The following is a 57671-nucleotide window of genomic DNA, read 5'->3' as shown; positions in this document are numbered from 1 at the left end:
CGTATATAAAATGCGCCTCGTATCAGCGCTCTTAGCTAACTGGCAAATCGAATTTGCACCTTCAAGTATTTTTTTGTAAATAGGATCCTCAGGGATTTTTTCCTTATATGAAGAAGGTACATCACTCGCAGCATGAATTATGTAATCATATTTCCCAACGATATGAGTTAGATCGCTAATATCACCTTTCACCAAAGAAATACCCTTTTCTGATACTAGCTCAGCATGCGCATCTCTAAAAGATTCTGGGTTCCTAGATAGCACAGTAAGCGACATACCTGCCGCATAATGTTTATTTAAAAAAACGAAACTTTCAAGCAACCATTTCCCAAAAAAACCAGTCCCACCAGTTATAAAAAAACTCTTATTTCTAATGTCAGCGTGAATATCCAGAATATTATTTGCTATATGATGTAAATCATCTGAGGCCAAGCGCACTTTTCAATCTCCGAGCGGGAATTGTCTATCGATAGGATTTCCAAATGCTAGCCGAGGACGGCACTCTCGCGCATCAGGCATGACCACTTCCATCAATAAAGGCTTTGGATCATTGATGAAAGTTTTTATAGCCAGGTCGAAATCAAATTCATTTTCGACTCTAATTGCTTTCATGTTATATGCCTCAGCAATAGCAACAAAAGAAGAACTGTAGCCATTCCAATATGTTGACTGATTTCGGCCATCAAAATACAACTCTTGAAACGCACGAACCATACCTAATGACTCATTATTTATTACAATGGTGAGTATAGGAAGATTCTCTCTTGCGATTATATCTAACTCTTGAATATTTAGTTGAGCACCTCCATCACCGGTGATGGCTACCACAATATTCTGCGTCGCATAACAAACACCTATTGCAGTTGGGATACTAAAGCCCATTGCACCAAGACCACCGGAGTGATGAATTTTTTGATTTTTACTCAATAGCAACGAATGAGCAACCCACATTTGATTATTACCAACATCGGTAACAAAGTGGACATCTTTTTCTGAAAAATTCTTGGATAGAAGACCGCATATTCTAAAAGGGCTAATGCTTATGTCACAATATTCGTTAATGAATTGCCGCCCCCAGTGTTGATTTAGTTCATCAAGCCAATCATGACATTTGATAAGGGATTTGTTACATTTGGCAAACTGCCTAAAAAATGTTTCACAACTCGCAACTAAATTAACATCTGCTTTGACTCGATTATTCAGCTGCTCCGTGTCTATATCAAGCTGAATAATTGTTTTTGCCTTTCTAGCAAAATCACTTATGTCGGCACCAGTCTGACGCACATCCAAACGACTACCCAACACCAATATAACGTCAGCATTTTGTACTGCATAATTTGCGGTGCGAGTTCCATATGCTCCGACCATGCCGAAATAGCCATGTTTTGCTATTGTTTTCTCACTTCCCTTCAAGCTGGATATATGAGGGACACATAATTCAGATACTTTATCATGCCAAGAGTTGAAACTTGGTTCATTAACGGCTCCTCCTCCAATCAAAATCAATGGACGCGGCGAGGTGAGAAGCAGTTCTATTGCATTCAATATTTCTTTATCTACGGGGGGCTCACATAAATCTTCGCCACCTTGGATTACCCCATTCATTGATATTAAATCGATTTTGTCCACGTCTATTTCTGCACGCTGTAAATCCATTGGAATATCAATAAGTACAGGGCCTGGCCTTCCAATAGTTGCAATGCGAATTGCTTTTTGCAACTCTGGAATTAATTCTTCCACACTTTTAATCTGTACAGAATATTTAGTAATGCTTTTAACTATGCTAACAATATCCAACTCTTGAAAGCCTTGCTGGCGAATATTTTTTTCACCTTTCAGTTCTGAGGTGTTAACTTGTCCCGTAATAAAAACACACGGGTAGCTATCTAGCCAACAATCAGCAATACCTGTGACAAGGTTTGTAGCTCCCGGACCACTGGTAGCTAACGCTAGACCGATTTGTTTATTATTAGTAGCTCGAGCGATGCCACCAGCCGCAAATGCAGCGGCTTGTTCATGATGAAGGGATACTAATTTGGTCATTCCCACCTGATTGATACTGTCAACCAAGTGGGCAATCATACCGCCGATCAACTCAAAACCATGAGTGACATTATTAGCGGCCAATACATGAGCCACCGCATCTGATGCTTTCATCAAAAACCTCTAAATTGAATCGAGCCAGCGTTCGCTGGCTCACAGGATTATTACCAACGCTATAGATTAGAAGCTAAGACCAAAGAACTCTTCGAACTTGGCGATCACATAATCCAGGTGATCATGGGTCAGTCCCGGGTAGATACCGATCCAGAAGGTCTGGTTCATGATGCGATCGGTATTGGTCAGCTCACCCACCACACGGTAATTGCGATCGGCAAAATAGGGCTGACGGGTCAGGTTGCCAGCGAACAGCAAGCGGGTACCGATCTTGGCTTCATCCAGGAACTTGACCAGATCAACTCGGCTGACGCCGCTGGTTTCTTTCAAGGTGATGGGGAAACCAAACCAGGAGGGCTCGGAGTTTGCGGTGGCTTCCGGCAGTTCGAGGAACTCGACGCAATTGGCAAGACCTGCCTTCAGGTAGGCAAAGTTGGCTTTACGCTGCTCTACAAACTCTTCGACACGCTCAAGCTGGGCCAAACCACAGGCGGCCTGCATATCGGTGATCTTCAGATTGTAACCAAGGTGGGAGTAGGTGTATTTGTGATCATACCCTTGTGGCAGGGAGCCAAATTGTTGTGTGAAGCGCTGGCCACAGGTGTTGTCACAACCCGGTGCACAATAGCAGTCACGGCCCCAGTCACGGAAGGATTCGATGATCTTCTTCAGCTCGCTGGACTTGGTGAATACGGCACCGCCCTCCCCCATGGTGATGTGGTGCGCCGGATAGAAACTGACGGTACCGATATCGCCAAAGGTGCCGACCATCTTGCCGTCATACTTGGTACCAAGTGCATCACAGCAGTCTTCAATCAGCCAGAGATCATATTTGTCAGCTATACGGCGCACTTCAGCCAGATTGAACGGATTCCCCAAGGTATGAGCAACCATGATGGCTTTGGTCTTGTCGGTCACTGCCGCTTCGATCAAAGAGGCATCAATGTTGTAAGTCGGAATATCCACATCAACAAACACCGGGATCAGACCATTTTGAATGGTTGGGTTAACAGTGGTCGGGAAACCTGCTGCAACCGTGATCACTTCATCACCGGGTTTGAGTGCCTTGGCACCCAGTTTATGTGAGGTGAGCGCCGTCAATGCCAGAAGGTTGGCAGATGAGCCTGAAGTGGTGGTCAGCACATAGGGTACGCCAATGTATTCCCCCAGCTTCTTTTCAAATGCATCGTTAAAACGTCCTGTGGTTAACCAACCATCGAGTGAGGCCTCAACCATCAGTTGCAGTTCACGGGCGCCAATTACCTTGCCTGATGGTGGCACAACACTGTTGCCAGCAATAAAAGGCTTGGGGGCCAGAGCCTCTTCAGCATACTGAGCCACCAGTTGGGAGATTTGTTCACGCAAAGCTTGAGCTGTCATTCGTCTTGTTTCCTGTTCAATGGTTTGGGCCAGGTCGCGGCGGTGCTCTCGGGCACGGCCGCTGACGTGGCGAAAACGGCAGCAGGCCACCCCTGGCCTGCCGGTGCTTATCGGTTTAACCAGCCTTGGCAGCCATATAATCGCGGATCTCTTGCAGTGAGCGAGCCCGCATATCTTCACCTGCTAGCCAAGCCTTATGCCAGTCAACAATACGACCGAGCGTGGTGACCAGATCCCAACGTGGTTGCCAACCCATGCGCATCTTGGCTTTGGAGCAATCCAGTTTAAGGTAGTGAGCTTCATGAGGATGGTCGGCGCCATCCAGCTGCCAGCTGGCATCGCCGCCCCACAGTTGCACCATCTTCTCGACGATAAACTGCACCGGCTGGGCATCGTTGTCGTTCGGGCCAAAATTCCAGCCTTCGGCAAAGTCACAGCCCTCGGTATACAGCTTTTGCGCGACCAGCAAATAACCAGAGAGTGGCTCAAGAACATGCTGCCAAGGGCGAATGGAGTGGGGATTGCGGATCACAGCCGGCTGTTCATTCTGGAATGAACGCAGGATATCCGGGATCAGACGATCGAGCGCCCAATCACCACCGCCAATCACATTACCAGCGCGAACGGACGCCAGTGCAATCCCGTGTTTGTAATAGTCCTTGGGATTAAAGAAAGAGTTACGAAATGAAGAGGCAACCAGCTCAGCACACCCCTTGCTATTAGAGTAGGGATCATAGCCGCCCATGGCTTCATCTTCCCGATAGCCCCAAACCCATTCCCGATTCTCGTAACATTTGTCGCTGGTGATATTCACCACCGCCTTGACACCGCCCACTTGACGAATTGCTTCCAGTAAATGAACCGTACCCATTACATTGGTTGAGTAAGTTTCAATCGGGTCGACATATGATAAGCGCACCAAGGCTTGGGCCGCCGTGTGAAATACGATCTCGGGCTTGAAATCGCTCAGGGCTTCGCGCAGATGGAAAAAGTCGCGAATATCGCCCTCTTCCGAAAGTAAACCACAGCCAACATTGGCAACCGCAAACAAGCTGGGCTCGGTGGGCGCAGGCAATGAATAACCTCGAACCGTAGCGCCCATCTCTTCAAGCCATAAACAGAGCCACCCCCCTTTGAAACCAGTATGACCTGTGACGAATACCCGCTTGCCTTCCCAAAACGTTACATCAATCACGGCATTTACTCCCATACCTTCCAGGGTGCCTTACCACTTCCCCACAGCTCTTCAAGATATAGCTTGTCACGCAGCGTATCCATCGGCTGCCAGAAACCAGCATGTTCATAGGCCATTAATTGGCCTTGTTCGGCCAGAGTCATTAGCGGCTCTTGTTCCCAGGTAGTGCCATCATTGGCGACCAAATCTATCACCTTAGGATTGAGAACAAAGAAACCACCATTGATCATGGCACCATCACCTTTCGGTTTCTCCTTGAAGGAGCGGATCTGCTTGCTCTTGATATCCAGCGCGCCGAAACGACCCGGAGGGTAGGTAGCGGTCAAAGTAGCTAACTTTCCATGGCTCAAGTGAAAGTCGATGCTTTCCCGGATATTCACATCAGCAACACCATCACCATAGGTAAACAGGAAAGCTTCATCATTATTGACATATTCGGCTACACGCTTAAGGCGTCCTCCGGTCAGGGACGCATCACCAGTATCTACTAGTGTGACATTCCACGGCTCAGCCCGCTTGTGATGCACCTCCATGCGGTTTTCACGCATATTGAAAGTGACATCGGACATATGCAGGAAATAGTTGGCAAAGTACTCCTTGATGACATATCCCTTATAGCCACAGCAAATAATAAAATCATTGATGCCATGAGCCGAATACATCTTCATTATATGCCAGAGAATTGGCTTGCCACCGATTTCAACCATCGGCTTCGGCTTGATGATCGTTTCCTCACTCAATCGTGTCCCTAAACCACCAGCCAGAATTACAGCTTTCATCAATTCTACCCTCGCGAGGTCACAGCAGGTAAAAAGGCATCCGAATGAAATGCCTTTTCTTCCAGCCCTTGTTGTAAAAAAGCCGTTTTGGCCGCAGAAATCATTGCTGAAGAGCCACAGGCATAGACAGCAAAACCAGCAAGATCAGGAAGATCCTGCAGAACAGCTTCGTGAACCAGACCATGACGACCAAGCCATGAGGCGTCACTTGACACCACTACGTGCGCCTGAATATGGTCATGCTCTGTTGCCCATTGGCTTGTCAGATCTGAATAGATAGCTGCGGCCGTACGCAAGCCCCAGTAAATATGAATGGGGCGCTTATCGCCTTTGGTAAGCAAGTCTTCCACCATGGCTTTGACGGGTGAAAATCCAGTCCCCCCAGCAAGAAAGATCAACGGTCTGGAACCTTGACGAACAAAGAAAGAACCATAGGGGCCACGCAACCGCAAGAGTTGTTCAGGCTTGAGCTGATTAAATACGATCTCACTGAACTTGCCGCCCAGAACCTTACGAATGTGCAGTTCCAGCTGATTATTTTCGACACAGGCACAGGCAACCGAATAGCTGCGGGTAACACCTTGAGCCGTAAGATCGATAAATTGGCCCGGCAGATATTTGAACTGGGCGGTCGGTGGTAGGCGCAGTCGCAACACAGCTACATCTGGCACTGGAAACCGCAATTCGGTAACCTTGCAAGGCACCGTTTTTTTGATTATGTCAGCCAGCTCTGCGTGATACTCTGCCTCAAGCTTGACTGTCGACAACGCCCTACTGACACATGTCAGTACTACACCAGCCGCAATCTCCTCTTCGGTCAATACATGAAGTCGATCTTCAAAAACAACCTCGCCAGTCAGGACCCGCGCTTTACAGACACCACACTGCCCTGTTCCACAGCTGTGTTCCAATATGATATTCTGACGCATAGCGGCTGAAAGTATGGTTTCGTCTGCTTTAGATGTAAATGTAACTAAAGAAGGAATCAAAACAACGTCTAACATCTGTTAACACCTAAATATTAACTATTAAATTCAAAACTCCACATTGACACTATTAATAACACAACCAACGCGTATGTTTAAAGTTTTCACCTTATTACTTATTCAAATGAACGCGATTTGTTATTACAGTGGGCAGATTTGGTTTTGAACACACAAGAATTATTTCAACTCTATCCAGCTTAACCTAAAATCACTCATCGATATGCTTGACCTGTAACGTTCACATCAATTCTGGAACTAACGACCCATTCCTAAAATAACGGTTTTCACTGTTAAAATAAGGATTTTAACATCCATAAAAAATGATTGGTATTTTATGTAGAAAATATCATATTTATGTTTCCAAACTGCATCATCAAGAGATGCGCCATAAGGATATTTAACTTGTGCTAGACCTGTTATCCCAGGCTTGACTGCATGTCTAAAACGATAATATGGGATTTGGCCCTCCAGTTTCGTTATAAACACCTTGCGCTCAGGGCGCGGGCCTACCAATGACATTTCTCCCTTGAATACGTTGAACAGTTGAGGCAGTTCATCAATGCGAGTTTTGCGAATAAATTTACCAACTCTAGTTATTCGACAGTCATTTTTACTCGCCCATTTGGCCCCATCAACTTCCGCATCGCTACGCATCGATCTAAACTTAATCACATCAAATTCATTGTTATATAGTCCCGTTCGCTTTTGACGATAGAATATTACTCCGGGGGACTCTATCTTTATAGCCACCGCAGTCAGGATACCGACTGGCACAGCAATAACAGAAAGTATTGTTGCAAATATTAGATCAAAACATCGTTTAATTATTCGATTACTGCGATGCGTCAAAATTGAGAATGCCTTTTGGTGTAAAAAATAGCCTTGCTGCAATAATGATATTTCTGTATAACCTAATCTTGCATCTAAATAGCTAATCAGTGGCTCTACCCAAGCCCCATACTCTGTTGCTTTGATCAAAAACTCGCATGCATTATGCTCTAATTTCCACTGTTTGTAGTGAACTATTATTTTTGATGATAAATCAGTCAAATGGTAGTCATTAATCACCCCTTTCATTCCTATTTTAGATAGGGCCTCAGTGACTACATCCGCATCTTCATCTGGACAATAGACATAAATAAAATCAACATTCTCCATCACAATATTCCATTTCGAAATTCACTATCAATCAATTAACTGACACTTAACTAGCGGCTATCACACAGCACACAGCACACAGCACACAGCACACAATTTATTAACAGTCAAAAGTGGTGTCACATACTATAACCCATGAGCCATACCATAATTAGAGTGACTATTTATAAACATAAAAACATATTCAAAAGTCAATAAGTAAAACAGACAATCGTTGTCTCTAGCCATATGAACACTTCATCATTATCGAGATCAAAAACATCAAAATATAAATTGCTTTATTGGCTACGATTAAAGTTACTCCGCATAGCACCATGGAGCAAAACAGCCATAACCCCAAACATAGAGAATATTAGCCCACCAAGCACTACAATCAACGCTCGCTTTGGCTTTGCTTTCTCCTCTGCAACGACAGCAGGATCCAATGTTTTGAATACATACTCCTGGCTGACCTCAGCCAGCATCAGCGTCTTGGTCTGCTCTTCAATCAGCTTATAAAAAACGCTCTGCATATCGGCAATCGAGGTCTTGCCCAGCTGCTCTTTGAGATAGGCAATATTGTGCTTAGCTTCGGCTTGATCCCGCTCTTTCATGGTGAGGTTCAGATCGGCTACCAGCCAATCGACCCACTGCTTCGCCAGCTCAGGGGAGTAGTACTCAACAGCAATAGTCACCAACCCACTCTTTTTATCCTGGCTGATCTGGAACAACTCTTTAAACGCCTTGACCAACTCCCAATCCGTGGGTGCCACCGATTTACCACTCGGCACCTCTCGTACCCATTTTTTGACGACATCATTATAAAGCGTAGTATCTATCACCAACTTGCCACTGGCCTTATCCATCTTGGTTACGGCGAGTAAAGGCACTTCAAGATGGTGCTGGCGAATAAAATGAGTTAGAAACTGGCGCGATTGAGCCACCTCCACCGCTAACCCGGTTTTATCTATGGAGTTTCCCCCCAAATTGATGCCAGCCAAACTGGCCAACCCTCCCAGTTGACCCGCCATGGCAGAGAGCCCCCCCCCTTGCTGTTCAGATGAGGGAGCCAGCAGGGCCTCCGATTTGTAGATATTAGGCAGGGAGAGTGCAACGGCAACCCCCATGACGGCACCGAGCAGTGCAAGCCCGATGATCCACCATTTACCCTGCCATAAGGTTCTAAAAAGTTGAGCCAGATCGATTTCGTCATCGGCAGGATAGGGGGAAGTGAGCAGAGCTTGGGGTAATTCAACACGATTAGACATGGGAAACACCGCTATTTAGACAAGAAATACCAAACAACAGAGTTGTTGCTGGATAAGCAAGAAATGAGGGTAACCCTAGGGTTACCCTTATAAACAAGCCGTTAATTATTGATAGCAGACCAAGCCACACCCAATTGATACAAGATCTGGGTTGCCGAAGTCATGACGCTCAGGTTATCTATGTAGTCACTATCGATAGGTACCACTATGGTATCGCCTGGTTCCAGAGCTCGATCCTTACGGCTAAACCAGGAATTACTGCCAGGCAGCATCACAGAACCATCGGCCTTGATCACATAGGTGCGATCCGTATCTGCTTGCTTCTTGGTGCCACCGGCTCGGTTAATATAGTCATCCAGATTCAGTGCGCCATCAAAGGAGTGGGATGAAGGGTACTGTACCTGCCCCACTATCGAGACCACATTTTGCAGGCTAGGAACATAGAGTTTATCGCCATCCTCCAACAGAATATCAGCCGGCTTCTCACCGTCGATAATAGCGGGCATATTGATAGAGAGTCGACCCACGGCCTTGCCGCTCTCCAACTGATTGACCATGGCTAATGCTTCAGTGGGGGAAGATGTATAACTAGCTACGCTACTTTGACGTCTTAATGCCAACGTTGAAATTTCTTGCCTCAATTGGTCACGTAAAAAAACAATACGTTCTGCTTCCTGTTTACGTAGTGCCTCCCGAGCAAACACCGCCGCCTTGGGGTTGCCGTATACCGTCAGCCCCCCAACCCGGTTGATCAAATCATGCAAACTTTCGCCCCGACGCACTGTATAGATACCCGGATACTTCACTTCACCAAATACCTGCACAGTAGCCTCTTCACGCCATTCCGGATGAGGGAGAATATTCAGACTGTCCTTTGATACGGCAAGAGGCGAGCTGGAGGAATTCATAACCACCCCCAGATTTTTGCGCTCATGGGAAATATTCAAGGTGTCATAACCCAGAGTTACGCGCGAGAGTTCAGCCACATCAGCCGACTCTTGTAGCCCACCGGCAGCAATCACCAACTCTCGTAAGGTGGTCTGTCTGCCCAGAGGATAGATGCCAGGGAATTTGACCTCACCGCGCACCTCGGCTATCTGTACCGGCTTACCCTGAGCGGCCTGAGCCTTCAACCTCTCGATCACGGGGGCCAGCAGAGCTTGGCGACTGTCGGTGACGACCGCCTCGGTGGCTGTGGTATCCGCCAGATCATTGAGCGTCAGCTGATCTGTATTCTCTAATTCGCTTTTCGTGACCACAGCGCCCGTTTGGCTATCGATCCGCTCTCTTTCATCTCGAGACAACTCGCGATTCTTCACTTGCAATGCCCGCTCAACACTTTTTTCTGTTAGCGTATTTCCGCCTCGCTTCAGCAGATCTCGCGCATCTACATTGAAGATCAGCAGTTGATCTCGAGGTTGTAAGATTAAATCGTCCAAACTACCAGGCTGGTAAATAGCGCGCCCCAGATTAAACTGCATTACATCGATATCACGACGAGAGTTAATCTCGCGAATAACCAGAGCATACTCCAGATCAGCCGTGCCCTTGAGATCTCGTTCGACACTCCTTAACACCCGACTAACGCGCATACCAGGTTCATAACTGAATGTGCCTTGACGGATCACTGCGCCCTTAACCGCGATGGCATTAGCCACTTCTGTTGTAGTTGGCAAGACCTCGATCACATCGCCATCTTTGATAGAAAAACTGCGATCTCGGCCATTGGCCAGATTCAGGTTATAGACATGTGTTCCTGTTTCGGTCGGACGGTTGATGCTGATTTCCCGCAAAGCCGATGCTTTGAGCCCTCCCGCCATCTCCAGTACGGCACTCAATGAAGCACTAGACGCAAGCTCATAAATGGCTGGGCGTTTAACCAGGCCTTTGATGGTGATTTCGCTCCCCTTGGGCGCGACAAAAACCGTATCACCAGGAGCAAGGCGAATATCCTGACTACTGTCGCCCCATACCAACATCTGATACAGGTCGATATTCTCGATCACCTCCCCTGCCCGCTTGACCTGAACTTTACGCAAGGAACCCACGGTATCGATACCACCAGCAATCTGCAGCGCCTGGGTTACAGTAGTCAAGCCATTGACATTGTAAGCCCCCGGTTTGTATGCATCCCCCATGACAAAAATTTGCATGGTCCGCAACGAACCAAAGCTGATATAAGAATCGACACCAATGAACTGTTCTGCAATACGGCTTTGCAACTCCTCCCGCACTTGCTGGAATGTTAAACCAGCTATGTTGATAGGACCCAATTTAGGAAAATCTATCTGCCCTTCTCTACCGACCGTCATGGCAAAACTATCGTTCTCTTTACCATAAAACTGAACTTTTATTTCATCACCTGGGCCGACAACATAATCATCGGGTACAGGCATATCTTGCAAAGAAGATTGACTGGTCGGAGTGCCGGCAAAAACGTTGTAACCAAAAGGCTGAAGTGCATGACTACGCGCGGGCATAGCAGGGCGCTGAGAAGCCAAGCGGCTATCAACATAACGATCATCCAGAGTAGTTGCTGAAGGATCGACAACAGGTCTAGAAACGTTGGTTGATTGTTTTTTTAGTTGGCTTACATCTACACCATATTGCGCCGCTAGGGCCTGCTGTTGCCCTGGGGAGAGCTGGCTAAAATTTGCCATCATTCCAGGAGGTATATCACCAGCGGTTGCCCAAGAGCAAAATAACAGCATGCCAGAAAGCCACATGCCCATTTTCAGGATATTATTCATTACCTTGTTAATCCTTAAACTCAGCGCCGCCAAAATTTAAAACCTGTATTCATAGCGAGTACCCAGGGTATACTCATGGTGCTCATCTGATGAAGCATTTTTATCTACCAGCAATGTTACTCGCCCCTTGAATGCAAAGAATTGGTAACGAGTCGAAGTTAACCAGACACTGTTACTATCATCAAAGCCTTGCTTATGCATAAAGAAAGAAAGCTGTTGATCGTTACTGAATTGCCAGTATTGTCCAATACTCAGTCTGGAGCCTGGCATGGCATCCACAGCGGGTCGGTAGCGCTGTGTCCATAGGCCTTGATACTCCGAATCACGGCTACGACTTTCACCTATCCGGCTTGCATATTCTATCACCAACCGGATCATCTGCTTGTTAACCAACCACTGGGCATCCGTGCCCCATAGCCAGTGATCGGCTGCATCCCCCTTGAGCCATGCTTTCTCGCCGTAGAGGCCGCCGGCCCCATCAGCAGGAAGACACGTACCCAGACGAATATCGGCAGTAAGAAGGTTACTATTATTGTCGGCGACTAGAGCCGAGAGAGCTTCACTCCCTTTCGTGGAGTCGGGATCTCCCCCCCACCAACTCTTCTGGCTTAAGCCGCCTTGAAGCCAGGTAGTTGGTTTGAAGGCTAAACGACTAGCGGCAAGATAATCATCCGCCAGTCCATTATCCTGCTTTCCTAACAGGGTCTCAAACCACAGGCTGCCAAGTAAAGGTATCGTTGGATTCAGATAACTCATAGCCAGCGCCGGGATGGGCTCACTACTTTGCGAAAAACCCAATGCATGCTGCCAACCAGGCCCCCACCAACGCTCCATCCAGCCAATGCTCAGACTGAAGTCATCTTTGGCGACAGCAAAGTAGGAGCCATCAAAACTCACCCGGTCAGAGCTATCTTGCGCATCTCGAAATCCACTACTCAAGCGCATAGAGAAAGCACGTTCCGTAATCTCATGACTAGCGGTGATCTGATACTGATTCCTTAAATTGCCAGAGTAGCCTGAAGGATAAGATTGAGCCTGATTTGCCAACGCCACTGTTAGATGGTTGGATCCTCGTCCCAGTCGTGCAGAATCCAGCATGGATTGCACGTGACGAAAAGCGAGGTATTGCGCGGACGTCAATGCACTGATGTCTACGCGCGAAAGGTCGTCACTTAGCAGCGACCAGCGCACAGGGTAGGTACTGGTTGGAAGGGACAGAACCCCTGTATCAGCTAGATACTGCAGATCCGAGCGAAGAAAAGCGTCATCGGCTTCAATCCATGGCGATGCAACCAATTGATCAGAATGCAATATTATTGTGATAGCGCATATAGTGAGAAGTGCACGCCTGAGCATAGTCACAGCAACTCACCATAGTTCACGCTAAGAAGCTTAATTTTCAATCACAAGGCCTCTTCGCTAAAAATTCACAGCACATCACACCAAGTGTGCATAAAAAAAACACGCTACCGCCCCTGACTTATGCCGCCACATTGCACACAACCACCGGTCATCCAGTTTTATCACTAACAATTTTGCTGCAGATGATACCTTAATTTCGAATGTTGATACAGCCAGACGAGAACGGTCCGTGATGGACAACAAAAATTGATTAAAATATCACCTAGATATACGTCTTGGTTGAAAGATTGAAAAGTTCAAATTGTCCTGAAGAATAGACTAAATGTGCAGATTTAAATAACAAGATTATCGTTGCAGCCTATGTTTAGACCGAGGTAGCAGCGTAAAATTCAACTATATTAGTGCTTAACCAGTATTGACTTACTAACAAGAAATCACACATCAAATGCAAGCATAGATAACGCTAGAAGAGATTCAATATAATGTGCCATAACTAATCCTAACATTTTGACGAGGTCAACGAATTAAAACAAGAAGTTGAAATCGGACATCATACAGAAAAAGGTTCCTGCTTGAAGTCCATGGTATCTACATGACAATCAAGAGGATTGTTGTCTGCAGATTTCCCATTGATATTATAGCTATTCTGCTTAGCCTGCCAAACTAGATCACCAATTCCATCGGTTGGTATAAATGAAATTGGAGCAGATAATAGCAACTCCCTTATCACCTCATGCTGAAATTCGTGGCATGCAACGTCAAGAGATAACAGCAACTGACGCAACACACCCCACGCACAAGAATACTCATTAGCTCGCATAATACGAGGATGAGATGTACTCTTTACATCATCACCAATGAGTAACTCCTCAAATAGTTTTTCTCCTGGACGAAGCCCGGTAATAACAATATCAATATCCCCATCCAACCGAGATTCTCCTCGCACCGTAAGGCCAGTTAAGCGAATCATTCGCTTAGCTAAATCCAGAATTTTGACGGGCTCACCCATATCAAGTACAAATACATCTCCACCTTCCCCCATGGCTCCAGCCTGGATCACCAGCTGAGCCGCTTCCGGGATAGTCATGAAGTAACGAATAATATCCGGATGCGTTACTGTTACCGGCCCCCCATTTCGGATCTGGCTTCGAAATAATGGGACAACTGAACCGGAAGAGTCCAGTACATTGCCGAAACGGACCATGCTGAAGCGAGTGAGCGATTCTTCGCTGGATAATGACTGAAGGATTAACTCAGCTAATCGCTTACTCGCCCCCATCACATTAGTTGGCCTCACCGCCTTGTCTGTAGAAACTAAAACAAATGTTTCTACTTTGGCCTCGATTGCTGCCTGTGCAGCAAAGAGAGTTCCAAATACATTATTCCGAATTCCCTCGACAACATTATACTCGACTAGTGGCACATGCTTATAGGCAGCGGCGTGATATACAGTCTGAATGTTACAGCTCTCCATGACAGCCTTGAGGCGATTTTTTCGCTGTACCGAGCCCAACAGAGGAATTAGCTCAACGGCCAAGCCTTCATCAACAAGTTGCTGTCGTAACTCTCGCTCTAGCGAATAAAGTGCAAACTCAGACAATTCAAATAATACTAATCGATTCGGACTACACCTTAGTATTTGCCGACACAACTCAGAGCCGATTGATCCGCCAGCTCCAGTAACCAGAACATTCTTACCCTGTATATTGGCATGCATCAGCTCTGGATCAGGAGCGACTGCATCACGCCCCAACAAATCCTCAATGGAAACCTCATTCAGTTGATCAATACGCGCTTTGCCATTAACCAGATCGACCATACCAGGAATGGAAAGAACTTCGCATGGAAAATGTTCAAGTTCGCGTAAGACCTCTTGTCTACGGGTTCGACTACTACTAGGAATCGCTAATAAGATTTTTTTTGCCTCATGCTGTTTGATAAGAGAGGCTAGACTGCGAGAAGAATATACTGTAACCCCTTGTATCACACAGCCAAGTTTTGAATGATCATCATCTACAAATGCGACAGGATAAAATTCAACGCCTTGATAAAGGGCGACCTGCAGCTGCCGTCCGGATGCACCAGCACCGTAAATAATAACCGGTATTCGAGCTAACTTTGTTGTATTGAGCAAAGCCCGAAAGAAAAGACGCACACCGCCTATCAACAAGACGGAAAATGCCATATAAATTACCGAAACGGTTCTAGGCAAAAACACATCAAAGTAAAAAGCAGCCAAAACAAAAAAGCTTGTGGAAAATGCTGCCCCCAAGCTGATGGTCCACAACACCCTGAAACTGACATAACGTAATACGGCCCGATACAACCCTAATCTAACAAACACAAACAGGCTAATGGGTATAAGCAATACCAGTAGCGCCCAATGTTCATGACTAGAAATTGGAAAGGATGAATCCAACCTAACCCAGTAAGCTCCCCAGTATGCCAGTGAAATCAGAACACTGTCTGTTATAACAGAGACCCAACGCTTCCCAGATCTGGATAGCGTCCCGAGAAAAACGAGCAATTTGCTGCCAATCGAATTAAGCACTGAGCTCATTCCGGAATACCTGCCCGAAAATAATATGCAAGAGTACACAGAGGTAAATAGGCCATGAATAACGCAATCACCCCATCAACCACGCCAAAAAAGACAAGTAGAGATATTGGAAACAGCCACAACATGTTGATGGCGAGTACAGTCAATGTAATAACTTTATGGCTATTATAGCGACGAGATGCATATTGATACGCATGGGTACGATGAGCTTCACTCAATTTACAACCAAGACGCCAACGGGTCAGCAGAGTCCACGTGCCATCCACCACAAATACCCCGAGCATAACTAACCAAATCCATAAAATTCGAGGCTCATGCTGTGCATCAAACAACATCATGGCAGCCAAAGCCAATCCAAGAAATCCGCTACCACCATCACCCATAAATATGCGGGCAGGAGGGAAATTCCAACATAAGAAGCCACCGACACCAACAAGGAGCACTAATACACTCAACGATATAAGACTATCTCCGCCCCCAAGCCAATGCACTAGAGCTAGCACGATGCAGACAGAAACAGCCTCAATAGCAGCTAACCCATCAATCCCATCCATAAAGTTATAAAGGTTAATCAACCAAACCACACCTAGCACGGAGACTATATAACCAAACCAAGCGAGATTGATTCGCCATGAACCGATCTGCAGAACGGGGGCATCACGCATAGCCCATATCACGATGAAAGCCACCAGAAACTGACAGAGCAAACGAAACTTGGGACTCAACGAAATATGATCATCCACGAAGCCTAATACTGCGATCAAAGCGGTAGCCAGCCAAATCAAGGCTAGGGAAGATGTTACATCTGGCCCGAATAACCAATGTAGTAGTGGTAGTCCAACTAAAAAGGTAGCAACTATAGCCATCCCCCCTCCCCGAGGAGTTGGCAAATGATGAGAACTTCGATGGTTAGGAACGTCAAGCAGATCGTGCCGTAGCGCATATCGACGCATTAAGCCCGTTGTTACAAACGAAAGCAAAAAGAGAAACAGCAGGCCTAAAAAAAGTGACATTAATTTCTCTCGGATGGTTGACGAATGGCACGATTCAATTCATCAGTAAGGTCAAATGGCGCGCTCCAAGCAAGAAGATCCCGTGCTTTGCTTGTATCAATTTCGAGAGAACCATAAAGACGTTGCAGTTTGGCGTCAAGCCCTAATAATTTGCCCGCCCCATAGATAATTTGCCGAGGAACATAGAACAGTCGGCAGGAGTTCCCCACCGCATCACCGATAGCTAACATCAACTCACTTGTCGAGATAGGCTTGGCATCTGCAACCATAAAGACCTGATTGGCCGCAGCAGGATGCGCCAGGATATGAGTGATGAAGTCACAAAGGTTACCCAATCCCAGAATACTGCGGCGGTTCTTTATCCTCGAAAATGGCAAAGGAATACCGGAGCGCACCCAACGGATCATGCTGGCAAAATTGGCCTTGACACCGGCACCATAAATTAGAGGTAAACGCAATATGACCACATCCATATCGCACTCTCTGGCAAGAGCCAGCAATCCAAGTTCCGCCTCATACTTGGATAGTCCATAAGGATCAGTGGGTGGAGTTATCACGCCTTCAGAAAACGGCTTCCCCGGCTCAGTACATTCACCGTTTACTTTTACTGAACTCAAAAATATGAATCGTTTTACACCAGCCGCCGCCGCCTGCCGAGCTAAATGAAGTGTTCCATCAGTATTCACGGTACGGAAAGCCGACAACGGATCGGCAATTTTTTCATTCATAACATGGACACGAGCGGCACAATGAACAACAACACTTACATCACTCAAAACTTCAGACCAATCTGCAGAAACATTTAAATCAGGGGAAAAAACCTGATATGGTTTATCTAGATTATGCCTGATGGCCCCCTTAACACTGTATCCACGACTAATTAAATGGCTTAATAACCCATACCCAACGAAACCACTTGCACCAGTTATTAAAACTTTCTTAGATTTAATCAGCATAGGAATCTCGAACATGCAACATAAGGAATTACACACACAACCATATTATAAGACGATAATTACCTCAGCAACCTTTCATAAAGTTTATAATATTTATCAACCATCAATTTAGACGAAAAGTTATTTTCAAATCGAGACCTAGCATTGGCACCATATGATGTAGCCAGGCGACTATCACACCATAGTTTTTGCATTGCATTTCTTAACGAAACAGGATCCTTGGGTTTAATAGCTACCCCCGTCACACCATCAATATTGATAAATGTAGTTCCTGTTCCTATCTCACAGGAAATCATCGGCTTACCGAACATAGCGGCTTCGAGCAACGTCATGCCAAAAGCCTCCGAACGAAGATGAGATGGGAAAACGACACTGTAACAAAGCTCAAGTAAAGCACATTTATCCTCATCAGCTATTGCACCAACAAAAATAATATTCTTCAAGCCAAGCTTTGTTGCTTGTTCTTTTAAATCCTTCTCACAGGGACCTTCACCTATGATTACTAACGGATAATCCAACCCGTCCATTGCATCAAGTAAATAGTTAAGTCCTTTGTAATAACGCAGAAAACCTATAAACAAAAAAAACTTATTCCCCACACGCTCACGCCACTTTTCTAGCAATAAACTTGATGACTTTGGGTAAGAGTTAGGGTCCAAGCCAAATGGTATTATCTCAGGTGGCCTTTTTAGGGAATTTAACACAGAACTGGTTTTTACATAGTTAGGTGATGAAGCGACTACTGCGTCCACATCATTGAGAAAGCGCAGCATCAGTGGTTGGTAAAGCCGCAGCAAATGCTTTTGCTTAACAATATCTGAATGGTAGCTGACCACAGTTGGTTTGTTAGGATGCACCAGGAAATGCACCAAATCCATAAAGGGCCATGGGAAATGGTAGTGGATAATATCAGCCTGGGCAGCTAGCCTTTTAAAATCCCGGATAGCAGACCATGAAAAACCAGTAGAAGCTATATATATGTCTTGTCGAGCGGTATAGACTCTATGTAATCCAATTACATTTTCACCAGTTACATCATCAGGTCCCAAAGACAGAACATCCACCTGCGCTCCTTGCTGACAAGCACCTTCCGCAAGCTGATATATCACCTGCTGGACGCCACCATAAGCAACGGGATAATAGGTTTTAAAGAAATGTAAGATACGCATTAATTTGCAATTACTTTATTATAAACGGTAATGGTCTGCTGCGCACAACGCTGCCATGAGAATAGAGCAGATCTAGCAAGACCTTGATTGATTGCCTGACTACGCCAAGATTTGTCATCAATAGCTATTCGTAGCAAATCAGTTAGTGTAACAACATCCTCAGCAGGGCAGGTGAGGCCTGTATCGCCAATGACTTCAGGCAGTGATGAAGAATTAGAACAGACCACAGGCACACCTGATGCCATTGCTTCAAGCACTGGCAGGCCAAACCCTTCGTATAATGAAGGAAAACAAAACACATTAGCACCAGAAAACAGCAATGGTAACTCATTGGCAGGGAGGAATCCCAGATATTTAGCCCACCCCTCACGCTCTGCCTGTTTTATCTTGACCATAATGGCCTCGTTCTGCCATCCCTGGTAACCACTCAAGATAAGAGGAACATGTTTTCGCGTAGATAAGGGTAAGCGTGAATAGGCATCAAGCAGGGCTACTAAATTCTTGCGAGGCTCTATAGTTCCAACAAAGAGAGTGTAGCTGGAGTATTTAAGCTTGTATTTTTCCAGAACAGGCAGGCATTCAGTTTCATCTCTAGGGTGAAAATCAGATGAACAAGCCAAAGGAACGGAATAAATTTGTTCGATGGGCCAATTAAAATAACGGGCGACTTCCTGACGAGTGTAGTCAGAATCGGTTATCAAGGCATCAGCACAGTGAATAGTCTTTAATGACTCTTTCTGAATATATCGAATCCGCTGCGGAGTATTACAATGAGACCAAGTGAAAGGAGAAAGATCATGAAAGGTGGCAATTTTCCTTCCAGGAAAAGGAGGTAGGAAGAAGTTAGGGCCGTGATAGAGATGATCTTTATAAGGCTGTAATGCTATTTGGCGTAATAAAGGCATTAGCAACCGATATGCTTCAGTGGCAAGATAACTTTTTTGTACCCACTGTTTGAGGCTATGCTGGTGAGTCGCTATATTATCAGCTTGTGGTAGTGTAGGCAAAAACCTCTGTCCAGAGAACAGACGTAATTCCGACAATTGAGGAGCCAGCATCAGTGCTGATGCCAGCTCCCAAGTGTATCGTCCGATTCCGGTGAGAGGAAAGCGAACTGGCTCTACAGAGAGGATAACCTTCACTCTGCCTCCAGCATCCAGCGGAGCGTATCCTCGAGCTCAGGTGTTTGCCAGTTACCAACCAGCGTACGCAGTAATTCAGCATCACCACACAAAGTTTTTACTTCGTTTGCACGGACAAATGCCGGATTCACCCGAATATCTATATTATGTCCAGACAATGTTTCGCACATAGCTATCACTTCACGCAAACTATAGGTTTTACCAGAGCAGACGTTTATAGTGTAGCCAAAAGCCTTAGCCTCTATCAACCGCCGATATGCTTGTACGAGAGAACGTACATCACTGAAATCGCGCCACACATCCAAATTACCCAGCTCGATAAACTCAGCTTTGCGTTTAAAGTGAGCAACAATCTTAGGTAAAAGAAAGTTCTCCGTTTGTCCCACACCGGTGTAATTGAAAGGGCGGGAGATAATCAGAGGTAACTTATCCATCCAGAGTCTTGCCATATACTCCATCGCCAGCTTACTGACCGCATAGTCATTTGCTGGATCAGGTTGGGTATGCTCATTTAGCATGCCGCCAGAGCGATTTCCGTAGATATTCGCGCTACTGGCTATCAATATAGCCTCCGGCTTTTTAGTTGCTTCAGCCAGTGAGCAGAGTAAATTCCTAGTGCCGATCAGGTTAACTTGATAGAAATCATTGGCATTACCGTGGCCAACGAATGCAAGTGCGGCCAAATGAATGACTACATCAGGAAGAATGTGGCTAATTGCATTCTGCAGCGCAACCTTATCGCCCAAATCAGCCTGAACGTAATCCACCTCAGCAGACTCAATTGGGCCCAAACCATAAACGCGGTATCCATGAGCGGTCATTTCGGCCGCCATATAGCGGCCGGTAAAACCTTGAATCCCGGTTATCAAGACTCGCTTTTCAGTCATTAGAATGAAAATCCTTGCTCATTACGGCGCAGGTCATTGTTAACCATCATCTGGCACAGCTCTTCCAGTGTAGTTTTCGGAGCCCAGCCAAGCTTTTCACGTGCATAAGCGGGATTACCAATCAGGAGCTCAACTTCAGCCGGGCGATAAAACTTGGGATTGACCCGAACCAGTACCCTGCCGCTTGCTACATCAATACCAACTTCTGCTTCGGCTTCCCCCTCAAACTTGAGGGTAAATCCGGCTGCTTTAAAAGCCATGGATACGAAATCACGAACAGTTTCGGTGCGATTAGTGGCCAAGACATAGGTATCTGGTTGCTCGGCCTGCAGCATGCGCCACATACCTTCAACATACTCCTTGGCAAAACCCCAATCCCGCTTCGCATCCATATTACCCAACTCAAGTACGTCCAACTTACCTAGTTTGATCTTGGCGACCGCGTCAGTGATCTTGCGGGTAACAAATTCGCGACCGCGCAGTGGCGACTCGTGGTTAAAAAGTATTCCACTACAGGCGAAAATATCATAGCTCTCCCGATAGTTGATTGTCATCCAGTGTGCATAGAGCTTGGCAACACCGTATGGACTGCGGGGGTAAAATGGGGTGCTTTCGATTTGTGGAATCGCTTGAACCTTGCCAAACATTTCAGAGGTCGATGCCTGATAGAAACGAATTTTCGGGTTTACTATGCGGATTGCCTCCAACAAATTTACCGGGCCGATACCAGTGATCTCAGCCGTAGTTATAGGTTGATCAAAAGAAACACCTACAAAGCTTTGAGCCGCCAAGTTGTAGACTTCTGTAGCCTTGGTTGTCTGCAATAGACGAATACTGGCCGATAGATCGGTCAGATCATATTCAACTAGGTGAAGATTTGGATGCTTATCTATGCCCAATTCCTCAATACGCCAGAAGTTCACTGAACTGGTACGGCGATAAGTTCCATAAACATGGTATCCTTTTTCAAGGAGAAGTTCAGCCAGATAGGCACCATCTTGGCCAGTGATACCAGTAATAATTGCAGAGCGACTCATAAAAAAATCCCTACGATAACGACGCTTATGTCAATAAGTTGATTGAAAATTAAATATCAGTTTAATTATATAACAGACATCAGTTCTGACGCCAGAGGCCAGACAAAAACAAATTGAAGCAACCTGTTCTGCCGTGATATGTAAAAACGAGTACAGAAAGTAGTAATGCTTAGAAACTATAATCAGATCCTCTATCCCATCATTGCATCGCCATCACATAGCACAACAAACACTCAAAGAGTTCAAATATTAAGACTAGCTTCAAAAACCCAAGTAATCAATTTATCTGCATGGATTTCAACCCTAGCGAAAGAAGTCGACTATCGTTGGATAAATTAATTTCCTTAGGGCTAACAGCAGAATAAAATTTTAAATCAATATAAAGCACATGCTTACCAATCAACATTTCCTTTGCTACATCAATAACAATGCCATGATCACCAATCGAATCAAATGAGAGCGATTTATAATATTCAGAATTTAAATAAACTTCAATTAACTGCTTATTGTGACCAGCCTGTATAAATGGAGAAACGTCAATTTTTAAACTGTGAAAGTTTGGATTTAAATAGGGTATAGCCAAACTAGCCTTAACTCCATCAGACCAAATACCCCATGATTCAGGCATGGACCATCCATTTAGCAAATATGGGACTCCATCTCCGCCAGCCGCAAAAGACAGCTCTTGCCCTAACGGTACGTTTTCATAAATATCTTCATACATAAGTTCATCAACATTAAAACAAGCCACACAGTTCTTCCAGTTTGGCGCGATAATATTGAACCCATCGACACGGGCCAACAAATCCCGATTAGGATCAATCGACATTGCAGCTAACTGGAATGAGTGATCATCCAAAACATAAAGTGAATCTGACTGATATCTGCCATATCTAATAGCTTCTAATGACATATCATTAAGTTTTCCCCATGCCGAATGACTTACCCTAGCGAGATATACGGCATCGGTTGATAAGTGATGTAAAGCTGCATATGCAGACAACTCTTGCCAATGAGGCCCGACATAATCTGGTTTAACCCAACGAATTTTATGATATTTTTCCGCGACTGATGCCCAAAATGGTGATATTAGCTTAGAGCTCCATGCTGAGCTTGACTCAGAACTAAACTTGTCATGTATAGAGTGTTGGTACATAGCCCTTGTATCTATTATCTGAGCAATTGCAGCTATCAATAACACTATTGAAGCTCGATATCTAAAAAACCTAACTACACCCCAAATCGAACATGTAATAATCAAATAATACACAACCCAAAATAAACGACCAGAAGCACGAAATACATTTGCCAGCCTCACGAATATATCTGGAACTTTTATGGAAACCTCAAATGAACCAAAAGCAATCAAATGGGTAATAGCATATAAACTCAAAAGCAAGGCCACAGAAATCAATGCCTTATGACGACTTATAACATTAAAGACGCGTTGACGCTGTTCACCTGATATCAAAGAAAGCATAAACAACAGAAAAACGAATAAAGAACCTAATCCGAGATAACTAAACCCCTCACCTTCTCCTGGAGAAGAACTAAAATCAGGGATAATGTAAGACCAGCCGTTTGAATCGATTAGTGATAGTAAATTCATGCGGTAATAACCATATCCAGCAGCAGCTGCTCCATCATGAATTGAGAAATACCCCACTTGCCAACAAGCTAAAGTGATCGATAACATCACAAATAGCAGCTCTTTAAATGCTACTTTAGCAAAAAAAACTTCGTTCCTATAGCTATCAATTAGGTCTGCCAGCCAAACAGCAAAACACATAATGAATAAATAAGCATGAACCATTGCAGATAAAGTTAACAACATAGCCCAGATTAATGGGCGCATCTTTATTTGTTTTTTTAATGCTAGAAAGATTGCAGCCAAAATAAAGAAATGCCCAACCAAACTCAGGTGCCCAAACAACCTTGCCATCATCGGAGGAGAAAAAACGAAAAGCACAGTTCCTGAAAAACGAACAACCCAAGACTCGGAAATTATACTAACAATCTTATACGCAAAGTATGATTGAAGAAGAAAGCAGATTAGCAACCAAATACCAAAGTATTGAAAAACACTCGGTAATGATGGTGAGAGCATCTTAAACAGAATAGCCATGAGTGGGTTAGAATCGCTATATATGATTGCATTACTTATCTCCAAACCGAATGCAGGATTCAATCCAAGTGGGAAGCTCCAGTCAGAATTTCTAAAGAAAAGCCATCCCAGATAGTGCTGAGCAGGATCTCCACTCTCTAACCAACCTATATTGCTTGTATTTAATACACTTTCTCCAACTACTACAAAGAATGCAATCAACCCTATAACAAATGGAGTTGCCTTAGATATTAACTTAAAATCAAACCTGGATAATTTTGTCATATAATATTTGACCACACGATAAATGACTGTTGACAATAACTATACAAGCTAAAAATCAAACACTCCTGCTTGTTTCAGATGTTACATTAGTTATTATTTTCAACATCTGTAATGAACTATTCACCCATGTTAGATAAGGCATCATTTCTGAGCTAGGATGGGCATCAAGTTTATATAAATCACACCATTTTAATATAGCATTTGCAACATTATTTTTTTTCAGCGAATCAAAATAATATGCATGCTCAGCAGCAACTTCTCTAAATACAGGGATATCCCGGGCAATAATAGGAAGATTATGTTGGGCGCCCTCAATTAAAGGCAAACCAAAACCTTCACCATATGATGCCGCGATTAGACAACTTGAATGGCTATACACTTTCTCTAAAAATTCATCACTAATTCCATTTAGCCAAAACAAATGATGATTGAGTTCTTTATTATTAATAATCGAACAAACAGTTTCTGGTATATTACGCCTCATATTGTCAGGTAGCGCCCCCCACCCCTCTTTTCCTACAATGACAAGATTAAGGTCATGCCCATCAGCCCATAATTCAGAGAATTCAGAGATAATTTCTAAATATCCTTTCCTGGGCTCTATTGTCCCAACCATTAAAAATGTCGGCTTCTGAGCAAATGTCTCAAGCAATAACTGAGCATTTTGAGGTAACCCAGTGGAAGGAGCACTACTTAAAACATCCGCCCCCAGATGGCACCAATCAATTTTATATCTTGCTAACTTTTCAGCTGAAGATACATTTGAATGGCACCACTCACGCAAATCATCAGCTACCGATTTTGATATGCAAATAGCCCCATCAAATTTCGTAACTGTATGTAGCCAGTCAGAATAGCCAATATCAGCACCAGGTGGAAATACGTCAGACATTGTTACAGGAAGTAAATCATAGACTATTGACCATACTTTGACACCGTGATTTCTGTAAAACAGAAATAGACCACTAGATGCTGCGCTCACTATATTGTGACCAGAATTATCTAAAGTAAGAAGAATATCACCATTTATTGGATTAACAACATCATCGTTAAGCTCAGTAGAATTAAAACCTAAAAGATTACACATAAAATTTCGAGCAAACTTATACACCCAACCACTGGCAGTTTCTTCAAGATATACCGGCTCAACTCGATATCCGGCAGGTACAACATCCAAAAGATTTAACAATACGGCTTTGGCCACGCGCTCTATACCAGTTTTATGATCATTCTGGCAGGTAGCCGTGATATCCAAAAATATCCGAAACTGTGGTTGCTTCAATGGATGATTTAATGAAATCAGCCTAGCAAACTTTGACAAGTCATTTTCATTAGCATGCTCATGAATTTGTTCTGCAATTTTTGGAACAAGCGATAACAAAGCGATTTCTGGTTTTTTATAAAACTGCTCAATAGCACCATAGTACAACTGAGCACATTTGGCTGGCGAACATTTATCTCTAATCATGTCTCGAGCGAGCTGTCCGAGCACAATTCTGAAGTCAGCGTTATAGTAAACTTTTTGAATTGCAGAAATCAAATCATTGTCAGAAAACTCGTCCGCCAACATCAACACAGTATTTCTTTCAATTTCGGCCATGGAACCATTTGCATTTACAATAACTGGCTTACCATAACTCATGCAATCAAAAACAGTTTTAGACGTTTCACCCCGAGACTGCGTTCTAAGTTGCACAGCAAGATCGGCTATAGATAAATAACTTTCAAATAACTCCTGAGATGCAAAGCCAGTAATTTTTATTCTGTCACCAAAACCACTATTATTTATTCTATCTGAAATGTTTCTACCATACTCACCACAATGATTTTCACCGACAAAGACAAGATGACAATGTTCTTTCTCTGCTAATTCACTCGCTAACCAGCACTCAAGCAATCTATGGTTAAGCTTCGAATCATCAATAAAGCCAAAACTGCAGATAACAAAATCATTTTTATCAAACCCAAGGTCTTCCCTGATTAACTCTGTGTTGGCAATAGTTGGCAGCGTTCTTAGAAGTGGAATAACCTTCCAACTTGACGTATCCGCGCGAGGGTACCATTCGTCAGCTAGGGACTTTGAATACATTGAGTGAACGATGACCCCATTAGCTTGCTGTAAGACTGAAAAATTTACCGGATAACTAATCTTACATTTTTCACTATTGTCATAGCGCGACTTAATTGCTTTATATCCATGCGATAGATAAAGCTGCTCATCCCAGGCACAAGAAAAACCAGACTGCATTTGCAACCATGCTATTAGCCCACTTAGATAGAAGTCATGTAGAACCACTGTACCTGGAATATCATGCATCAACTGTAACATATGCTGATGAAATGGCGAATTACCGACTTGATATAAAACACGATCAAAAACATCTGAATTTTCTACGAACCAGGAAACATCTCGGATCGCGCAATGTTTATTGATCCAGTGGTCAGATACGTCTGATTGTACAACTATCACATCAATATCATAAAACTGAGACAAAACTGGTATCAGCTCGGCACTATAGTCTGCAATACCTGTGCGCTCAGGTGGTAATGGAGAAACAAACGCCAATTTCAGTTTATTATTTATTCCACCCTGCTGACAAACAGGGTTGATATTATCTTTTGTTGCAATCCCTTCCCATGCATGAATTGCTCTTTTAGCTGTATCATCCCAGGAAAATATTTTAGATCTTTCTAATCCGTGCTTCATCAAGCTACTTAAAAAATCATCGTTCGTCAAAGCTTGTTTAAGTTTTTCATTAATAGAAATAGCATCAAAAGGATCAAATTGAGCATCTAATAAATCTACTACCTCAGGTAGGCTTGAAGAATTACTAGTAATTACAGCGGCCCCACATGCCATTGCTTCAAGAGCTGGCAAACCAAATCCCTCATGCCATGATGGGAAAACAAAAACCTTGCAAAGATTATATAATTGCAATAACTCTTCATCACTTATATAGCCACTGAAACAAAGCTCATCTTTATTCAACCCAAATTTTCTAGCATGGTGTTGAAGCAAACTAATCTGCCCATCAGACATCTTACCCGCAAAAAACAATTGATGAGACAGTCTAATATCTGCAGGCAATAAAGAATAAGCTTCTATCAAACGAGGTAAATTCTTACGTTCATCAGCACCACCAGTATATAAAACAAATGGGCGAATGATTTTAAATTTTGCCAATAAGCTTTCTTTCACAACAGATTCTATTACTACAGGTTTAAAAAATGGGTCAATTGCTGTCGACACATTAACAATCTGCTGTTCATTGAAGGGTAAATTATCCAATCCTTCTTGCCGACTAAACTCTGATATTGCCAAACAGATTTTGGCTTTTTTCAGACTATCTATTTTATCTAAATAATAATGTGCATAGCTAGGGTTTGGTGTTAAATAATGTTCCTCATTTAGAAGAGGAATTAAATCATACAGCGCCACACTAACAGCACAGTCTTTATCGTACTTTCCAATTGAATTTACCGCATCATCAATATAACCTTCAAACAGGCTACATATATGCAATACATCCGGCTTTAAAGCTGAAATAAATTCTTCTCGTAGCAACTCTGCAGCATTACGTCTTGCATTATTTTCATAATTAATTTCGGCGACAGGACCATCGGCATACCAGACTTTTATGTTTTTTTGAGGAAGCAGCCCATTAAATATCGTTCGGATAGACTCGACAGCCTCAGGAAATAGACTGTTTAAGACCAAAATAACTTCATGATTATCTCGATTTTTTACTACAGCCTGAACAAATGACATAGTATAGCGACCAATACCCCTAAAGCGGCTTTCAGTCTGCGCGCCCTGCATGTCAATAACAATACGCATTATTCCTCCCCCCCCATTTTAGAATCGACTTTCACTTTCAGTGCCATATATATTTGATATTCATGGGGAGTTAGATTACTCAGTTCTCCTGATATTGCTTTATGCAAGCCATTCCCACATTGCAATGCAGGAGAACCTATTATATTTCGCAGGCGAATTCTTAGATTTGGTGACTTATTTATTAACACTAAAACGATATTTTGAATTTTAGGTCTTCTATTGACATACAATGAAGCATGTCTTGCAAAATTAATTAACCAATTTTTAAAATCTCTAGGCCATGTTTTTTTTACACCATCACAGATGTAGCGAATTGGTGAAGTAATCCGCCATGATGTACTGTCATATATTGCTTGAATTTGTTGCTGACTTGCCTCAGCCAACAAAAAGTGTTGGTGATTTGATTCAAGCACCTTTGCTAGCTCATTATTTTTTTCATGTAGAGCAATAGATGTGGCTCTTACACATACTTCGGCCTGATTAACTCTACTCTCTTTATTTTTTAGCTCTTTCTCTAGCTGTTCCACTTGCCTCATTGCTGTTTCAGCTTGATTAATAGCATCTAAAAGACCAGTCTGAGCGTGTTCAAACTGCTTTTTCACCAATTGTAACTCAGACTCAATCCCACGACAAAATGGCTGAGAGGCTAAACCACTTAATACAAAATCGTCAAATATATTAGGTGGATACTTAAATTTACTAACTAGCTCGGGGTGTTCATCAGAAACATAGAACCTATTTAATCCATCGGAGTATACATATGTATACCCCTTAGCAATAACAAGAGGCTCCCAATCCTTATGACACTCATCCTGACTTAATGGGCGAGTACTCTCAATAACTAAAACCCATGGCCGAACATTAGAATCTTTCCAACTTTCAATAACATTTTTTTCAAGACCTTCTACATCCAGCTTGAGCCAATGAATATCTCTCGATGAAATATCGGCGAAAAGACTATCAAGAGATAAAATAGGAACAATGGTCTCAATACACTCAAATCCAGAGGCTTTGTGGTTCTGCGCTATTGCCGCGTCAGCCGTGGATAGACCAGTATCTGCAAACTCAAAAAAAACTAATTTTTCAGAACCAGTTCCTATTGCGGATTGATATATAGTCTCATCAGGCCGAGCATGTCGTAACTTGCTTGAATATTGTTGTGTCGGTTCAACATGAACGCCTCGCCAACCATGCTCATAAAAGGCAAGACTGACTGAATCAATAACTGGATCTTGTGCTCCAATATCAACATAAAAACCATTTTCAACATGCTTCAATGCTCGCCAAAGCATGACATCTTCGAAATTTTGAGCATATGAAACTAAACTCATAGCGCATTAATCCTTATTTCTGGATTTAGCCAGGCGATACCAACGAACTGCTGTTTACTTATATTGATAACAGTAAACATATGCGCCAAGTCACGCCATTCATAGTTATTTTCTAAATGTGTTTCTGTACTAACTAATGCCGTTTGAATCGAATAAGTACCAGGGCCTAAATATGCATCAAACTCACATTCAAATATAACTCGAGTTCCAGCAGCAACATTATATAGCGGCTGACGTTTTAGCTCTGTATTGGTCCCATATACCACCTGCCCCAACCTGTCTTTTATACCATAGCCTAACACAAGTTTAGGTATATCTTCTTTTACGTCAACTTCAATGCGTAATACTATGCGCTGACCAACATCAACTAATTCAACAACCTGTCCTTCTTTATTTATTATTTTTATATCACTAACTATTGCTTCACCAGTTCCGGATATGGTTTTTATGCTCCCATCCTCTGTAACTATCTGCTCAATCTTATTATTTTCTTTGTCAGCAAGAAGTGCATTATAGTAATCCATAACAGCTTCTGGCTCACCCTCCATCTCTACTTTACCCGCATTAAGTAAAATAGCTCGATTGCAAATGCTTTGGATTGCTTGTTTATCATGAGATACTAATAGTAGGGTTGTACCCTGTTTACTATATTCACGGATCCGGTCAAAACTTTTGTGTTGGAAGTAGGCATCCCCGACTGATAATGCTTCGTCAATAATAAGAATATCAGGTCTAACGGCTGTCGCCACACTGAAAGCAAGCCTAACTTGCATGCCACTAGAATAAACTCTAACTGGCTGGTCTATATAATCACCTATCTCCGAAAAAGCCTCAATCTCAGGCATTAATCTTGTGATCGCATCAACTGTATATCCAAGTAACTGGCCAGCCATTAGAACATTTTGCCGCCCAGTAAAATCAGGGTGAAAGCCCATCCCCAACTCTAACATAGCTGCGACGCGGCCAACCATATTAATAGAACCAGTTGTGGGCTGTGTTGTTCCGGTGATCATTTTAAGAAGAGTGCTTTTACCAGCACCATTAATACCAATAACCCCTATTGCCTCCCCTGGATTAACGGTGAAATTAATATTTTTTAATATCCACTTTAGTTGGTGTTTGGGTTTTAACCCAGGAATAAACCACTCAGCAATACGCCCCCAACGGCTGGTATATTGCTTATATGCTTTACCAACATTTGAAACACTAATACTACCCATTAGAGCTCATCCACCATTTCACCTGCATGTTTATGGAATAAACTTATTCCCAAACAGCAAAACATGATACCTAATAATGCTGCCAACCATAGTGAAGACCAGTTTGGCCACTCGCCTTTCACTAGAATTGTTTGACAAGCCCCGATAACAGCAGCCAACGGGTTGTATTTCATATATTGCTTCACACTTTCTGGCAGGGCAGCGACAGGATATACAATGGGAGTCAACCAAAACCAGAACTGTAGAAATATACCAAAAAACTGCCCAACATCTCTAAAAAACACATTAAGTATACCCAGCGTTATACCTAAGCCTATGCCAAAAACAACTAACACCACCAGCACAGGTAATAATGAAAAATACACAACACCAGGAAATGAATCACTTACAAGCAGGAATACCGTAAACAATCCAAAAACTATAGAAAAATTTAATAATGCATTAAGAAGAACTGTTATTGGTAAGCACAATCTTGGGAAGTTTATTTTTTTTAATATATTAGCTTGTTCTAAAAAAACATTTTGCCCTCGACTTACTAACTCAGCAAACAACCCCCAAGTCAAAACGCCAGCACAAAGATATATGCTATATGCAAATTCATTATCTACGCCAGGTAGTTTGGAATGCATCAATTGGGAAAATATCACTGTATATACAATTATCATCGAGAGTGGATTCAATACATTCCATGCGGCACCTAACAAGGAATTCTGATATTTAGACTGAAATTCACGCTTAACATTTCCTAAAACAAACCCTCGATATAACCATAAAGATTTTATGATTGTGATCGGCATGAACCTAATCCTTAAAAATAATTAAATAACACAACAACTAGGGAATCACATCTGGCGTCTACTACAGCAGTGCTCTATTTCATTGTGACTCCGCGTTCAGACGCACAACCAACATCTACTTTGTGATACTGCTGCTGAACTTAAGTAATAATTAGCAATTCAAGGCAGATGACTTCAGTTTTATCTAGCCAACAGTAAAAATTAATACACAGCTCATAATTATGCTCAGCATTGCATTGCTTGCAGAAATTATATCAAAATATTAGGGAGGTTGTTTAATCTCGCTCCCCACTTGGGGGAGCGGGGAGGAGCTCATTCTCTCCCGTAACGATCTTCGAAGCGGACGATATCATCCTCGCCCAGATAAGAGCCCGACTGCACCTCGATCAGTTCCAGCAGTATCTTGCCGGGGTTTTCCAGGGCATGGACCTGGCCAACAGGCAGGTAGACAGACTGGTTCTCGGTGACCAGCTGCACCTTGTCACCATTGGTGACGCTAGCGGTGCCGGAGACCACGATCCAGTGTTCGGCTCTGTGGTGATGCATCTGGATGGAGAGCTTCTCGCCCGGCTTCACCGTGATGCGCTTCACCTGATAGCGGGCGCCGTTATCGATGGAGTCATACTTACCCCATGGGCGGTAGACCTCCCGGTGAATATGGTGCTCTTTGCGGCCGCTGGCCTTGAGCAGCTCCACCACCTTCTTCACATCCTGCACCTGATCACGGCGCGCAACCAGAGTGGCATCCTTGGTCTGCACCACCACCAAGTCATCCACCCCTACCAGACTCACCAACGAGCTTTCGGCGTAGACATAGTTGTTGTGGCTATTTTGTACCAGCACATCACCCTGGTTGACGTTGCCATGGCCATCCTTTTCGCTGATCTCCCACAACGAAGACCAGGAGCCCACATCGCTCCAGCCCGCATTCATGGGCACCACCACCGCATCCTGGGTCTTCTCCATCACCGCATAGTCGATGGAATCGTCAGGGCAGGCGGCAAAGGCAGTCTTGTCGACACGGACAAAGTCCATATCCACGCCATTACCCGCAAGCGAGCGCTCACACGCGGCATAGATATCGGGGCGGAAGGCTTCAAGCTCCGTCAGATAACGGCTGGCCTTGAAGAGGAACATGCCACTGTTCCAGTAGTAGTCACCACTGACCAGGTAGTGCTTGGCCGTTTCCAGGTTGGGCTTCTCGACAAACTCCGCCACCCTGTAGCCGCTATCGGCCAAGGAGTCACCACGGCGAATATAGCCATAGCCCGTCTCGGGTGCCGTGGCCACTATGCCGAAGGTGACCAGATTATCGGCCTCGGCAAAGGGCACCGCCGCCTGCACCGCATGGCGGAACGCCACCTGATCTTTAATTACATGATCGGCGGCCAACACCAGCAACAGCGGGTCTTGACCGTTCTTCAGGGCAGTCAGCGCAGCCAGAGCAATGGCCGGTGCCGTATTACGCCCAACCGGCTCCAGAATGATGTTACCGGCCAACTTCCCCTGCTCACGCAACTGCTCGGCCACCAAGAAGCGGTGATCTTCATTACAGATGACCAGAGGGTTGCCACAGGCCAGCCCTTCCAGACGAGCAACCGTGTTTTGCAACATGGTCAGCTCGCCATCCAGCTTCAAGAACTGTTTGGGGAACAGCACTCGAGACAAGGGCCACAGGCGGGAACCAGCCCCCCCAGCCATGATAACAGGCATCAGCAGACTGCATTTTTTAGCACAATGGCTCATTATTGTTTTATCCCCACAAACACCCCCCTATATCACAACTAGCCAGCAGAAGATGCTACTGTTTTTGCACTTATGACGATAATACATTCTACAAGGCTATCTAACAAAATTAGCTCTATTTTTATTAAGCAAGCTACCGCCCAGAGGATGGCACCTCAAAGCCAAAAATCCGTCGTTCACAACCTCCGCAATTTTTACAGCTGCAGACATAAACCTACTAAGCGTCCCCCTTGATGGGTGTGAGATTATAGTACCAGTTGTAAATAAACAGAAGGAGAGGCTGTTTTCATGGGTGTTTTTTAACCAGACCAATCAAATTGGCTCTACAACAGAGGATGATCACCCGGGTGACTAAATTTCTAAACCATGCCTAGTTTGTGACCTAATTGTTAACAACGCAGTGGCTTTTGTTATCAGAAATTAGCCTTGATTGATTTCAAACAAATTCTATCTATTCAACAGGCAACATGATCTGACCCAACAATCGTGGACACCTGATTAAGCGACATGTTGCTCAAACGCCTCCGGGCTTTGGTATCCCAGAGTGCTATGCAGGCGCAGCCGATTGTAATCGACCTCAATGTATTCGAATACTGTTTCCCGCATCTGGGCTCGGCTTATAAACCGCTCTCCATGGATAGCTTCCACTTTCAATGAATGAAAAAAGCTCTCCGAGCACGCATTATCGTAACAGTTACCTTTGGCACTCATGCTGCAGTGCAAGCCGTTTGCGTTCAGCAATGCTTGATAATCCTGCGAGCAATACTGGCTTCCACGGTCACTATGCACGATAACACCTCGCCGTTGCTTGCGCCGGAACAACGCCATCTGCAAGGCATCGCAGACCAGTTGTGCCGTCATGCGCTCGGACATTGCCCAGCCGATAACACGACGAGAATAAAGATCCAGTAGCACTGCCAGATACAACCAGCCCTCGTCGGTCCAGAGGTAGGTAATATCACCGGCCCACTTCTGGGTTGGGGCGCTGGCGCTGAAGTTCTGTGCCAGCAGATTGTCGGCCACCGGCAGGTGATGTCGGCTCTGGGTGGTGGCCTTGAATTTTCTGGCTGCTTTAGCGCGCAATCCTTGGCGAAGCAAACTCTTGGCAACCGTTTTTCGGTTATGCACTACGCCCCGTTTGGCTAAGGCTTTGGTGATACGGATAGCACCACTACGCTCCTTGGCTGCGGCAAATGCATCGGCAACTTGGGCATCCAGTTCATGCTGCGCCTGGGTGCGAGCAGAAACTTTTCCTTGCCTGGATTGCCAGACGTAGAAACCGCTGCGAGCTACCCCCAGGACGCGGGTCATAGTCGTCACCTAAAATTGCCCGATATGTTCAGCAATAAAGGCGTACTTCACTTCAGGTGTTTGGCAAAGTACGCTGCCGCTTTTTTTACCAAGGCTAACTCTTCTGCTTGCTCAGCCAGTTGGCGTTTGAGTCGGACATTTTCATCAGCAAGCTGCTGCTCTCGCGCTCCGGTATTCATGCTCTGCCGAGTCTTGGTACGCCAGGCATATAGCTGGGCTTTTTTAGGCCCCAAATGGACCTTAATCTTAGTTATCCCAACACGCTCGGCCAAGGCTTCATCCTTGTACTGCTGGGAGTAACGGGTTCGGGTCTTTTTCTATTCGGTTGTTGCTTTGCTCATAATCCACCTCTGTCAGTGATTTTACTCACTTAACGAGGTGTCCATCGATAGCGGGCAGGATCAACAAGACTAGCGGTACTTATACAGTTTGCAGAAACCAATATAGCGAGGAAACGCCCGAGAGGTGGAGCTCGGGCGGACCCCACTCTCAATGGGTTCTTACTAATTATTCAAACATGCCTGTTTCGAACAAAATCCCCTCGCTCTCGCCCTAGGTTTGTAACTTCATTGCAAAGGGTACTGGTTTGCACCTTCCCCAAATCCCCTAGCCTCTAATAAAGTTCTAGTTCTATTTAACATACTTCTGATATGACGCTCTCATCCGGCTCAGATTTGCCTCTATATAGGCAGGGCTCAGTCTGTCTCGGTTGAAATAGACTTGATCCACGTTATGGGCCAAAGAGGGCGTGATTGCAACACCACTGGTTAGTTGGTTATGGGTTTCACCGACTAGCGTTTCTACCCCGTAAGCAAACTGCTCAGTACCCCGCACCTGACCAAACCGTGTAGGCTTCATATCTTGACGGAAGGTTAAGGGAACGATGACTTCTAAACCAGCAATTTTCTGGGTGGTATCACGGAAGAAAAGGCGTACCTCAGTGTCACCAAACCAGTGCTTGGATACCAATTTATAACCCTTATCTCCTTCCCAAAACTGACCAGCAGTGATCTCTCCCGCCCAATCCCAATCAGCTTTGAAGTAGCGATAAGAACCCAGTACAGGTTTAGCTGTGTCATGGCTCTTATCATTTTCAAACCAAGCACTCTCAAATTTCAAACGGTGTACACCTAGCTCCGACTCCCACCGAGTTTCGTTCTGCACGCCGTCATAGTCAGATAGCATGCGACCAGCTGAAAATTTGGTAAATAGATCTGCAGGTAACCAGAATGCTTGATGGACTAGAACCCGATCTACTTCGCTGTGATAACGATTATTAGCCCAAATCTTACCATCATTAAAATCATCGCTATTACTCAGCGGTAGAAAGTGGCGAACATCAAACATAGCCCCTTGCCACATGGGCAGTTGCAAATTGCTGCTGAGCGCCAATGAGTAATCAAATACCCCATACTCTGTCGCCACATTGGATCGAATGGCCGGAGCCAGGATCAAACGTGGTTTAAAGGTACTGCTAGTCTGTACACTCTGCTTATCCAACTTGGCTAATTTAGCCGCTAAATTTCGGGTAGAAGTTGCAAAAAAGGCATCTTTTTCACCACAGGTGCCTGAATCTTGTAGGTAAGCCTGAGTGCAGGCCAGTGAGCTATTGACCGCCAGCACAGGAAGTTTTTGATTGAGCAAGATGAGTTCTAAATCACTACTGACTGCTGGCGCATGATCAGCGATAATTCCAAGTGCCACCCCCAGGCCATCCAGCTCATTCCAGTTGTAACGGTTATTTTCCAAAGCCACGACTAGTTGTTTATCGATTACAGCCGCCTTGATGTTTTCAAAGCCCGCCTGCGACAGTAGGGCTATTAACAAATCAACGCCATCACTCTTCTCTTCAGCTGAGGATCCCTCTTTCTCCGTGGGCGCCGATGTCGAGACGGCAGTCACCGTAGCCGTTGATTGGCTGTCCTCCTGCTGGCTGACGCTTGCTAAACTAGCCCGCGCATCAGCAATGTCATCAGCGGTAAAACCACTTTGGGTAGTATAACGAGCCGAGTCAGTTCCAAGAGCCATGGGTAACTTGACACCTACCCCCCACCACTGCTCTTTTTCCGCCCTATCTTCTTGCTGATATGCCTGCCAGGATGCGTAAAGTTGCCAGCCCTGAGGCAGCCAGGCATGGGGAGTATAGAGCTTGGCACCCGCATTGATTGAATTGGCATCATATTCACTCACCAACTGCAACCACTCCCAGGGTTGCCACTCTACCCCACCAAATAGACCATCCAGTTGACCAAGCTGGCTTTCAGAACTACCCAGCCCGGCCGACAATCGCAATTGCCACCACTCTTTACTCATTACGGCATAATAGGCCCGAAAGAAATTGGCAGCCCCCCCCAGATCCCTGGCGCCCACAGCGGCATCGAACCACTCGACAGGAATAAAAGGGAGTTGATACTTAGCCGATGCAGAGAGATCTCGAATACCGCACCCTTCTACATAACAATTAGAGTTGTTATCTTGCGTGGCTATACGTCCTACTACTTCCAGACCCGGGAATAACCCAAAGGTAGGCATATAGTTATAGCCATCAATGTAACGCCGCTTAAACTCGACTGGATTGCTAAGTCCAAACTGGAATTGACCAAAATCTGCTACCTCAGCATTGGGTGCCTTGAATAAGCCTGAGTAAGGTTCCTGGGCCAAAGAGTGTTGTAGTTGGCTTGCAACACTGGAATGACTAACTAAACCAAACCAGATCGCCATGCTAAGGTGATGAATGCGCAAAAGAGTCCCTCCGAATGCATAAAAACAAGGCAGCCTAGGCTGCCTTGTGATTTATCAATAACGATTATAGAGCGAGTTAGTTACCAGTACCGCCGCCGGCACCAGTCCCACCAGTCCCACCAGTCCCACCAGTTGCAGCGGTGACAGTAACGCTGGAAGTCTTGCTCGCTGTGGCACCCTTATTATCGGTAACAGTCAGCTTGACGCTATAAGTACCAGCTGAAGCATAAGTATGAGAAATAGTCTTACCGGTACCGGTCGCCTTATCACCAAAGCTCCATGAATAGCTGGCAACAGAGCCATCGCTATCGGTAGATGCACTAGCATCAAAGCTCGCCACTAACTCCTTGGCACTGTAGCTGAAAGCAGCAACAGGAGGCAGGTTAGTGCTATCAATGGTCTTCACCGTTGAACTAACCTCGGTTCCTTTCACATCTACTGTAATATAGATGGTAGAGAGATCGGTACCAACAGGAAGAGCCGCAATTTGTGTGTCAACTTCGTCACTTATCAGCTCAACTTGCTTGGTAAATGTGTTGGCAACATCACCACCACTAAGTAATTTACCAAAATCATTTACATTCTTCGGCCAAATATTGGAAGTGGCCAAAGCAGTTGCCTTGATCAGGACGTCAGCATCCTTGGTGTAATCGCCAGTTACCTGAGCAGCAGTGATCCCCAGCATTTTAGCTACAGTATCAACGGCCGCTTGATAATCTTGCGGATTAGACGTAGTAGTCATAAACATGGCTACCAGGGTAGTAAAGGGGGAAATTACTAAATCCCCACTAAGATCGGGAATAGAACGCAAAAACACGCCAGGAAATTTGGTCTTGGTGTGAGTATCGATGGTATCGGCATTACCTGTGATTTCGACAAAACACTGCGGTACGGTCACAGATATCGGTTTAGTAATAGTTGCTTTACCATTAGCGTTGGTTAGAGCCGCATACTGCGCAGTCCCGCATTTAGCAGTGGCATTGGCATTCTGCAAATAGCCATCAATGGCTGTCACAGCAAAAGTATCGTTAGAAGCAGGTGGGACATAATTATTACTACTACCACCACCGCACGCAGCCAAACCGAGTGAAACGCTTACTGCAACAACTAATGCTTTGATCTTCATTACAAATCCCTCATTTTTTAGTCTTGACTGGTCTATCCCGGCAGCCACTGCATCCAGGCAGGTCAGAGTACTATAGCGAAACATCGGCACTAAGTGTAACCAAACGAGTCAATAATTCAAAAGCCTAGCGCACATTTCGGCTAAATATGCTCAACCTATACTTTACTCTCGCCGTTTCTGGCATGCTCTTTTATGATAGCCAAGCCATAGTCAAAGAGGCACGAAGACAGTACCACCTCTCATTTATCCAAGCCAGGATGTATTAATGCGCATTTCAATTGCAGGGAAAATCTGCTTTGTCCTTCTGATGATTTTCTCATCCGTCCTGCTTGGCGTCACAACCTATCAGGCCCGGCTAGAACACGGCATGGTATTACGCCTGGGGTGGGAAGAGGCCCGTCACATGCTACTCGCAACGCTAGCAAAACAGAGTATTGATCGCTTGGCACACGAGCAGGCCAGCCCCAGTAACGCAACGGAGACACTGAGCTCAGGAACAGCCACCATAACCAGTCAGGTCACATATCCCCCTCTCTTAACAGCGCGGTCTGCTCATGATACAGCGGAGCAAAAATCCTGGGCGGGCAAGAGGGTAGAAAACCTAGTGAAGCAGGGTAAAGAGACCCAGCTGATCTTAGTGAGCCCTTTCTATCTCAGTGCTACCAAAGCGAGTTATCAGCTTGAAGCTCCGACGCCAGCGGATGAACCCGCAGGTATAGTCCGCGTCACCTACTCACTCACCCAGGCCCTGAATGACGTCGAACAACATCTGCTGATTACGGCGTTACTACTCTGCCTCTTCTTCGGCGCTGGTTTGTTGTTGGCTCTGTATATCATTCGCCGCCAGATAGTCGCCCCCCTAACCCGCCTCTCCCTGGCCATGGAGCGCGCCGCTGATTTGGGCGATCTCTCTACTCGCATGGTGGTTGAGCGCAACGATGAACTGGGCCAGCTGAGTGAAAATTTCAATCATCTAATGAAGAGTCTGGAGGAGCGGAGCGCTACCCAGCACAAGAGTGACCCCCGCTAGTCTGGCTCCCAACCTTTTTACCATGACACCGGGTTCCGGTCGTTTTTTTGCCGGACGCCCCCATTTGCGAGCTCATCGTGGTTTCCCCCCAGAATTGGGCCCATCTTTTGCTTGAGTCCTGATTCTGGACGGGTAAGATTATGCGATTAAAAAACTGGGCTCTATGTCCGGTCGACTTTAGCTGGAGAACCAAATTTAAATGACGCATGCATCCGTAGCTGATGTGCTCAAGGGCAAGTATGCCGTTGGCACCAGTCTGACAGTAAAGGGCTGGATCCGTACCCGCCGTGACTCTAAAGCCGGGATCTCTTTTCTGGCCATCCATGACGGCTCCTGTTTCAACCCGGTCCAGGCTGTCGTGCCCAATGAGCTGGATAATTACGAAGCGGACGTGCTGCGTCTGACCACAGGCTGTTCGGTCGAAGTAACGGGCAGTGTGGCGGCATCCCAAGGTTCAGGGCAATCTTTCGAACTGCAAGCCAGTGCCGTTAAGGTGATCGGCTGGGTAGATGACCCAGATACTTACCCCATGGCTGCCAAGCGCCACTCCATCGAGTTTTTGCGTGAACAGGCCCACCTTCGCCCTCGCACCAACCTGATGGGAGCCGTGACGCGGGTGCGTAACTGTCTGGCCCAGGCCATTCACCGTTTCTTTCATGAGCAAGGTTTTGCCTGGGTTTCCACGCCTATTATTACCGCGTCTGATTGTGAAGGCGCCGGTGAGATGTTCCGGGTCTCGACCCTGGATATGGAAAACCTGCCTCGCAACGATAAAGGCGGCATCGACTATAGTCAGGACTTCTTCGGTAAAGAAGCCTTCTTGACGGTCTCGGGCCAGCTCAACGCCGAAACCTATGCCTGTGCCCTCTCCAAGGTCTACACCTTCGGTCCCACCTTCCGGGCCGAAAACTCCAATACCAGCCGCCATCTGGCCGAGTTCTGGATGGTCGAACCTGAGGTGGCCTTCGCCGATCTGGCTGACAATGCCCGACTAGCCGAGCAGTTGCTGAAGTATGTATTCCAAGCGGTACTGGATGAACGCCGTGACGATCTGGAGTTTTTTGCCGAGCGGATCGACAAAGAAGCTATCCATCGTCTGGAGCACTTCGTCAGCTCAGACTTTGCCCAAGTCGATTACACCGATGCCATCACCATATTGGAAAACTGCGGTAAGACCTTCGAGTACCCCGTATCCTGGGGCATTGACCTCTCCTCCGAGCACGAGCGTTACCTGGCGGAAGAGCACTTCAAGGCACCCGTGGTAGTCAAAAACTACCCCAAGGATATCAAAGCCTTCTACATGCGCCTCAATGATGACGGCAAGACTGTGGCGGCCATGGATGTCCTGGCCCCCGGCATAGGCGAAATCATTGGTGGCTCCCAGCGTGAAGAGCGGCTGGACGTGCTGGATGCCCGTCTGGCCGAGATGGACCTCAACAAGGAAGATTACTGGTGGTACCGGGATCTGCGTCGCTACGGCTCAGTCCCCCATGCCGGTTTTGGTCTGGGCTTCGAGCGCTTGGTGGTCTACGTCACCGGCATGGCTAACGTCCGCGACGTTATCCCCTTCCCCCGGACACCGCGCACTGCCGAGTTCTAAGCGGCAGCACAGTTGCCCATCACGAAAAAAAGCCAGCATCTGCTGGCTTTTTTTTCCTCTCGGTGGTGAGTCAGCCTGGCGGATGGTCAATAGCGAGCTACTGGTTGGATACCACTGCACGATCCAGCAGATAGCTCATGGTGGCCATCATTCCCAACGCCACCGCGATCAAGGCAATGCCGATCCCTTCGGCTAGCGAGGGGGTATCCCCTAATTGAAGCCAGGCACACAACAAGGCCACGGCAGGGATCGCCAACACATTGAGCCCGGCCGTCCCCGCCGAGAAGCGCGATAACAGGTGCAGCCAAACCAGCCACCCTAATCCGGCTGCGATGCAACCGTTAAATATCAGCACCAGCCAGAAAGTGGCGTGCCAATTCACCGCTGGTTGCTCCACCGCAAACAAAAAGAGATAGAGCGGCACCAACCCCAGCAACAGCTGCCAAAATGTCAGATTAAGGGTGTCCACCTGATGCCGCCCCCGTAACCGCTTAGCAATAATGGCCGATATGGCCCAACAGATACCGGCACCTATGGCCAACAGCTCCCCCACCCAGCTCCCGCCAAGCCAAGGCTCCAGCACACACATTAGCCCCACGAAGGCCAACGACACAGCTGCCCACTGTTGTGGCCTAAGCTGTTCTCGGAGGAAAATGCGCGCCAGCAGCAGGGTCCAAAATGGCATGGTATAGCAAAGGATAGTGACCTTGCCTGTGCCTGCGTTCAGCAGGGCCCAGGTAGAGAGCAAGGTAAATCCAGTCGTTTGAGTCAAACCAAGCCAGAGGGTTGGCCACAGCGGGGGGGGCCGCAGAGAGCCACGCCGCCACAGCAGCAAGAGCCCGAGCGTCAACACAGCGAAACTCAATCGGTATGCAGCCATCTGCAGCGGGGTAGCAAATGCCAGGCCCACTTTACTCGCCACCCAGCTGTATCCCCACACCAGCCAGAGACCAAGGAGCAACACTATATCGCTGAAGGTTTGCTTACTGCTCATCAAGCCAAAGGCTCCAGATTTGAGGTGGCGGTCAAAATGCCTGTTAATGACAAGGGGATCAAGCTGCATTCCGCATAATTGAGTGCTATTAGTTCTATAGAAATTAGCGATTATAACTATCGATTACAAAAAGAGAGATTAAGCGCCTAAATTTCCTAGAGATCAGTGGTCGCTAGCCCGTTATTCCCTCTAGCTTAAGATTGAGTTAAGCCTCCCCCCCTAGAATGATCAGAGTCCCCTAATATGCCCTCATCGGAGAGTTCTGTGTCTGTAAGGCCCCATCCATCCCGTTTTAATTTTCTCTGTTGGCTCGGATGCAGCTACCTGGCATTTGCCCTGCTCAGTCGGCTCGGCTTGATGGTCATGAGTTGGTCTCAGGGTGAGCTCAATCTCCTCGATCTCCTCTATGCCTTCGGCATGGGGACCCTGTTTGATATTGCGGCTCTAAGCTATCTGCTGATCCCCTTTACTCTCTGGCTAGCCTTGACCCCCATGAGCTGGCGAACTCATCGCCTCTGGCGTTATGCCGCCCTCCTGATGCAGAGCCTGGTGGCGTTTTCCCTCTTGCTACAACTGGTATGCGAATGGGTGTTCTGGGCAGAATTCTCCAGTCGCTTTAACTTCATTGCCGTCGACTACCTGGTCTACACCAATGAGGTGATAGGTAACATCAAGCAATCGTATCCAGTGGTGCTCTGGCTCTCCTACTGCGCTCTGCTGGCTCTGCTCTGGGTGGCCGTGACTAACGTTCTGGCAGGCAAAGGCCGTTGGCCCCAACTTCAGGGCCAGCAGCGCTGGCCTGTGCTGATGGTGGTCACCCTACTCTGTACCCTGGTCTCACTGGGCCTGCAAGATGGCGATCGTCAGCTGCGCAAGAATCAATATGCCAATGAGCTGGCCGGGGATGGTCTATTCAGCCTGTTTGCGGCATTCCGGAATAATCAGCTCGATTATCAACGCTTCTATACCACAATGCCGCTGGAACAAGCGGCCGCTATCGTCAAGCAACAGCTCGCCACCCCCGATGCGACCTTCCTCAGTAATGACCCCTTCGACATGCGCCGGAATATTCATCACACCGGCCCGGAAAAACGGTTGAATGTGGTGTTAATTACGGTTGAAAGCCTGTCGGCAAATTACCTCGGCGTATTGGGTAATCAGGAGTCGTTGACCCCTGAGCTGGATCGCCTTGCCGGCCAAGGCATGCTCTTCACCAACCTCTATGCGACTGGCAACCGGACCGTGCGCGGGCTGGAGGCCTTATCACTCGCCGTGCCACCGACACCGGGGCAATCCATAGTGCGTCGGCCGCATAATGACAATCTCTTCACCCTAGGGAGTGTATTCCGGGAGAAGGGCTACCAGACCCATTTCCTCTATGGCGGCTATGGCACCTTCGACAACATGAATGGCTACTTTGAGGGTAACCACTATCAGGTCATGGATCGCCTGGCGCTGAAGAAAGAGCAAATTACCCAAGAAAATGTCTGGGGCGTCGCCGATGAAGACCTCTACAACATGGCGCTGCGCGAATTCGACAGCGAAGCCCGTGCCGGGAAGCCCTTCTTCGCTCATCTGATGACCACCAGCAATCATAGACCCTACAGCTTCCCCGACCAGCGGATTGACTTACCCCAGGGCCAGCGCAACAGTGCGGTCAAGTACACAGACTGGGCCATAGGCCATTTCCTGCGCGAAGCTCAACACAAGCCCTGGGCTCGCGATACGCTGTTTGTGATTGTCGCCGATCACTGCGCCTCCAGCGCAGGAAAAACCTCACTCCCACTGAGCGGCTATCAGATCCCGATGATCATCTGGTCACCCGCCCACATTCAACCGCAAAAAGTGGCACGTCTGGTAAGCCAGATGGATGTGGCCCCCACCCTGCTGGGGCTGCTGAACTTCAACTATGAGTCTCAATTCTTGGGGCAGGATGTGTTCGCCACGGCAAAAGGGCCACAACGTGCCTTTATTGCCACCTATCAGGCCATGGGCTATCTCAAGGAGGGTTATCTGAGTGTGATCACCCCGTTGAAGGCACCGCAGACCAGCCAGGTCGGGCCGATAACCGGAAGCTCGCAACAACATGAGCAAGAAGCCATTGCCTGGTATGAGTATGCCAGCACGGCCTTCAGCCGCGGCTGGATGAAGCAGGCTCAGGATTCTGGGCTAGCCAACCCACAACCGGCTGATGACAACAAGCTGGCGGCTACGCTCAAGCACCCTGCCGACGCGCCAGCCACACCTTGATAGCCTGAATGGAGTCAGGGGTAAACTCCTGTTGCCGAGCCAAAACCTCGGCAACAGGCATCCTCAGGACATATTCAACTTCCTCGGCTTGCAGCGCCAGTTCCCCGTCATATTGGCAACTGTAGAGCCCGCCCCAGACACGACAACGCTCCTCTTCATGGTAAAACGTTCCCCACGTCGTCAGGGGGACATTCCGGATCCCCATCTCCTCATCCAGCTCGCGCAATGCCGAGGGCCCATACGCCTCATCACGTTGCACCACACCGCCACAGCAGGCATCCAGCATACCAGGGCAATAATCCTTACTCAGGGTCCGCCGCTGGATATAAAGATGACCGATTGCATCTTCGATCACTATATAGGTGGCGCGATGACGCAACCCTTCCCGGCGCATACGTGAACGGGGCACCGCCTCGATCACCCTATCCTCGGCATCCACCCAATCAACCCACTCTTCTTGCATCATGCTCTCCCCGCTCTGCTCTGTACTGTCGGTGCGCCACAGGCGACTCCCCATGTCGGGGCGTCCATGCTACCCTGCAGGGCCGGATCACTCTATCTCATTACCCACTCTTACCCCATGTTGTCAGCTCATCGCGTCCAACCATCCCCCATCATCCGCCCCATAGTGGAAACCGATTGGCTCGCCATTCTGGCCCTGCAAGCCGAGGCTTATCACGCCCTGGAGCCAGAGAGTGAGCAGGTACTGCGCTCCAAGTTGCAACTCGGACCTCATACCTGTTTAGTGGCATGCGATAGCGAGCAGGTACTTGGTTACTGTCTGGCTCACCCCTGGTGTAAGTGCGACCCGGCCGGGCTCTATCAGTGCTATTCCACTACGGCAGGTCAGGACACCCTCTATATTCACGACATGGTGGTTGCTCCCAAAGCCAGAGGGCGTGGCATTGCGGAGCAGTTCCTCCGCCAGGTAGAGCAGCATGCCTCGGCTCTTCAAGCCGAACAGTTGAGTCTGGTCGCCGTACAAGGTGCGGAGCGCTACTGGGCTCGCCATGGCTTTATGCCAAGCCGCACCAGCAAAAACCTGCATGAATATGGCAGGCAGGCTATCTATATGCGGCGGGTACTGCAGGCTAACCACACAGACTGACTCAGGCCCATTAACCCTGGGGGGATCCTGATAGCAGCGCCAACTTTTGCGCTTCGCGCTCGGCACGCTTCTGGGCTCGTCGTTTTTGGAAGAAGGCGGAGAGTTGCTGGCTACACTCCTCGGCCAGCACCCCAGCGGTGACGGCTATCTGGTGGTTATGACGGGGATCATTGAGCAGGGGAAATACCGAACGCACGGCGCCTGTCTTGAGATCGCAGGCCCCATAGACGAGACGGGAGATGCGGCCATGCACCAAGGCTCCGGCACACATGGCGCAGGGTTCGAGCGTGACATACAGGGTCGTGTTCACCAACCGATAGTTCTGCAGCCGCTCACCGGCCTGACGTAGCACCATGATCTCGGCATGAGCAGTGGGATCGTGATGGCAGACACTGATGTTCCACCCCTCAGCCACTATCTGTTCATCTTGCACCAACACGGCACCAACGGGTACCTCCCCCAGCGCCTCGGCTCGCGCCGCGAGCCCCATGGCATACCGCATCCACTTCACATCGGCTTCTTCATGTATCTCTTGCATACGCCCTCCCGCTTGGCCGCCATTATGCCTAACTCGCCTTTGTCTGCCTATGCGCCAAAAACTAAAAGGGAAGGCATCAGCCTTCCCTTGGGAGTATTTTTACTGCTTTGTCGCGGCTCGCTTACTTGGCGAGTAGCTCCAGATCCTTGGCAATCACAGATGCCGGCAAGGGGATGTAGCCATCCTTCTCGACTATCTCCTGACCGCTCTTGGAGAGCACCATCTTGATAAACTCAAGCTGCATCGGCTCCAATGGCTTGTTTGGCTGCTTGTTTACATAGACAAACAGGTAGCGCGACAGAGGATAAGTACCCTTGATGGCGTTCTCCTCGGTCGGCTCAACAAAGGTCTTGCCACCGTCTTTGGAGAGCGGCAGAGCACGCACACCCGAAGTCTTGTAACCGATACCTGAATAGCCGATACCATTCAGCGAGGCGCTGACGGACTGCACCACAGAGGCGGAGCCAGGCTGTTCGTTCACGGTATTCTTGAAGTCACCCTTACACAGGGCATGCTCCTTGAAGTAACCGTAAGTACCGGATACCGAGTTACGACCGAACAGTTGCACATCCTTGGACGCCCAATCACCGGTCAGCCCCAGGTCGCCCCAGGTGCTGGTATTGATGGAGCCGCCACACTTCATGGTGCTGGAGAAGGTCTCGTCCAGCTGCAGCATGGTCATGCCCTTCAGCGGGTTATCCTTGTGTACGAAGACGGCCAGGGCGTCGATAGCCACCGGAATAGCGGTTGGCTTGTAACCGTAGCGCTTCTCGAAGGCTTCAATTTCACCTTCTTTCATCTTACGGCTCATAGGGCCAAGTTGCGAGGTGCCTTCGGTCAGAGCTGGAGGGGCAGTAGAAGAGCCAGCCGCTTGAATTTGGATATTTACGTTAGGGTAAACATGCTTAAACTCTTCAGCCCACAGGGTCATCATGTTGGCCAGAGTATCGGAACCAACGGAAGAGAGGTTCCCGGAGATACCAGATACCTTTTGATATTCGGCGATATTAGCATCGACTGCTGCCCAGCTATTGGCTGACAACACGGCAGCCGCAAAACCAACGGCGCTAACCAACTTGTTGAATTTCATTCACTTTCTCCACTAGAACGGAATGTCCTTGTTGTTGACCCGGCAAGTATTACCCGTCGACATGACAAATTTACTAAAATTAAATGACAGTTACATGACAGCGCGACTGTGTTTTTCCCTTGGCACTCAAAGAAAAACGGCGGCCTTGGCCACCGCACCTCCTAGAGTAACCTCCCAGTCGTTATCCCGCGCGCACCACCAAGCGGGCAGGTATGACAAAGCTAAAGCAGCTCCCCTTGCCCAACTCACTCTCCACCTCAAGTTGCGTATCGTGGTGACTGAGCGCATGTTTGACGATAGCCAGACCCAATCCAGCGCCACCCGTCTGGCGGGAGCGCGCGCGATCCACCCGATAAAAGCGCTCGGTCAGCTTGCCCAAATGCTCCTTGGCAATCCCTTCCCCCTCATCGGTGACCGCAAAACGCGCCTTGGCACCGACCCGGTACCACTCGATGCGGATAGTTTTACCTGGCGGGGTATACTTGATGGCGTTGTTGACCAGGTTGGTCAAGGCACTGCGCAACTGCTCGCCATCACCATGGATCTTGAGAGTCGGATCGACGCGGAACTCAAACCTATGTGCCGCATCGCCACTCAAGGCGCGAGCCTCCTGCTCCAACAGCGTCAGCATGGTTGGCACCTCCACGACCCGATTCAGATCGATATCCGGTGCCGCCTCAATACGCGACAACACCAACAGCTGGTTAACCAGGGTATCCATGCGCAGCGTTTGCTCCAGCATCACCCGGTGCATTTTGCTCCACATGACCTCGCTCGGGGCATCCTCAACCATCTCCAGATAGCCCTTGAGTACGGTCAAGGGGGTACGTAACTCGTGAGAGACATTGGCCACGAAATTCTTACGCATCGCATCCAGGCTCTTGAGATGCGTCACATCCCGCACCACCATCATGGATTGATCCTCGGTGTAGGGCATGATGCGAAACTCCAGTATCCGCTCCTCGTTGACTGGCGAGGCAATTTCCAACGGCTCGGCAAACTGCTTGCCCTTCAAATAGGCGACAAAGAGCGGACTCCGGATCAGGTTGCTGATATTTTGTCCGGCATCGTCAGGCCAGCGAAAACCCAATAGCTGCCCGGCCAGACGATTACACCACACGATACTGCCATCATTACGGCAGACCACAGCCGCATCGGGTAGGGCCTCAGCCCCCTCACGAAAGCGCCGGATCACACTGGCCAACTCCCGTCGCCGGACGCGATGACGCTGCTGCAGACGGTAGATGCCATTGAAGATGTACTCCCAGGTGCCAGGCCCCTGCGGCGGTACCAGGCTGCGATCTTTCCACAGCCAGTCCGCTAATTTTTTTTGGTAATAGTAGAGCCAGATCAGATGCAGCAGGGTCGCCACCAGCAAGCAGGCAGCCCAACGGCCACTGATCAGCCCGAGCAGCAGGAAGGGGGGATAAATGACATACAGACTCTTCCTGATGAGTCGGCCCCAGGAATAGGGTTCCAGCATGTTACTCCTCAGACGCGAGTGGAAAAGCGATAACCTGCTCCGCGCACAGTCTGGATCAGGGCATCATGCCCGGCTCCAGCCACCGCCTTGCGTAGGCGACGAATATGGACGTCTACGGTGCGATCTTCAACATAAACATTGGTACCCCAGACATTATTCAGCAACTGTTCACGGCTGTAGACCCGCTCTGGGTGAGTCATGAAAAAATGCAGCAGACGAAATTCGGTCGGGCCCATATCCAGCGGTTGATCCTCAACCGTCACTCGATGAGAAACCGGATCCAGCTTCAAACCCTGGATTTCAATCACCTCCTCGGTGGAGGTCGGCACCGCACGGCGGATCACCGCTTTGAGCCGCGCCGTCAGCTCCTTGGGGGAGAAAGGCTTGGTGATGTAGTCGTCCGCGCCGGCCTCCAGGCCACGCACCTTATCCTCTTCCTCACCACGCGCCGTCAACATTATGATGGGGATCTGCCGGGTCAACTCATCCTGCTTGAGCTGTTTGATGAACTGAATACCCGTACCGCCCGGTAGCATCCAGTCCAACAGGATCAGGTCAGGAAAGGGTTCGCATACCTTGGCCAACCCTTGGTCGAAATCGGCGGCCTCTATCGGCTCAAAGCCCTTCTGCTCCAACACAAAACACAACATTTCGCGGATGGGCGTTTCATCCTCGACCACCAGTACTCTTCTTGACATGGTTGCTAAATCCTTTAAAGACGCTCCGTGTGCTCACTAGCGCCATTATTAGACGGTTTCATGACACTTTTATGATAATGCATTATTTCCTTCACAATCAGGGCACTATCACGCGACTCTCGCCCCCGCCCAACGCCTCGACCCGGATCTGTACGCCAATGCGCTCCACCATGGTTTGAACGTGGGAGATGACACCGATCTGCCGCCCAGCCGCCTGCAACGAGTCCAGACAGGCGATGGCCGTATCCAGGCTATCCGGATCCAACGAGCCAAAGCCCTCATCGATAAACAGTGACTCGACCTGAGTCTGCTTGCTGGAGAGCGAGGCCAATGCCAGCGCCAGCGCCAGGGAGACCAGAAAGCTTTCGCCCCCGGAGAGGGACTCTACCGCCCGCACCTCATCCCCCATATCACGATCCACTACCTGCAACGCCAGATCGGTAGCCGGCACCCGCTCCAACTGATAACGCGGCGCCAGCTCGGCCAGATGTTCATTGGCCACCAGCAACAGACGCTCCAGGGTCAAACTCTGGGCAAAGGTGCGGAACTTGGTGCCGGTGGCCGAACCGATAAGCTCGGCCAAGGCCCCCCACTTATCCGCCTCGGCCTGTTGTTTCAGTAACTCGCTCTGCAGTGTCGCCAGCTGTTTATCCTGCTCCTCGGCCACAATCAATTGCCGCCGCCACTCAAAGATCTGCGGCTCCAACAGCCCTAGCTCCTGCTCACAGGCCGTTGGCCACTCGGCCGTTATACCACTCTCATCTCGGGCGGCCAGGGGGAAGGCCTGCAACGCCTGGAGCTGGTACTCCACTTGCTGGGTCATGGCCTGCTCTCGCTCGCCAAGCCGGGTTTTGCTCTGACTCAGCGCCTCTTCCAGCCCATGCAGCCGCGTCCGCTCCGTCCGCACCCACTCCACTGAGAGGCCCAATAGCCGCTGCAACTCATATTCAGGGATCGCCAACGCCTGTTCATGGCGCAACCAACTGCGCAGCGCTTCGCGCCGTTGGCCCTGAACCTGTTGCTGACGTTGCCGCAGGCTCTCCAGCGAGGCGCCGGCGCTGGCTTTTTGCTCACTACTCTGCTGGCGCTGACGCTGACTCAGTGCCAGCGCATCACGCAACTGCTCCAGTTTTTGCTGCCACTCCTGCTCCACCTCCGCCACGGCACGCCCGGCCAGACACTGCTCGCGCTTGAGGCGCAAGGTGCTGCACTGCTGCTGTAACTGACTGGTCTGTAACTCCCGCTGCTGCCATTGCCGCACTTGCGTTTCCAACTGCGCCTGCCAGGCAGAGAGTTCAGGCTGAGCCTGATGCCAGGCCTGCTCCAGACGTTGCCACGCCTCTTCATGCTGTAAATAGTGTTGGCACTGCTGTTGCCACTGCGTCAAAGCCTCTTCATCGTTAGCCAGCTCCAGCAAACCACGCCACTCTGCCTGCCCCAACTGCTCGCCCAGACTCTGTTCACTCAGTTGTAAGCGCTCGCTCAGATGCGAGATCTGCTGCTCCAGACTCTGCTGCGTGGTCTGCAACTGGGTTTGCTGCAACAGAAGATCCTGCAGATGTCTGTCGGCCCCCTGGCTTTGCAGTTGCAAGGCTTCCACTTGCTGACGCAAGGTCGCGACTTGCCCCTGTAGCTGCTGTTGTCGCTCCCACTCCTCATGCAGCAAGAACCACTGCTGCTGACTCTCCTGCTGCTGAGCGCTCAACGTAGCCAAAAGGGAAAGCCACTCGGCCGCCGCCCCTGGCCACTCGGGCAGACGGCTTTCCCATCCTTCACGCCCGGCTTGCCACTGCAGTGCCAGATGGGCAAAGCGCTCATCCAAATGCGCCAACTGCTGCTGTTGCCGCAACTCGGCCTCACCCAGTTGCTGCTCTTGCACCTGACACTGAGTCAGCGCCTGCTGCCGCTGTTCATAGTGCTCCTGCAAGAAGTGCTGCTGCGCCATCAGCCGCGACACCACCCCCTCGGATTGTGGCTGCTGGTTGGCCCAGGGATGGTGCTCCGAACCACACAGCGGGCAGGCATCCCCCGCCACCAACTGCTCTCGATACTCCTGCAGGCTCTGGCGGGCATGGGTCTGCTGCAGCTCATGGGCCGAAAGCGCCAGCTGCTCACGCAGTTTCTCCAGCTCAGGCTGCCACTCCTGTGCTTGCTGACGTAGCTCGACTCGACGCTGGCTTAACAGCTGTAGCTGTTGCTGCTGCTCATGCTGGTGCCGCTCCAGCAACCCAGCCTGCTCGGCTAGCTCCCGCAGCTGACGCCAACGTTCCACCAAGCCTTGGGCCTGCTGCAGCCGTTGTTGACGCTCCGCCAATTCGGTTAGCGGGTGTTCCGACTCTAACTGCCGCAACTGCTCGACGCGCAACGCCAACTGTTGCCGAGACTCGAGGCTGCCCAGCTCCAGACGCTGGTGAAGCAGCTGTTTATCCTCTTGCTGTGTCTGGATCTGGCGCAGCTCCAGGCGCCACTGCTGTAAACGCCGCCTGTCTTGTAACGCCTCACGCATGGCATTAAACAGGGGTTGCCACTTATGGGCGACCCGGCCTATGGCCGGATGTCGATCCAGCCACTGCTTCAACTCGCCTTTGTGTCGCAGCCGCTCTTGCTGCTTACTCTCGCCCTCTTCCAGGGCCTGGCGTAAGAGCTGGATCTGGCGCTGCAACTCATGTTGCTCGGCGTCCAACTCGCGCCACTGCCGCTCCTTCTGTTGCAGCAGACCATCCAGCTCACGGGCCTCACTCAGCTCGGGTTGCCGCACCCGGATCTCCTGCTCCTGACGCAGCAGCAGTTGCTGTTGAGTATCCAGTTGCTGGCTCCAGTGCTGATCGGCCTGTTGCGCCTCATCCAGCCGACTCTGCAGCAGCGCCATCTCCTGCTCCAATTGATTGAGCTCAAGCTGGGTTCGCGCCAGCTCATCAAACACCGGTCTGGCTACCTGCACCTTCTCCAGCTGCAGCACCTGCTGGCGTGCCTCCTGTTCGCTCTGCCACTGCAGCTCCCGCTCATTGAGATCCTGGCGCGCATCGTGCAACAACAGGGCCAGCTCATGCTCCCGGCTCTGCAGACTCTGCCATTGCCGCCACTGCTCCAGCCACTGCTTGAGGGCCAGCACCCGGGCCTGGGCCATGCCCAGTTCGGCTTGCAGCGCTTGCCGTGCCGCCTCATCCAGCGGCGTCACTCCCTGCAACCGCTCCTGCAGCGACGCCAGCCGCTGCTGCTCCTGCTTGCCTCGCTCGAAGGCGGCAATCGATAGCTCGGAGTAGAGCTCGGTTCCTGTCATGCGCTCCAGCAGGGCCGAGCGATTATCCATACTGGCCTTGAGAAAGGCGGCAAACTCCCCCTGGGGCAGGATCACGGCCCGGCGAAATTGCTCCCAGTTGAGCCCAATCAGCTGATCGATCAGCTCCTGAATATCGCGCTTGTTACCGGTATGCTGTTGCTGGCTGGTAAGACAGGTGAGCGTGCGCTCCTGTTTCTGATACTTGCCATCGGTGCGTTGTCGCGCCCGGCGCACCTGCCAGCGGGCGCGCCACTGCTGACCATCGGCGGCCAGAAAGTCCACTTCGGCAAAGCCACTGGCCTGGCCGCGGCTCAATACATGGCGCACATCGTTGGCCTTCAGGCGATCCACCTCATCGGCCCGACCTATCTCGGCCTGCTGCTTCTTGTTGGCCGGGAAACGCGCCATCTGATCAAACAGGGCCAGACAGATGGCATCCAGCAAGGTGCTCTTCCCCGCCCCCGTGTTGCCTGTGATGGCAAAAAGGCCGGCGTTGCCCAAGGTCCCTTGGCTAAAATCGATCGCAAATGGACGCGTGAGGCTGGCCAGATTCTCACCCCGAATTGCCAGAATTCTCATGCCTCGCCCTCCTGCCGTTGCGTCACTAATTCGTTAAACGCCAGCTCAAGCTCCTGGCTGGGCTCAGAGGCATGCTGCCGGGCATAGCAGAGCCGGAAGACCTGCTCCGGCGTGAGTTCATCCAGTTGGCGATGGGCCTGGCTATCCGCCATGGCCTGCCCATGGCCTGTGTATTGGGTGCTGATCCGGGCCAGCCGCAGTGGCTTGTCGGCTAACGCCGCCAGGATCTTCTCCCGCACCCTGGCTTCGGGTTTATCCAGCAGCAAACGCACCTCCAGATACGGGCGCTGCGCTGTGGGCCGCTCAGGCAAACTCAGGGCATGCAGTTGGGCAACCACCTCATCCAGCGGGGCGGCCTCGGCGGGCAGCCGCAGCATATCCACCACCCGAGGCACTGCATGTCGCGCCAGGAGCGTCACCTCGGCGCCTTGCAGTGCTAACTCCAGAACCTGGTGATGGTAATCAGCCTCGGCCAGTGACAAAGGCAGGGGTGAACCCGAGTAGTGAATATGCTGAGCCGGGCTCTGGGCCAGATGCAAATGCCCCAGCGCCACGTGATCGGCGCCGGTGAAGATATCCAGCGGCAGGGCATGTTGATTGCCGCCAAGCACCTTGCGCTCCGAGAGTTGGGATAACTCCCCCTTGACCAGGTAGGCATGGCCCAGCGCTATCACCGCCTGCTCAGGTGTGCGTCTGGCCTCTATGGCCGCCAGAACCTCACGATAAAGAGCTCGCACCCCGGCCACCAAGCGATCCCCCTCCTCGTCTTGCTCCTCCCAGCGCAGATCGGCACTGCGCAGGTAGGGCACGGCCGCACACCAGGCCTGGATGGTGCCTTGTTTGTCTTTCAACGGCACAATCAACCGCTCCACATCCAGGGCGCCATCGGCATGCCGGGAGATAGCCCCCACCAGATGCAGCTCAAACGCCTTGAGCAGTTCATGAGGGGCATCCAGCTTGGAGGGTGAATCGTGGTTGCCCCCGATCACCACCACATTCAGGTGGGGCACCTCAGCGCGCAGCCGAGCGAGAAAACGGTAAAACAGTTGCCAGCTGGCTGCCGAGGGATTGGCGGTATCGAATACGTCCCCGGCCACCAGCAAGCCATCGATCTGACGCACCCGAATGAGTTCACTCAACCAATCGAGGAAACAACCCTGCTCGAAACTTCGATCATGGCCATGCAGATGATGGCCAAGATGCCAATCCGCGGTATGCAGCAGTCTCATAATGTGTCCGTCTTTGTGGAAGGCTCGGCCTGCGAGGGCGCAGACCTGTAGCAACATGGAGTTTTTTGCCTAGTTTTTCAAGGCTTACGATACTCCATCAGGTATTCATCGCAGCCGGTTTGCGCCTCTTTGAGTTCACGCACCGGGCGAAAACCATGTTTTTGATAGAAGCGAACCGCTTCGTCATTGCGGATACAAACGTGCAGATAGAGAAAGAGGTGATTCTGCTGAGCCAGCCCCATCAGCATGGAGCCGATACCCGCGCCCTGGAACTCAGGATGCACATAGAGCGCCAGCAGCTCCTCATCCTTGATCGCCATGAAACCCACCACTGAGTGCTCATTGAGGGAGGAGGTGTCCGCCACCGGCGAACGCTCAATCTCAAAAGCCAGGGGTTCAACCACCCAGATTTCCGCCCCATCCTGCAGACGGCGGCGCATCGCCTCCTGCCGCGGCCACCACATGGCGGCAGGCAGAAGATCATGGGCATGCAGAGTCGCTTGCATCCATATCTCCAGCAGGCGCGGCATGTCCTCATCGACGCAGGGGCGGATCAACATGGTGGTTCTCCTCGTGGCTTAGGCCAAGTATAAAACTCGTCCACGCGCACCGATGGCCCTAGCCCGGAGCCTGTGAGCCATCTCAGTCTTTTTTCGGTGGAAATGCCGTGAGGGTCACAAAGCTGATAGACTGCTGCCATTTTTCGCCGATCACCGAGGTCTGCATGTGGTTTAAGAATCTGCAACTCTACCGTTTCACTCGTCCCTTTGAGCACAGTGCCGATGCGCTGGAGAAGATGCTCGAAACCGTGCTGTTCACCCCCTGTGGCAGCCAGGATATGAGCAAATTTGGCTGGGTCTCGCCGCTGGGCAAGGGCACGGAAGCCCTGGTGCATGAGGCAGCAGGACAGCTGCTGCTCTGTGCCCGCAAGGAAGATAAGATGCTGCCGAGCAGCGTGGTCAAGGACATGCTGGAGGAGAAGGTGGAAGCCCTCGAAGCCGAGCAGGGCCGCGCGCTGAAGAAGAAGGAGAAGGAGGCGTTAAAGGATGAGATCTTGATGACCCTGCTGCCGCGCGCCTTCACCCGCCACAGCCAGACCTTCTTGTGGATCAACCCGGCCGATGGCTATATCGCCGTCGATGCGGGCTCAGTGAAGAAGGCCGACGATGTGCTGGCGCTGCTGCGCAAGTGTACCGGCTCCCTGCCCGTGGTGCCGGTGGCGCTGAAGAATCCGCCCGAGATCACCATGACCGAATGGCTAAACGGCACCACGCCGCCGGCCGGTTTCACCCTGGGTGACGAGGTGGAGCTGCGCAGTGCCCTGGAGCATGGCGGCATCATCCGCGCCAAGGAGCAGGATCTGCTAAGCGAAGAGATGAGGGCGCACCTGCTGGCCGACAAGCTGGTGACCAAGCTGGCGCTGGAGTGGGCTGAGACGGTGAGCTTTGTGCTGGGCGATGATATGGGCATCAAGCGGCTGAAATTCAGCGAAGAGCTGCGTGAGCAGAACGACGATGTGGTCTCCGAAGAGCGCGCCGCCCGCCTGGACGCCGACTTCGCCCTGATGACCGGCGAGCTGGCCCGCTTTATCCCGGATCTGATCGCCGCCTTAGGTGGCGAGAACGAGCAATAAGCCCGACTCGATATCCGCTATTACACCCTTCGCCGGGAGTCCTGCTCCCGGCGAAATTTTTGGTTCAAAGAAAGCACCCGCCTGTAGGTTGGGCTGAGTTGAGCGAAGCCCAACAATTACCGAGCACGAACGCTGAACCTATAGGAGCAAGCTAAGCTCGTCATAAGCATGCCGCGTACGCTTTGGAGTGACCTCAGACTTCGTTTGCCCCAAGCCTAACCCTCAGTTCACTCCGAACTCAATTATCCGTTCACCCTGAGCTTGTCGAAGGGGCGTCAATCTCGATCTGCCGAGTTGATTTTATTGGGCCATTTCCAAGCCGATAATTGAATATGTCGTTGAGATAAGGACCGTAGGGGCGATTAGCGAAGCGTAATCGCCCGCATGGCAATTTTTCGATGCATCATATCAATGAGCGATCGATCAACATAAACTGCCTGAGTTCTCGCTCTTGTCTCATGACATACAAGATGAAAACCGTGTCGTTTTCAAACTTATAAAATATGCGACATGGGTTCAGGATGATTTCCCGATAATGGAGATGCTCTATTTCAGGTGGTTTTCGACCAGACTCGGGGTGTCCGGATAGACGCTCAACAGTGGTAAAAACTGCATCAACCAGTTTTTTTGCTGCGGGTAGATTGCTGATGGCTATGTATTCGGCTATTTGATTCAAATCAACCAGGGCATTTTCAGTCCAGATCACTTCAGCCATTTTTGCATTTTCTCTTTGGCGTCAGAGTGAGAAAAAGTTTTTCCTTCCCGAATATCCGTTTCACCTTTAGCCAGACCTTCCAGGATCTGCATGCGTTGTTGCATCAGCTCATAGTCAGCAACATCAACGAGATAAGCGGAAGGAAGACCATGCTCAGTGATCAGTATAGGCTCTTTGTTTTCATGTAAATCTGCAAGGATCTTGGTCGCTTGCCGTTTCAGTGAGGTAACGAGTTCGACTCTCATAACAGGCTCTCTGGGATAGTGAGTGCCACTATAGTAGCACTCACTATCCCGTGGCGAAAGTTGATTTAATCACCTACGGAGCTGTGCCGCTCAATACGGTGGACGGAATGCATCGAGCAGGCGTACTGCCGACATCGCCCTGATGACCGGCAAACTCGCCCGCTTTATCCCGGATCTTATCGCCGCCCTAGGTGGCGAGAACGAGCAATAAGGCCACGCCACACCGCCGGGAGGACAACTTCCGGTGGTTCCCCCCGCCCTAGCCCGCTATTCATCAATGATCGTAGTACCGCACTGCTCGCAGATCAGATGGCGGTTAAAATCATCCATCGCCGCCAGAAAGGTTCCCACACACCAGCTTTTGATGAAGCCGGCGATGAACTCTTTTATTTTCCGATGCTTTGAATTTTCAAATGAGCTTTTCTTGCGGATCAGCAATAAAATATGCGTTGTTTCTTTGCGACAGTTTTTACAAAAATGAACTTCAGTTTGTGTAGACATCAGGGTTATCCAACCGAGTGACAATCAATTTATAGGGCCGTAGGGGCGATTAGCGAAGCGTAATCGCCCGCATGTTAAGCATAAGGTTGCTGGCGAATAAACTCGTCGCCACACCAATGTGTTGGATATATTCCATCAGCAACATACCGCTGAAAGGAAGAATAAGGCCAATCTTTGACGTTGGACACCAGACCATGTTTTAGCGGATTGATATGAATATAATCCAGATGGCGCTGGTAATCGGCTTTTTACTCTCTGATAGTTGGCCATATCTATTTCCGATTTTCGGGTTGGCTACTCCATGCGTTCGATTACGCTTCGCTAATCACCTACGAAGTTAGCGGCTAAGCTCCCGCAACCGCGCTAAATAGGGCATAACAAATTCAGTGAGCTTTGTTGCTGCGGTAAGCCACCGCATAT

The 57671-nt window shown here is 48.7% G+C and carries 42 protein-coding genes and 1 pseudogene (1 of these 43 running past the window's edge); 5 read left to right on the top strand and 38 right to left on the bottom strand.

Going from position 1 to position 57671, the window contains the following annotated elements; translation table 11 throughout:
* From ACZYTD_RS08780 to ACZYTD_RS08655, 26 genes and pseudogenes are all read right to left on the bottom strand, one after another.
* On the bottom strand, positions 1 to 438 hold the 5' end (the start) of the coding sequence (locus ACZYTD_RS08780; protein WP_463891333.1) for an NAD-dependent epimerase/dehydratase family protein. 591 nt of this gene lie to the left of the window's left edge; 438 of the gene's 1029 nt are visible here — the first part of the coding sequence; it begins with the start codon at positions 436 to 438; its stop codon lies beyond the left edge, outside the window.
* Positions 439 to 441: 3 nt separating this feature from the next.
* Complete coding sequence (locus ACZYTD_RS08775) at positions 442 to 2157, bottom strand: thiamine pyrophosphate-binding protein (protein WP_463891332.1); 1716 nt, start codon at positions 2155 to 2157, stop codon at positions 442 to 444.
* A 66-nt stretch (positions 2158 to 2223) separates the two neighbouring features.
* Complete coding sequence (rfbH, locus tag ACZYTD_RS08770) at positions 2224 to 3537, bottom strand: lipopolysaccharide biosynthesis protein RfbH (RefSeq protein ID WP_463891331.1); 1314 nt, start codon at positions 3535 to 3537, stop codon at positions 2224 to 2226.
* A gap of 115 nt (positions 3538 to 3652) precedes the next feature.
* Entirely contained in the window at positions 3653 to 4732 is a 1080-nt protein-coding gene (gene rfbG / locus ACZYTD_RS08765) for a CDP-glucose 4,6-dehydratase (RefSeq protein WP_463891329.1), read from the bottom strand.
* A 5-nt stretch (positions 4733 to 4737) separates the two neighbouring features.
* Positions 4738 to 5511: a glucose-1-phosphate cytidylyltransferase gene (gene rfbF / locus ACZYTD_RS08760; protein WP_463891327.1), complete on the bottom strand. Its 774-nt coding sequence runs from the start codon at positions 5509 to 5511 to the stop codon at positions 4738 to 4740.
* A gap of 5 nt (positions 5512 to 5516) precedes the next feature.
* On the bottom strand, positions 5517 to 6515 hold the full coding sequence (locus tag ACZYTD_RS08755; protein WP_463891325.1) for an FAD-binding oxidoreductase: 999 nt from the start codon (positions 6513 to 6515) through the stop codon (positions 5517 to 5519).
* A 237-nt stretch (positions 6516 to 6752) separates the two neighbouring features.
* Positions 6753 to 7655: an exopolysaccharide biosynthesis polyprenyl glycosylphosphotransferase gene (locus tag ACZYTD_RS08750; protein ID WP_463891324.1), complete on the bottom strand. Its 903-nt coding sequence runs from the start codon at positions 7653 to 7655 to the stop codon at positions 6753 to 6755.
* Positions 7656 to 7933: 278 nt separating this feature from the next.
* The gene (locus ACZYTD_RS08745; RefSeq protein WP_463891322.1) at positions 7934 to 8902 is read right to left on the bottom strand and encodes a Wzz/FepE/Etk N-terminal domain-containing protein; all 969 of its coding nucleotides are present in this window, start codon (positions 8900 to 8902) and stop codon (positions 7934 to 7936) included.
* Positions 8903 to 9003: 101 nt separating this feature from the next.
* Positions 9004 to 11652, bottom strand: coding sequence for an SLBB domain-containing protein (locus tag ACZYTD_RS08740; protein ID WP_463891321.1), 2649 nt, complete (start codon positions 11650 to 11652; stop codon positions 9004 to 9006).
* 36 nt (positions 11653 to 11688) lie between these two features.
* Positions 11689 to 12750 carry a capsule assembly Wzi family protein gene (locus ACZYTD_RS08735; protein ID WP_463891320.1) on the bottom strand — a complete coding sequence of 354 codons (1062 nt, stop codon included), beginning with the start codon at positions 12748 to 12750 and terminating at the stop codon, positions 11689 to 11691.
* 814 nt (positions 12751 to 13564) lie between these two features.
* Positions 13565 to 15574 carry a polysaccharide biosynthesis protein gene (locus tag ACZYTD_RS08730; RefSeq protein WP_463891318.1) on the bottom strand — a complete coding sequence of 670 codons (2010 nt, stop codon included), beginning with the start codon at positions 15572 to 15574 and terminating at the stop codon, positions 13565 to 13567.
* Positions 15571 to 16440 (bottom strand): MraY family glycosyltransferase, encoded by an 870-nt coding sequence (locus ACZYTD_RS08725; protein WP_463891317.1) that lies wholly within the window; start codon positions 16438 to 16440, stop codon positions 15571 to 15573. The genes ACZYTD_RS08730 and ACZYTD_RS08725 overlap by 4 nt, the downstream gene beginning before the upstream one ends.
* Positions 16441 to 16586: 146 nt before the next feature.
* Positions 16587 to 17543: an NAD-dependent epimerase/dehydratase family protein gene (locus ACZYTD_RS08720; protein ID WP_463891315.1), complete on the bottom strand. Its 957-nt coding sequence runs from the start codon at positions 17541 to 17543 to the stop codon at positions 16587 to 16589.
* Positions 17544 to 17602: 59 nt separating this feature from the next.
* Positions 17603 to 18712 carry a glycosyltransferase family 4 protein gene (locus ACZYTD_RS08715; RefSeq protein ID WP_463891313.1) on the bottom strand — a complete coding sequence of 370 codons (1110 nt, stop codon included), beginning with the start codon at positions 18710 to 18712 and terminating at the stop codon, positions 17603 to 17605.
* Positions 18712 to 19854 (bottom strand): glycosyltransferase family 4 protein, encoded by a 1143-nt coding sequence (locus ACZYTD_RS08710; protein ID WP_463891312.1) that lies wholly within the window; start codon positions 19852 to 19854, stop codon positions 18712 to 18714. The genes ACZYTD_RS08715 and ACZYTD_RS08710 overlap by 1 nt, the downstream gene beginning before the upstream one ends.
* Entirely contained in the window at positions 19851 to 20741 is an 891-nt protein-coding gene (locus ACZYTD_RS08705; RefSeq protein ID WP_463891311.1) for a GDP-mannose 4,6-dehydratase, read from the bottom strand. The genes ACZYTD_RS08710 and ACZYTD_RS08705 overlap by 4 nt, the downstream gene beginning before the upstream one ends.
* Positions 20741 to 21778 (bottom strand): GDP-mannose 4,6-dehydratase, encoded by a 1038-nt coding sequence (gmd, locus tag ACZYTD_RS08700; RefSeq protein ID WP_463891309.1) that lies wholly within the window; start codon positions 21776 to 21778, stop codon positions 20741 to 20743. Before gmd ends, ACZYTD_RS08705 begins: the two co-directional genes overlap by 1 nt.
* 277 nt (positions 21779 to 22055) lie before the next feature.
* Positions 22056 to 24167 carry a DUF6311 domain-containing protein gene (locus ACZYTD_RS08695; protein WP_463891308.1) on the bottom strand — a complete coding sequence of 704 codons (2112 nt, stop codon included), beginning with the start codon at positions 24165 to 24167 and terminating at the stop codon, positions 22056 to 22058.
* 55 nt (positions 24168 to 24222) lie between these two features.
* Positions 24223 to 28005 carry a glycosyltransferase gene (locus ACZYTD_RS08690; RefSeq protein WP_463891306.1) on the bottom strand — a complete coding sequence of 1261 codons (3783 nt, stop codon included), beginning with the start codon at positions 28003 to 28005 and terminating at the stop codon, positions 24223 to 24225.
* On the bottom strand, positions 28005 to 29336 hold the full coding sequence (locus tag ACZYTD_RS08685) for an FkbM family methyltransferase (protein ID WP_463891304.1): 1332 nt from the start codon (positions 29334 to 29336) through the stop codon (positions 28005 to 28007). Before ACZYTD_RS08685 ends, ACZYTD_RS08690 begins: the two co-directional genes overlap by 1 nt.
* Positions 29333 to 30556, bottom strand: a complete 1224-nt coding sequence (locus ACZYTD_RS08680) for an ABC transporter ATP-binding protein (RefSeq protein ID WP_463891302.1) — start codon at positions 30554 to 30556, stop codon at positions 29333 to 29335. The genes ACZYTD_RS08685 and ACZYTD_RS08680 overlap by 4 nt, the downstream gene beginning before the upstream one ends.
* Positions 30556 to 31353, bottom strand: coding sequence for an ABC transporter permease (locus ACZYTD_RS08675; RefSeq protein WP_463891300.1), 798 nt, complete (start codon positions 31351 to 31353; stop codon positions 30556 to 30558). Before ACZYTD_RS08675 ends, ACZYTD_RS08680 begins: the two co-directional genes overlap by 1 nt.
* A gap of 312 nt (positions 31354 to 31665) precedes the next feature.
* Positions 31666 to 33066, bottom strand: coding sequence for a mannose-1-phosphate guanylyltransferase/mannose-6-phosphate isomerase (locus ACZYTD_RS08670; RefSeq protein ID WP_463891298.1), 1401 nt, complete (start codon positions 33064 to 33066; stop codon positions 31666 to 31668).
* 531 nt (positions 33067 to 33597) lie between these two features.
* Positions 33598 to 34682 (bottom strand): annotated as a pseudogene (locus tag ACZYTD_RS08665) (IS3 family transposase).
* Between the two features lie 358 nt (positions 34683 to 35040).
* The gene (locus tag ACZYTD_RS08660) at positions 35041 to 37131 is read right to left on the bottom strand and encodes a YjbH domain-containing protein (protein WP_463891297.1); all 2091 of its coding nucleotides are present in this window, start codon (positions 37129 to 37131) and stop codon (positions 35041 to 35043) included.
* Positions 37132 to 37228: 97 nt separating this feature from the next.
* On the bottom strand, positions 37229 to 38278 hold the full coding sequence (locus tag ACZYTD_RS08655; RefSeq protein ID WP_463891295.1) for a PKD domain-containing protein: 1050 nt from the start codon (positions 38276 to 38278) through the stop codon (positions 37229 to 37231).
* A gap of 637 nt (positions 38279 to 38915) precedes the next feature.
* Here ACZYTD_RS08655 and ACZYTD_RS08650 point away from each other — a divergent pair.
* The gene (locus tag ACZYTD_RS08650) at positions 38916 to 39308 is read left to right on the top strand and encodes a HAMP domain-containing protein (protein ID WP_463891293.1); all 393 of its coding nucleotides are present in this window, start codon (positions 38916 to 38918) and stop codon (positions 39306 to 39308) included.
* A gap of 199 nt (positions 39309 to 39507) precedes the next feature.
* On the top strand, positions 39508 to 40908 hold the full coding sequence (gene asnS / locus ACZYTD_RS08645; RefSeq protein ID WP_463891291.1) for an asparagine--tRNA ligase: 1401 nt from the start codon (positions 39508 to 39510) through the stop codon (positions 40906 to 40908).
* Positions 40909 to 41005: 97 nt separating this feature from the next.
* On the opposite strand, the gene ACZYTD_RS08640 is transcribed toward asnS, so the two are convergent.
* Entirely contained in the window at positions 41006 to 41902 is an 897-nt protein-coding gene (locus tag ACZYTD_RS08640; RefSeq protein ID WP_463891289.1) for a DMT family transporter, read from the bottom strand.
* 264 nt (positions 41903 to 42166) lie between these two features.
* Here ACZYTD_RS08640 and ACZYTD_RS08635 point away from each other — a divergent pair, with 264 nt between their 5' ends.
* Entirely contained in the window at positions 42167 to 44152 is a 1986-nt protein-coding gene (locus tag ACZYTD_RS08635) for an LTA synthase family protein (RefSeq protein ID WP_463891287.1), read from the top strand.
* Here ACZYTD_RS08635 and yfcD read toward each other — a convergent pair.
* The gene (gene yfcD, locus ACZYTD_RS08630; RefSeq protein ID WP_463891519.1) at positions 44118 to 44618 is read right to left on the bottom strand and encodes an NUDIX hydrolase YfcD; all 501 of its coding nucleotides are present in this window, start codon (positions 44616 to 44618) and stop codon (positions 44118 to 44120) included. The two genes, ACZYTD_RS08635 and yfcD, sit on opposite strands and share 35 nt — an antisense overlap.
* A gap of 63 nt (positions 44619 to 44681) precedes the next feature.
* Between yfcD and ACZYTD_RS08625 the strand changes: the two genes are divergently transcribed.
* A complete protein-coding gene (locus ACZYTD_RS08625; protein WP_463891286.1) occupies positions 44682 to 45260 on the top strand; it encodes a GNAT family N-acetyltransferase in 579 nt (192 codons plus the stop codon).
* Between the two features lie 10 nt (positions 45261 to 45270).
* On the opposite strand, the gene tadA is transcribed toward ACZYTD_RS08625, so the two are convergent.
* The 7 genes from tadA to ACZYTD_RS08590 all read right to left on the bottom strand — a co-directional run bounded on the left by tadA (position 45271) and on the right by ACZYTD_RS08590 (position 54717).
* A complete protein-coding gene (gene tadA, locus ACZYTD_RS08620) occupies positions 45271 to 45798 on the bottom strand; it encodes a tRNA adenosine(34) deaminase TadA (RefSeq protein WP_463891284.1) in 528 nt (175 codons plus the stop codon).
* 121 nt (positions 45799 to 45919) lie between these two features.
* The gene (locus ACZYTD_RS08615; RefSeq protein WP_463891282.1) at positions 45920 to 46888 is read right to left on the bottom strand and encodes a PstS family phosphate ABC transporter substrate-binding protein; all 969 of its coding nucleotides are present in this window, start codon (positions 46886 to 46888) and stop codon (positions 45920 to 45922) included.
* Between the two features lie 181 nt (positions 46889 to 47069).
* Entirely contained in the window at positions 47070 to 48371 is a 1302-nt protein-coding gene (phoR, locus tag ACZYTD_RS08610) for a phosphate regulon sensor histidine kinase PhoR (protein WP_463891281.1), read from the bottom strand.
* Positions 48372 to 48379: 8 nt separating this feature from the next.
* Entirely contained in the window at positions 48380 to 49069 is a 690-nt protein-coding gene (phoB, locus tag ACZYTD_RS08605; protein ID WP_463891279.1) for a phosphate regulon transcriptional regulator PhoB, read from the bottom strand.
* Positions 49070 to 49166: 97 nt separating this feature from the next.
* Positions 49167 to 52928, bottom strand: a complete 3762-nt coding sequence (locus ACZYTD_RS08600; protein WP_463891278.1) for an AAA family ATPase — start codon at positions 52926 to 52928, stop codon at positions 49167 to 49169.
* Positions 52925 to 54157, bottom strand: a complete 1233-nt coding sequence (locus ACZYTD_RS08595; RefSeq protein ID WP_463891277.1) for an exonuclease SbcCD subunit D C-terminal domain-containing protein — start codon at positions 54155 to 54157, stop codon at positions 52925 to 52927. The genes ACZYTD_RS08600 and ACZYTD_RS08595 overlap by 4 nt, the downstream gene beginning before the upstream one ends.
* Before the next feature lie 77 nt (positions 54158 to 54234).
* Positions 54235 to 54717 (bottom strand): GNAT family N-acetyltransferase, encoded by a 483-nt coding sequence (locus ACZYTD_RS08590; RefSeq protein ID WP_463891276.1) that lies wholly within the window; start codon positions 54715 to 54717, stop codon positions 54235 to 54237.
* Between the two features lie 164 nt (positions 54718 to 54881).
* Here ACZYTD_RS08590 and rdgC point away from each other — a divergent pair, with 164 nt between their 5' ends.
* A complete protein-coding gene (rdgC, locus tag ACZYTD_RS08585; RefSeq protein WP_463891274.1) occupies positions 54882 to 55790 on the top strand; it encodes a recombination-associated protein RdgC in 909 nt (302 codons plus the stop codon).
* 403 nt (positions 55791 to 56193) lie between these two features.
* Here the strand turns inward: rdgC and ACZYTD_RS08580 are convergent, their stop codons facing one another.
* The 3 genes from ACZYTD_RS08580 to ACZYTD_RS08570 all read right to left on the bottom strand — a co-directional run bounded on the left by ACZYTD_RS08580 (position 56194) and on the right by ACZYTD_RS08570 (position 57251).
* Positions 56194 to 56505, bottom strand: a complete 312-nt coding sequence (locus ACZYTD_RS08580; protein ID WP_463891273.1) for a type II toxin-antitoxin system RelE/ParE family toxin — start codon at positions 56503 to 56505, stop codon at positions 56194 to 56196.
* Positions 56493 to 56750: a type II toxin-antitoxin system Phd/YefM family antitoxin gene (locus ACZYTD_RS08575; RefSeq protein ID WP_463891271.1), complete on the bottom strand. Its 258-nt coding sequence runs from the start codon at positions 56748 to 56750 to the stop codon at positions 56493 to 56495. The genes ACZYTD_RS08580 and ACZYTD_RS08575 overlap by 13 nt, the downstream gene beginning before the upstream one ends.
* Before the next feature lie 267 nt (positions 56751 to 57017).
* A complete protein-coding gene (locus ACZYTD_RS08570; protein ID WP_463891270.1) occupies positions 57018 to 57251 on the bottom strand; it encodes a hypothetical protein in 234 nt (77 codons plus the stop codon).
* Positions 57252 to 57671: the final 420 nt, after the last annotated feature.

This window comes from Pseudaeromonas sp. HNCC25DJ180, assembly GCF_055413345.1.
Note: the sequence above shows the minus strand (reverse complement) of the source record. Positions and strands in the feature narration are given on the sequence as shown.

Excerpts from the sequence above, each read along its gene's own strand:
- ACZYTD_RS08775 (WP_463891332.1), bottom strand. The coding sequence starts at position 2,157 with ATGAAAGCATCAGATGCGGTGGCTCATGTATTGGCCGCTAATAATGTC.
- rfbH (WP_463891331.1), bottom strand. The coding sequence starts at position 3,537 with ATGACAGCTCAAGCTTTGCGTGAACAAATCTCCCAACTGGTGGCTCAG.
- rfbF (WP_463891327.1), bottom strand. The coding sequence starts at position 5,511 with ATGAAAGCTGTAATTCTGGCTGGTGGTTTAGGGACACGATTGAGTGAG.
- ACZYTD_RS08755 (WP_463891325.1), bottom strand. The coding sequence starts at position 6,515 with ATGTTAGACGTTGTTTTGATTCCTTCTTTAGTTACATTTACATCTAAA.
- ACZYTD_RS08750 (WP_463891324.1), bottom strand. The coding sequence starts at position 7,655 with ATGGAGAATGTTGATTTTATTTATGTCTATTGTCCAGATGAAGATGCG.
- ACZYTD_RS08745 (WP_463891322.1), bottom strand. The coding sequence starts at position 8,902 with ATGTCTAATCGTGTTGAATTACCCCAAGCTCTGCTCACTTCCCCCTAT.
- ACZYTD_RS08740 (WP_463891321.1), bottom strand. The coding sequence starts at position 11,652 with ATGAATAATATCCTGAAAATGGGCATGTGGCTTTCTGGCATGCTGTTA.
- ACZYTD_RS08735 (WP_463891320.1), bottom strand. The coding sequence starts at position 12,750 with ATGCTGGATTCTGCACGACTGGGACGAGGATCCAACCATCTAACAGTG.
- ACZYTD_RS08730 (WP_463891318.1), bottom strand. The coding sequence starts at position 15,574 with ATGAGCTCAGTGCTTAATTCGATTGGCAGCAAATTGCTCGTTTTTCTC.
- ACZYTD_RS08725 (WP_463891317.1), bottom strand. The coding sequence starts at position 16,440 with ATGGCTATAGTTGCTACCTTTTTAGTTGGACTACCACTACTACATTGG.
- ACZYTD_RS08720 (WP_463891315.1), bottom strand. The coding sequence starts at position 17,543 with ATGCTGATTAAATCTAAGAAAGTTTTAATAACTGGTGCAAGTGGTTTC.
- ACZYTD_RS08715 (WP_463891313.1), bottom strand. The coding sequence starts at position 18,712 with ATGCGTATCTTACATTTCTTTAAAACCTATTATCCCGTTGCTTATGGT.
- ACZYTD_RS08705 (WP_463891311.1), bottom strand. The coding sequence starts at position 20,741 with ATGACTGAAAAGCGAGTCTTGATAACCGGGATTCAAGGTTTTACCGGC.
- gmd (WP_463891309.1), bottom strand. The coding sequence starts at position 21,778 with ATGAGTCGCTCTGCAATTATTACTGGTATCACTGGCCAAGATGGTGCC.
- ACZYTD_RS08695 (WP_463891308.1), bottom strand. The coding sequence starts at position 24,167 with ATGACAAAATTATCCAGGTTTGATTTTAAGTTAATATCTAAGGCAACT.
- ACZYTD_RS08690 (WP_463891306.1), bottom strand. The coding sequence starts at position 28,005 with ATGCGTATTGTTATTGACATGCAGGGCGCGCAGACTGAAAGCCGCTTT.
- ACZYTD_RS08685 (WP_463891304.1), bottom strand. The coding sequence starts at position 29,336 with ATGAGTTTAGTTTCATATGCTCAAAATTTCGAAGATGTCATGCTTTGG.
- ACZYTD_RS08680 (WP_463891302.1), bottom strand. The coding sequence starts at position 30,556 with ATGGGTAGTATTAGTGTTTCAAATGTTGGTAAAGCATATAAGCAATAT.
- ACZYTD_RS08675 (WP_463891300.1), bottom strand. The coding sequence starts at position 31,353 with ATGCCGATCACAATCATAAAATCTTTATGGTTATATCGAGGGTTTGTT.
- ACZYTD_RS08670 (WP_463891298.1), bottom strand. The coding sequence starts at position 33,066 with ATGCCTGTTATCATGGCTGGGGGGGCTGGTTCCCGCCTGTGGCCCTTG.
- ACZYTD_RS08660 (WP_463891297.1), bottom strand. The coding sequence starts at position 37,131 with ATGGCGATCTGGTTTGGTTTAGTTAGTCATTCCAGTGTTGCAAGCCAA.
- ACZYTD_RS08655 (WP_463891295.1), bottom strand. The coding sequence starts at position 38,278 with ATGAAGATCAAAGCATTAGTTGTTGCAGTAAGCGTTTCACTCGGTTTG.
- asnS (WP_463891291.1), top strand. The coding sequence starts at position 39,508 with ATGACGCATGCATCCGTAGCTGATGTGCTCAAGGGCAAGTATGCCGTT.
- ACZYTD_RS08640 (WP_463891289.1), bottom strand. The coding sequence starts at position 41,902 with ATGAGCAGTAAGCAAACCTTCAGCGATATAGTGTTGCTCCTTGGTCTC.
- yfcD (WP_463891519.1), bottom strand. The coding sequence starts at position 44,618 with ATGATGCAAGAAGAGTGGGTTGATTGGGTGGATGCCGAGGATAGGGTG.
- ACZYTD_RS08625 (WP_463891286.1), top strand. The coding sequence starts at position 44,682 with ATGCTACCCTGCAGGGCCGGATCACTCTATCTCATTACCCACTCTTAC.
- tadA (WP_463891284.1), bottom strand. The coding sequence starts at position 45,798 with ATGCAAGAGATACATGAAGAAGCCGATGTGAAGTGGATGCGGTATGCC.
- ACZYTD_RS08615 (WP_463891282.1), bottom strand. The coding sequence starts at position 46,888 with ATGAAATTCAACAAGTTGGTTAGCGCCGTTGGTTTTGCGGCTGCCGTG.
- phoR (WP_463891281.1), bottom strand. The coding sequence starts at position 48,371 with ATGCTGGAACCCTATTCCTGGGGCCGACTCATCAGGAAGAGTCTGTAT.
- phoB (WP_463891279.1), bottom strand. The coding sequence starts at position 49,069 with ATGTCAAGAAGAGTACTGGTGGTCGAGGATGAAACGCCCATCCGCGAA.
- ACZYTD_RS08600 (WP_463891278.1), bottom strand. The coding sequence starts at position 52,928 with ATGAGAATTCTGGCAATTCGGGGTGAGAATCTGGCCAGCCTCACGCGT.
- ACZYTD_RS08595 (WP_463891277.1), bottom strand. The coding sequence starts at position 54,157 with ATGAGACTGCTGCATACCGCGGATTGGCATCTTGGCCATCATCTGCAT.
- ACZYTD_RS08590 (WP_463891276.1), bottom strand. The coding sequence starts at position 54,717 with ATGTTGATCCGCCCCTGCGTCGATGAGGACATGCCGCGCCTGCTGGAG.
- rdgC (WP_463891274.1), top strand. The coding sequence starts at position 54,882 with ATGTGGTTTAAGAATCTGCAACTCTACCGTTTCACTCGTCCCTTTGAG.
- ACZYTD_RS08580 (WP_463891273.1), bottom strand. The coding sequence starts at position 56,505 with ATGGCTGAAGTGATCTGGACTGAAAATGCCCTGGTTGATTTGAATCAA.
- ACZYTD_RS08575 (WP_463891271.1), bottom strand. The coding sequence starts at position 56,750 with ATGAGAGTCGAACTCGTTACCTCACTGAAACGGCAAGCGACCAAGATC.
- ACZYTD_RS08570 (WP_463891270.1), bottom strand. The coding sequence starts at position 57,251 with ATGTCTACACAAACTGAAGTTCATTTTTGTAAAAACTGTCGCAAAGAA.